At 45.2% G+C, this 57,671-nt stretch carries 45 protein-coding genes (2 of these 45 cut by a window edge); 29 read left to right on the plus strand and 16 right to left on the minus strand.

The window, feature by feature from the left end; all coding sequences use genetic code 11:
- The 3 genes from AB4Z08_RS10725 to AB4Z08_RS10735 form a co-directional block, all read right to left on the minus strand.
- A protein-coding gene (locus AB4Z08_RS10725) for a hypothetical protein (RefSeq protein WP_441573722.1) crosses the window boundary here: on the minus strand, positions 1-110 show its beginning. It extends 538 nt beyond the left edge of the window; the window shows 110 of its 648 coding nt (coding positions 1-110); the start codon lies at positions 108-110; the stop codon falls past the left edge of the window.
- Between the two features lie 237 nt (positions 111-347).
- Positions 348-956: a hypothetical protein gene (locus AB4Z08_RS10730; RefSeq protein WP_441573723.1), complete on the minus strand. Its 609-nt coding sequence runs from the start codon at positions 954-956 to the stop codon at positions 348-350.
- A gap of 30 nt (positions 957-986) precedes the next feature.
- Positions 987-1,481 (minus strand): Lrp/AsnC family transcriptional regulator, encoded by a 495-nt coding sequence (locus tag AB4Z08_RS10735; RefSeq protein WP_441573724.1) that lies wholly within the window; start codon positions 1,479-1,481, stop codon positions 987-989.
- A gap of 144 nt (positions 1,482-1,625) precedes the next feature.
- Between AB4Z08_RS10735 and AB4Z08_RS10740 the strand changes: the two genes are divergently transcribed.
- Positions 1,626-2,978 carry an MFS transporter gene (locus AB4Z08_RS10740; RefSeq protein ID WP_441573725.1) on the plus strand — a complete coding sequence of 451 codons (1,353 nt, stop codon included), beginning with the start codon at positions 1,626-1,628 and terminating at the stop codon, positions 2,976-2,978.
- On the opposite strand, the gene AB4Z08_RS10745 is transcribed toward AB4Z08_RS10740, so the two are convergent.
- From AB4Z08_RS10745 to guaA, 4 genes are all read right to left on the minus strand, one after another.
- Positions 2,946-4,550: an ATP-dependent DNA ligase gene (locus AB4Z08_RS10745; protein ID WP_441573726.1), complete on the minus strand. Its 1,605-nt coding sequence runs from the start codon at positions 4,548-4,550 to the stop codon at positions 2,946-2,948. The genes AB4Z08_RS10740 and AB4Z08_RS10745 overlap by 33 nt on opposite strands.
- Positions 4,551-4,553: 3 nt before the next feature.
- Positions 4,554-5,594 carry a ligase-associated DNA damage response exonuclease gene (locus tag AB4Z08_RS10750; protein WP_441573727.1) on the minus strand — a complete coding sequence of 347 codons (1,041 nt, stop codon included), beginning with the start codon at positions 5,592-5,594 and terminating at the stop codon, positions 4,554-4,556.
- Positions 5,595-5,635: 41 nt separating this feature from the next.
- On the minus strand, positions 5,636-6,946 hold the full coding sequence (locus AB4Z08_RS10755; protein WP_441573728.1) for an ABC transporter substrate-binding protein: 1,311 nt from the start codon (positions 6,944-6,946) through the stop codon (positions 5,636-5,638).
- Between the two features lie 129 nt (positions 6,947-7,075).
- On the minus strand, positions 7,076-8,614 hold the full coding sequence (guaA, locus tag AB4Z08_RS10760) for a glutamine-hydrolyzing GMP synthase (RefSeq protein WP_441573729.1): 1,539 nt from the start codon (positions 8,612-8,614) through the stop codon (positions 7,076-7,078).
- 92 nt (positions 8,615-8,706) lie between these two features.
- On the opposite strand from guaA, the gene AB4Z08_RS10765 reads away from it, so the two are divergent.
- The 10 genes from AB4Z08_RS10765 to AB4Z08_RS10810 all read left to right on the plus strand — a co-directional run bounded on the left by AB4Z08_RS10765 (position 8,707) and on the right by AB4Z08_RS10810 (position 18,302).
- Positions 8,707-9,444, plus strand: a complete 738-nt coding sequence (locus AB4Z08_RS10765; protein WP_441573730.1) for a head GIN domain-containing protein — start codon at positions 8,707-8,709, stop codon at positions 9,442-9,444.
- A 323-nt stretch (positions 9,445-9,767) separates the two neighbouring features.
- Positions 9,768-10,688: a hypothetical protein gene (locus AB4Z08_RS10770; RefSeq protein WP_441573731.1), complete on the plus strand. Its 921-nt coding sequence runs from the start codon at positions 9,768-9,770 to the stop codon at positions 10,686-10,688.
- Between the two features lie 182 nt (positions 10,689-10,870).
- Positions 10,871-12,007, plus strand: coding sequence for a beta-ketoacyl-ACP synthase III (locus tag AB4Z08_RS10775; protein WP_441573732.1), 1,137 nt, complete (start codon positions 10,871-10,873; stop codon positions 12,005-12,007).
- A gap of 23 nt (positions 12,008-12,030) precedes the next feature.
- Entirely contained in the window at positions 12,031-12,429 is a 399-nt protein-coding gene (locus AB4Z08_RS10780; RefSeq protein WP_441573733.1) for a hypothetical protein, read from the plus strand.
- A gap of 115 nt (positions 12,430-12,544) precedes the next feature.
- Positions 12,545-13,549: a BtrH N-terminal domain-containing protein gene (locus tag AB4Z08_RS10785; RefSeq protein WP_441573734.1), complete on the plus strand. Its 1,005-nt coding sequence runs from the start codon at positions 12,545-12,547 to the stop codon at positions 13,547-13,549.
- A gap of 17 nt (positions 13,550-13,566) precedes the next feature.
- Positions 13,567-14,316 carry an ABC transporter ATP-binding protein gene (locus AB4Z08_RS10790; protein WP_441573735.1) on the plus strand — a complete coding sequence of 250 codons (750 nt, stop codon included), beginning with the start codon at positions 13,567-13,569 and terminating at the stop codon, positions 14,314-14,316.
- Between the two features lie 82 nt (positions 14,317-14,398).
- The gene (locus AB4Z08_RS10795) at positions 14,399-15,691 is read left to right on the plus strand and encodes an ABC transporter permease (RefSeq protein ID WP_441573736.1); all 1,293 of its coding nucleotides are present in this window, start codon (positions 14,399-14,401) and stop codon (positions 15,689-15,691) included.
- Between the two features lie 92 nt (positions 15,692-15,783).
- On the plus strand, positions 15,784-16,041 hold the full coding sequence (locus AB4Z08_RS10800; RefSeq protein WP_441573737.1) for a phosphopantetheine-binding protein: 258 nt from the start codon (positions 15,784-15,786) through the stop codon (positions 16,039-16,041).
- Between the two features lie 13 nt (positions 16,042-16,054).
- Positions 16,055-17,269: a beta-ketoacyl-[acyl-carrier-protein] synthase family protein gene (locus tag AB4Z08_RS10805; protein ID WP_441573738.1), complete on the plus strand. Its 1,215-nt coding sequence runs from the start codon at positions 16,055-16,057 to the stop codon at positions 17,267-17,269.
- Entirely contained in the window at positions 17,259-18,302 is a 1,044-nt protein-coding gene (locus AB4Z08_RS10810) for a beta-ketoacyl synthase chain length factor (RefSeq protein ID WP_441573739.1), read from the plus strand. The genes AB4Z08_RS10805 and AB4Z08_RS10810 overlap by 11 nt, the downstream gene beginning before the upstream one ends.
- Here AB4Z08_RS10810 and AB4Z08_RS10815 read toward each other — a convergent pair.
- The 3 genes from AB4Z08_RS10815 to rpsT all read right to left on the minus strand — a co-directional run bounded on the left by AB4Z08_RS10815 (position 18,299) and on the right by rpsT (position 21,859).
- Positions 18,299-19,384 carry a PDDEXK nuclease domain-containing protein gene (locus AB4Z08_RS10815; protein ID WP_441573740.1) on the minus strand — a complete coding sequence of 362 codons (1,086 nt, stop codon included), beginning with the start codon at positions 19,382-19,384 and terminating at the stop codon, positions 18,299-18,301. The two genes, AB4Z08_RS10810 and AB4Z08_RS10815, sit on opposite strands and share 4 nt — an antisense overlap.
- 421 nt (positions 19,385-19,805) lie before the next feature.
- The gene (locus tag AB4Z08_RS10820) at positions 19,806-21,530 is read right to left on the minus strand and encodes a M14 family metallopeptidase (protein ID WP_441573741.1); all 1,725 of its coding nucleotides are present in this window, start codon (positions 21,528-21,530) and stop codon (positions 19,806-19,808) included.
- 74 nt (positions 21,531-21,604) lie between these two features.
- On the minus strand, positions 21,605-21,859 hold the full coding sequence (gene rpsT, locus AB4Z08_RS10825; RefSeq protein ID WP_331968888.1) for a 30S ribosomal protein S20: 255 nt from the start codon (positions 21,857-21,859) through the stop codon (positions 21,605-21,607).
- Between the two features lie 241 nt (positions 21,860-22,100).
- Here rpsT and AB4Z08_RS10830 point away from each other — a divergent pair, with 241 nt between their 5' ends.
- Positions 22,101-24,863, plus strand: a complete 2,763-nt coding sequence (locus AB4Z08_RS10830) for a 2-oxoglutarate dehydrogenase E1 component (protein ID WP_441573742.1) — start codon at positions 22,101-22,103, stop codon at positions 24,861-24,863.
- Positions 24,864-24,964: 101 nt separating this feature from the next.
- Positions 24,965-26,539, plus strand: coding sequence for a 2-oxoglutarate dehydrogenase complex dihydrolipoyllysine-residue succinyltransferase (odhB, locus tag AB4Z08_RS10835; RefSeq protein ID WP_441573743.1), 1,575 nt, complete (start codon positions 24,965-24,967; stop codon positions 26,537-26,539).
- 69 nt (positions 26,540-26,608) lie between these two features.
- On the opposite strand, the gene AB4Z08_RS10840 is transcribed toward odhB, so the two are convergent.
- Complete coding sequence (locus tag AB4Z08_RS10840) at positions 26,609-27,442, minus strand: hypothetical protein (RefSeq protein ID WP_441573744.1); 834 nt, start codon at positions 27,440-27,442, stop codon at positions 26,609-26,611.
- A 92-nt stretch (positions 27,443-27,534) separates the two neighbouring features.
- Here AB4Z08_RS10840 and AB4Z08_RS10845 point away from each other — a divergent pair, with 92 nt between their 5' ends.
- Positions 27,535-28,692, plus strand: coding sequence for an Fmu (Sun) domain-containing protein (locus AB4Z08_RS10845; RefSeq protein WP_441573745.1), 1,158 nt, complete (start codon positions 27,535-27,537; stop codon positions 28,690-28,692).
- A 93-nt stretch (positions 28,693-28,785) separates the two neighbouring features.
- Here the strand turns inward: AB4Z08_RS10845 and mnmA are convergent, their stop codons facing one another.
- The gene (gene mnmA, locus AB4Z08_RS10850) at positions 28,786-29,895 is read right to left on the minus strand and encodes a tRNA 2-thiouridine(34) synthase MnmA (protein ID WP_441573746.1); all 1,110 of its coding nucleotides are present in this window, start codon (positions 29,893-29,895) and stop codon (positions 28,786-28,788) included.
- A 211-nt stretch (positions 29,896-30,106) separates the two neighbouring features.
- Here mnmA and AB4Z08_RS10855 point away from each other — a divergent pair, with 211 nt between their 5' ends.
- The 5 genes from AB4Z08_RS10855 to AB4Z08_RS10875 are packed head-to-tail and all read left to right on the plus strand — an operon-like array spanning position 30,107 to position 35,986.
- A complete protein-coding gene (locus AB4Z08_RS10855; RefSeq protein ID WP_441573747.1) occupies positions 30,107-31,600 on the plus strand; it encodes a tagaturonate reductase in 1,494 nt (497 codons plus the stop codon).
- A 9-nt stretch (positions 31,601-31,609) separates the two neighbouring features.
- Positions 31,610-33,004, plus strand: a complete 1,395-nt coding sequence (gene uxaC / locus AB4Z08_RS10860; protein ID WP_441573748.1) for a glucuronate isomerase — start codon at positions 31,610-31,612, stop codon at positions 33,002-33,004.
- A complete protein-coding gene (locus AB4Z08_RS10865; protein WP_441573749.1) occupies positions 33,004-34,002 on the plus strand; it encodes a PfkB family carbohydrate kinase in 999 nt (332 codons plus the stop codon). Before uxaC ends, AB4Z08_RS10865 begins: the two co-directional genes overlap by 1 nt.
- Positions 34,003-34,005: 3 nt before the next feature.
- Entirely contained in the window at positions 34,006-34,668 is a 663-nt protein-coding gene (locus AB4Z08_RS10870; protein WP_441573750.1) for a bifunctional 4-hydroxy-2-oxoglutarate aldolase/2-dehydro-3-deoxy-phosphogluconate aldolase, read from the plus strand.
- Between the two features lie 28 nt (positions 34,669-34,696).
- Entirely contained in the window at positions 34,697-35,986 is a 1,290-nt protein-coding gene (locus tag AB4Z08_RS10875; RefSeq protein WP_441573751.1) for an MFS transporter, read from the plus strand.
- A gap of 96 nt (positions 35,987-36,082) precedes the next feature.
- Here the strand turns inward: AB4Z08_RS10875 and AB4Z08_RS10880 are convergent, their stop codons facing one another.
- Positions 36,083-37,729: a UxaA family hydrolase gene (locus AB4Z08_RS10880; RefSeq protein ID WP_441573752.1), complete on the minus strand. Its 1,647-nt coding sequence runs from the start codon at positions 37,727-37,729 to the stop codon at positions 36,083-36,085.
- A gap of 451 nt (positions 37,730-38,180) precedes the next feature.
- Here AB4Z08_RS10880 and AB4Z08_RS10885 point away from each other — a divergent pair, with 451 nt between their 5' ends.
- The 10 genes from AB4Z08_RS10885 to AB4Z08_RS10930 all read left to right on the plus strand — a co-directional run bounded on the left by AB4Z08_RS10885 (position 38,181) and on the right by AB4Z08_RS10930 (position 53,937).
- On the plus strand, positions 38,181-41,240 hold the full coding sequence (locus tag AB4Z08_RS10885) for a SusC/RagA family TonB-linked outer membrane protein (RefSeq protein WP_441573753.1): 3,060 nt from the start codon (positions 38,181-38,183) through the stop codon (positions 41,238-41,240).
- Between the two features lie 17 nt (positions 41,241-41,257).
- Positions 41,258-42,799 carry a RagB/SusD family nutrient uptake outer membrane protein gene (locus AB4Z08_RS10890; protein WP_441573754.1) on the plus strand — a complete coding sequence of 514 codons (1,542 nt, stop codon included), beginning with the start codon at positions 41,258-41,260 and terminating at the stop codon, positions 42,797-42,799.
- Between the two features lie 88 nt (positions 42,800-42,887).
- Positions 42,888-44,840, plus strand: coding sequence for a heparinase II/III domain-containing protein (locus AB4Z08_RS10895; protein WP_441573755.1), 1,953 nt, complete (start codon positions 42,888-42,890; stop codon positions 44,838-44,840).
- Positions 44,841-45,071: 231 nt separating this feature from the next.
- Positions 45,072-46,340: a DUF2264 domain-containing protein gene (locus tag AB4Z08_RS10900; RefSeq protein ID WP_441573756.1), complete on the plus strand. Its 1,269-nt coding sequence runs from the start codon at positions 45,072-45,074 to the stop codon at positions 46,338-46,340.
- 106 nt (positions 46,341-46,446) lie between these two features.
- Positions 46,447-47,289: a 5-dehydro-4-deoxy-D-glucuronate isomerase gene (kduI, locus tag AB4Z08_RS10905; protein ID WP_441573757.1), complete on the plus strand. Its 843-nt coding sequence runs from the start codon at positions 46,447-46,449 to the stop codon at positions 47,287-47,289.
- A gap of 22 nt (positions 47,290-47,311) precedes the next feature.
- Positions 47,312-49,537: a DUF4861 family protein gene (locus AB4Z08_RS10910; RefSeq protein WP_441573758.1), complete on the plus strand. Its 2,226-nt coding sequence runs from the start codon at positions 47,312-47,314 to the stop codon at positions 49,535-49,537.
- A 49-nt stretch (positions 49,538-49,586) separates the two neighbouring features.
- Positions 49,587-50,348 (plus strand): SDR family oxidoreductase, encoded by a 762-nt coding sequence (locus tag AB4Z08_RS10915; RefSeq protein WP_441573759.1) that lies wholly within the window; start codon positions 49,587-49,589, stop codon positions 50,346-50,348.
- A gap of 30 nt (positions 50,349-50,378) precedes the next feature.
- A complete protein-coding gene (locus AB4Z08_RS10920) occupies positions 50,379-51,434 on the plus strand; it encodes a LacI family DNA-binding transcriptional regulator (RefSeq protein ID WP_441573760.1) in 1,056 nt (351 codons plus the stop codon).
- Between the two features lie 22 nt (positions 51,435-51,456).
- Positions 51,457-52,653: a glucuronyl hydrolase gene (locus tag AB4Z08_RS10925; protein ID WP_441573761.1), complete on the plus strand. Its 1,197-nt coding sequence runs from the start codon at positions 51,457-51,459 to the stop codon at positions 52,651-52,653.
- 18 nt (positions 52,654-52,671) lie between these two features.
- The gene (locus AB4Z08_RS10930) at positions 52,672-53,937 is read left to right on the plus strand and encodes a DUF2264 domain-containing protein (RefSeq protein WP_441573762.1); all 1,266 of its coding nucleotides are present in this window, start codon (positions 52,672-52,674) and stop codon (positions 53,935-53,937) included.
- Here the strand turns inward: AB4Z08_RS10930 and AB4Z08_RS10935 are convergent.
- The 3 genes from AB4Z08_RS10935 to AB4Z08_RS10945 all read right to left on the minus strand — a co-directional run.
- Positions 53,934-55,421: a DUF255 domain-containing protein gene (locus tag AB4Z08_RS10935; protein WP_441573763.1), complete on the minus strand. Its 1,488-nt coding sequence runs from the start codon at positions 55,419-55,421 to the stop codon at positions 53,934-53,936. The two genes, AB4Z08_RS10930 and AB4Z08_RS10935, sit on opposite strands and share 4 nt — an antisense overlap.
- 43 nt (positions 55,422-55,464) lie before the next feature.
- Positions 55,465-56,001: a GNAT family N-acetyltransferase gene (locus AB4Z08_RS10940; protein ID WP_441573764.1), complete on the minus strand. Its 537-nt coding sequence runs from the start codon at positions 55,999-56,001 to the stop codon at positions 55,465-55,467.
- A 127-nt stretch (positions 56,002-56,128) separates the two neighbouring features.
- On the minus strand, positions 56,129-57,671 hold the 3' portion of the coding sequence (locus AB4Z08_RS10945) for a Pls/PosA family non-ribosomal peptide synthetase (RefSeq protein ID WP_441573765.1). It continues 2,414 nt past the right edge of the window; 1,543 of the gene's 3,957 nt are visible here — the last part of the coding sequence; its start codon lies beyond the right edge, outside the window — the gene reads right to left on this strand; the stop codon is at positions 56,129-56,131.

Consider the following 57,671-nt stretch of genomic DNA (forward strand, 5'->3'; position numbering starts at 1 on the left):
ACAGACAGACTTGATTTATCTGAAAATTCATATAGGTTGACCCGGGGCTCTAAGTTAAACATCACAGCGTTGTGGTGTTCTCCACGAATACTGCCACCGCCTAATGCCATTTGAAAAGAGTTTTTTTTCTGGGCAGATGTTGCAATAAATAAGGTATTTAAAAATACAAACAGGGGAAGGGATAAGTATTTCATGTATATAAGACGGAGAAAAGTATTGTTAAGTTACTCGAAACGGCCTGAAATAGGGTTTATTTTTACAATGCTTATCTTGATTGGCTCTATCCTGTTATGATTGGATGGATCGTTAGGCTACGGGGGGCAAAAAAGGAGTCGTATTTAACTTGATTATTTGGGTCTTTTAATCTTCCCCCCAATATTATAATCGATACCTATAGTGGTAATGCCTGGAATATCGGGATTGTATTTGTTGTTATTTAGCATATAGGCCACCCGTAATCCGAAGGAATTATTTTTTACCGGGAGTCGCAGCCCTGCGCTGAGTACAACGCCTGATATATGAATCTGGTTGGTACTCACTTCTTCATCATCAATAAATTCTACTCCGCGGGCAGCATTCTGAAAGCCATAACCAGCGCCGGCAAAAAAGCCCCATTTCGTATAGGCATAATTGGTAGCTGCATTTCCGAAGTTCCAGGTGAGCAGCACCGGTATGTTGGTCATAAATATGCTGGTAGAATTACCACCGGTATTACTGTTGTAGTTATCGTTGACGGTTGTACCCAAACCTATATGGGTACCCAGGGAGAGAACGGATTGGTCGGAGAAGCGCAGGAAATTCAACCGGGGGGAATAAACGATACCCGCGCCGAGATAACTATTGCCTGCAAATAATCCTCCGCCTATAGCATGCGAAAACAGCCGGGATTGGGCGTTAGCACTTATCTGGGAAAATAGAAAACATCCTGCACACAATAATGTGTATAGTCTGAACATAGGTATTGAGAATGTTTAAAGATCATAACGCTAAAAAACCACCTGGTGGGTTGCCTTAATAACGGAAATTACAAATATACTTTGTGTATGGCTTAGATTATCTAACTCTCCCAGTTTATTTACATAAAATTCACGGTATTCATCCATGTCCTTTACCTGTACTTTTATCATGAAGTCAAATTCCCCTGAAATGTTCAGACATTCGGTTACCTCTGTAAAGTTTAATATCTCCTGAATAAATTTCTTACCATACTTTTTATTATGTTCTTTGAGGGTGATATAGCATAATACGGTGAGGCTTTTATTTATTTTCCGCGGATCTACAATCGCCGCATATTGTTTAATAACCCCTGCCTGCTCCATTTTACGGATACGTTCATATACAGGTGTAGTACTAAGGTTCAGTTGACCAGCAATATCCCGGATCGTCATTTTAGCATCCACCTGTAATAATCTCAGGATGCCCATATCTTTTTCATCCAGGTGAAGTGGTGTATCCGTATGATGTTCTTTTTTGTTGATCATGATATCATGTGTTTGGAACAAATATCTATTTATTTGCCATAAAATAGTTATTTGTTCCAAAATTTTTAAGATTAAATTACTATTGAAATGTTTTTTTAGGTTTGCATGGTGAGAAAGCAACGAATCATTTTGACGGTAGCCTGCATGGCTATATTTTTTGAAGCATTGGATGTGTCTGTGCTGAACATGGCCATACCACAAATGGAATCATTTTTTCATTTTGGTGCAGACGCTATTCAATGGGTGCAGACAGTATATGTATTATTTTATGCCGGCCTGGTGCTGTTGGGTGGGCGTTTAGCAGATACCCAGGGTAGGAAGAAGATATTTATTACTGGCGCTGTTTCATTTGTGCTGGCTTCGCTGGCAGCCGGATTTTCGCTTTCTTTCGCCTGGTTGCTGGTATGCAGGGCATTACAGGGAGCCGGGGTTGCATTAGCTATTCCTGCTGCCATGGCTATCATCACCAATACATTTACGGAGTCTGCTGCGAGGAATCGTGCCCTGGGTATTTTTGGAGCGATGGCAGGAATAGGTTTTGCTACGGGTTTGGCCATTGGGGGTTTGATCAGTAATTATTTGGGCTGGCAATGGGTGTTTTTTATAAATGTACCGGTAATTGGTGTAGCGATCATACTGGCAGCAGTATACATTCCGGCAGATGAAAAGCATACAGTGAAGCCGGTGCATAATGCGTTAAGTGCTATCCTGATCACGTTATTAATGATGCTGGCCGCCTGGCTGATACATGATTTGGGTAATATCGGTGACCACTATACGAAGTATTTATCGCTGTTATTTTTGTTCATTATAGCGGGGCTGTTTTTTGTACGTCGTGAACGCGTTCATACGTCACCGTTAGTAGATTTCCGCTTGTTCCGTTTGCGGGGTGTGATTACCGGGAATGTAGGAGCAATACTGCTGGGAAGTGTTTTTCTGAGTTATATATTTATGTTGACGCTTTATCTGCAGAAAGATCTTCATTTTTCTTCTTCACAGGCCGGATTGTTGTTATTTCCCTTCAGTATTCTGTCTGGTATTATTTCGAAGTTTGTATTGCCTTATTTGTTTGAGCGGTTGGGCGTGGTGAAAACAGGAGTTATTGGTAATGTATGTATGCTGTGTGGTATCCTGTTTTTCATTGGCAGTTATTTTACGGACCATACGCTTTTATTTATTTTTTGTGCGGTAGGTTGTATTAATTCCTTTGGGATGGCGATTAGTTTTCCGTGTGTAACGATATTGGCGGTGCAGTCGGTGCCTGAAGGGCAGGAGGGATTGGCTTCAGGTATTAATGGTACTGCTAATGCGCTTGGCGGGGGGCTTGGTTTATCGTTGGTGGGGTTGGTGATGCAGGTGGCGGATACAAGGGGCTGGAGTGCGTATGGGGCAGGATTAGGTGTATTGGTGCTGTTGGGCCTGGCCGCGATTGGGCAGCTGTTGTTGTTTTATCAACGTTATAAATCAGGCGTCGGGGTGGTGTCCGTTCAGTCGTAGTAATTCCTTCAGGTCTTCCAATGTATTTATTTCTGTTACAGGTTTATCTTTTCTCCAACGGTTAATACGTGGAAAGCGCAGTGCCACACCGGATTTGTGACGGTTGGAAGTAGCAATGCCTTCAAAGGCAATTTCAAATACGAGTTCTGGTTGTACGGTTCTCACGGGACCGAATTTTTCCAGTGAGTGTCGTTTGATCCAGTTGTCTACTTCTGCAATTTCTTTATCTGTGAGGCCGGAATAGGCCTTGGTAAAGGGAACTAACTGATCTCCGTCTTTTACAGCAAAGGTATAATCGGTATATAAATTAGAGCGTCGGCCATGGCCTTTTTGGGCGTAAATCATTACGGCGTCAATGGTTAATGGATCGATTTTCCATTTCCACCAATCACCGCGTTTGCGGCCTACCTGGTAAGCTGCAATTCGTTTTTTGAGCATTAGTCCTTCACTGCCTTTATCGCGTGATTGTTCACGTAATGTGGTGAGTTGCTCCCAGGTATCAAAAATAATTTCCGGCGATAATTGTAATACCGATAAGCGGATTTGCTGTACCAGTTGCTCTAGTAAGGCGCGACGCTCTGCCAATGGTTTCTCCCGCATATCGCTCCCTTCCCATTCCAGTAAATCATAAGAGAGAAAAATAACGGGTGCTTCCTGCAATTGTTTGCGGGTAACATTTTTTCTGCCAATTCTTGTTTGTAATGTTTGGAAAGGCAACGGCATGCCGTTGGCGAAGGTGAGTATTTCTCCATCCAGTACAGTGCCATCGGGTAGGGCCGTTAGCAATTGGGCGAATTCCGGGAATTTTTCAGTGATCAGTTCTTCTCCCCGTGACCATACAAATAACTGATTTTCCCGTTTGATAATTTGTCCGCGGATACCGTCCCATTTCCATTCTGCTTGCCAGTCTTTTTCCGTACCCAGTGTGGCTGGGGCTCCTTCTAGTGCATAGGCCAGGTAAAACGGATAGGGGCGGGAAGCATCTGCGCCGGTAGTATGCTGGTGTAGTAATTCTTCGATAGTTACATTACGGGGATCCCAGTTGCCACTGATCATATGTGAGAGGGTAGCTGCTTCAATATGATAAGTTTTTGCCAGTGCATTTACCATCATTTTCTGAGACACGCCTATACGAAAGCCTCCGGTGATCAGTTTATTAAATACAAATCTTTCCCCACTATCCAGTGCATTCCAGGCTTCCAGGATGAAGGATTGCTTAATATTCTCTTCTGCTTTTTCCAGTTGTTGGAGCTGTTCCAGCCAATAGTGCAGGGGCGCAGCCATGGGAGTGGTGCCTGGTGGCAGTAATAATGCAATGGTTTCTGCCAGGTCGCCTACGGTGTGATAACATTCGTCAAATAGCCAGTCGGAGATGGAGGTAGCCTGCATGCACCATGTTTTTAGTTGTGTGCTGTTGACAGTTCGTTTGGGGCGACGCCCGGAGAACAGCGCCAGTACCCAGCTTTTATCTTTGTCGGGTGCGGTCGCAAAGTATTGGCTCAGCGCCTCCAGTTTTTCGTTGGTTTTGGTGCTGTTGCTTAATAATTGTACCAGTTGAGCAAATTGTTGCAAGGCTTAAGTTTCAGGGTTAGTAATCAGTTCTTCATCTCCGTAGGAAGTGGTTACTTCCTTTGCATTGATCCCTTTTTCATTCAGATAACGGGCAAAAACGCTGCTGAAGCCGTGGGTAACAAACACCTGTTCTGCTCCGGTGGCGGTAACAGCTTCCAGCAATCCCGGCCAGTCAGCATGATCAGACAGGGCGAAGCCCGCGTCTGCATTGCGCCGGCGCATATTACCGCGCACCTGCATCCAGCCACTGCAAACACCCAGCGCGTAGGGCTGAAACCTGCGCATCCAGGCATTATCTTCCGCCGAAGGCGGTGCTATAATCACCGCATTTTTAAAGGAAGATTTGGGAGTTTCCGGCGTAATCCTTTCTACGGGCGGCAGCTGCCATCCTTCTTTTAGCAGCACCTCGTGTGGAATAGCAATGGCCCCGTGTGCCAGAAAATGATCGACTTTATCTTTCAGATGATAAAGCAACCGCTGGGCTTTGCCCAGGCTGTAGGCCAATAACACACTGGCTTTGCCTGCCTGCTGATTGGCGTATATCCATTGCGTCATGTTGTCGAAAATCTGTTGCTGTGGTTCCCAGCGATAAATGGGCAGTCCAAAAGTAGATTCGGTAATGAAGGCATGACAACGCAAAGGTTCGAACGGGACCGACAAGCCATCGTTTTCCAGTTTGTAATCTCCGCTGGCCACCCATACTTCGCCGTCCTGCTCCACCCGCACCTGGGCAGCGCCTATCATATGACCAGCGGGATGCAGGGAAACTTTTACCCCATTAAAAAACAGCGACTCGCCGTAAGCAACACCTTGGACCTGGATGTCGTTGCCCAGCCTGAGCCGTAGCAGAGGAACGGAAGTATTTTCACATAAGTAGTATTGATTTCCCCAACGTGCGTGATCGGAGTGTGCATGTGTGATGACCGCGCGCTTAACGGGTTTCCAGGGATCTATGTAGAAATCACCTGCCGGACAGTAGATGCCGTTGTCGGTAAATTGCAGCACATTCATATAAGGGAATATACGCAAAAAAAATCGTGCCATGACCTGGATCATGGCACGACAGAAGATCAGTTGCAGGGCAACTATTTATTCATCTTAATATCTGCACTATCTCCTTTCTGGATGATGTAGATATTTTTATTTTCAAAGTAGGAAGGTGTTGCTTCTCCTTCTTTCAGATACACTGGCAGGAAATTGTAATTGGTAATTACTTTCGGTGATTCGCTGACCATGCCATTGAAATAAACGCCGTTGGTATGTAGCAGTTTTACAAAGTAGTAAGTCAGGTCAAATCCTTTGTAGGCCATGTCGGACGGGCGTGCCTTGTATGTTCTGCGGAAGTAGTCGCTTATATACCTGCTGTAGGCATCTGTTTTGTCGTTATAGTAGGGAGATGAATAATACACCTGTAAACCTTTAAACTCTGGTTCTTTCAGCTTAATCACATCCCAGGTAGGCATCCCAAAAATCTGCAGGGGATAAGTAGTGGCAGAAACGCTGAGTTTGCGCAGCAAGTTTTTGGCGCCGGTTTCATCCAGTGCAGTCACGATGATGATGTTGGTCCGATCTGTCAGCAGGTATTTGGAGATTTCCTCTGTGGAGGTAGCATCATTCCAGATGACTTCTTTGATCTTTATTTTTTTAGTATTGTCCATTTTGTCGTAGGATGCCTTGAAGTCTGCTGCCAGTCTTGTTTCGAAGGCGGTGTTCCTACGGAACAGCACAATATTTTTATTGGAGAAAGCGTCCTGTACATAATTCTGCAGGGCTTCGCAATGTGTTTTCAGGGTACTGTTGGAAATATATAGAAAGGGATTATCGCTGATGCCGGCATCATTAGGGAAGGTGCCGGAAACGAAGTTAATTTCTTTTTCTTTTGCGAAATCACTGAGTTCTTTCAGTTCCGGATTGCTTACGGAGCCTATGATAAGATCTGTATTATCGAGTGCTTTGCTGCGGATGATGGAAGCTACGCTTTGTTTGGATTTGCTGTCGTAAACCGTCACTTTCAGGTTATAGCCCTGTTGTTGGAGGGTATCCAGTGCCAGTTGTGCTCCTTCATAGAATTCCAGTCCGGGTAACACGTATTTAGGCATGGTGCGGCCGGGAATATCAGCGGAGGTAGCAAATACGGAATCCAGGTATAAGGGAGCAAAGAAGGCGATGTTATAGGTCTCTTTCTTTACTTCTTTACCAAATGCCGGCACATTAAAAGGTGCTTTTGCTGCAGTTGTTTTCTTTTCTTCCGGTTTTTTAGCCGGTGCAGGCTTACTCAAAGAAGGCGGAGGTCCGTCTACCCGTTTGGTGCTTTTCCTGGAAGAAGAGCAGGAGCTGATCAATACCAATAATACCAGTCCGGATATCAGGTGTTTTATAGAAACTAAATGGTTCATAATTGGCGCTAATTTACAAAAATCATTCCGGGGAATGTGAAATAAAGCATTACGGAGTTGTGGGTAGATAAAAAGTATCTATCTATCCCCAACTCCGTAACTATAGCTCAGTATTTTAGTGTTCCGGTATTATTCCCACTCAATAGTAGCAGGAGGCTTGGAACTGATATCGTATACTACGCGGTTAATGCCTTTTACCTTGTTAATGATGTCGTTAGACATTTTAGCCAGGAATTCATAAGGCAGATGCGCCCAGTCAGCAGTCATACCATCCACGGAGGTTACTGCACGTAACGCAACAGTGAATTCATACGTGCGTTCGTCGCCCATTACGCCAACGCTTTGTACCGGCAGCAGAATGGTACCCGCCTGCCATACTTTATCGTATAAACCAGCTTCTTTGAGTCCCTCTACATATACATTATCCGCTTCCTGCAGCATGTGTACCTTTTCAGGGGTGATAGCGCCGAGGATACGGATAGCCAGACCAGGACCAGGGAACGGGTGACGGCCCAGGAATATGTCGCTGATACCAATTTCGCGGCCTACGCGGCGTACTTCATCTTTAAAGAGGAAACGCAGTGGTTCTACCAGTTGCATATTCATCTTTTCAGGTAATCCGCCTACGTTATGATGGGATTTGATGGTAACGGAAGGACCGTTTACAGAAACGGATTCAATTACATCGGGGTAAATGGTGCCCTGTCCCAGGAAGGAGATGTCGGTGAGGAGGGTGGCTTCCTGCTGGAAAACATCGATGAACAGGCCGCCAATGATTTTGCGTTTTTGTTCCGGATCGGAAACGCCTGCCAGTTTTCCGTAGAAAAGATCTTTTGCATTGATTCCTTTTACATTCAATCCCATATGTTTATAGGATTCCAGTACGGTATCAAATTCATCTTTTCTCAGCAGACCGTTGTCTACAAATATGCAGAACAGGTTTTTGCCGATGGCTTTGTGGATCAGTTCAGCAGCTACGGTAGAATCTACGCCACCGCTCAATGCCATTACCACGCGTTTATCGCCTACCTGTGCTTTTATTTTCTCTACTGTTTCGTGTACAAAAGCAGCTGGGGTCCAGTCCTGGCTGCAGTTACAGATATGTAACAGGAAGTTGCGCAGGATCAGTTTACCTTCCAGGGAGTGTGTTACTTCCGGGTGAAACTGCAAACCGAACATAGGGTTGGCAGCCAGGGTAGTATTTTTGAAAGCCGCTACTGGTATGTTTTCGGTAGTGGCAATGATTTCAAATGCTTCAGGAATACGTTTAATGCTATCTGCATGGCTCATCCAAACCTGGCTTTTTGCGGAGATATCATATAATAACTTTTCCTCTTTGTCATTGTGCTCCATAAAGGCGCGGCCATATTCACGGAGGTTGCTTTTAGCTACTTCACCGCCAAACACTTTGGCCATCATCTGTGCGCCATAGCAAATGCCGAGTACAGGTACTTTTGCGGCAATGGCGGCAATGTCAATGATAGGCGCATTTTCGTCATTCACCGAAAATGGACTACCGGATAAAATAACACCTTTGATCGTTTCGTCCCAGGCGATGGGCTGAAGACAAGGCTTAATTTCGCAATAAACATTCAGTTCACGGATGCTGCGTGCAATCAGCTGTGTATACTGCGAACCGAAATCGAGGATAAGTATCTTTTCTGTCATGGTGGTGCAAAGATAAAGTGCTTCCGGCAATTTCGGATTTTGAAATTCGAATTTCAGAAATCTGGTGTACCTTTCTGCCATAATCCAAACCCATGATATCAACAAAATCACTCCTATGTCAGGCCATGGTGGCCTTTTCAGCAATTTTACTACTTAATTCCTGTGATGTGATCGGTCAGAATCGCGTAAAAGGAAACGGCCATGTTGCCAAGGAAGACAGGCAGGTATCTTCTTTCCACCGGGTAAAACTGGAAGGCAGCATGAATGTGTTTGTGGCGCAAGGCCCCGCCAAAGCCGCTGTTATTGAGGCGGAAGATAATATTATCCCATTGGTGGAACTGACAGAAGAAGATGGCCGGCTGATTGTCCGCCTGAAAAGAGGCTATTCCATCAGCACGCATAATGATGTGAATGTGTATTTAACTACACCGGACTTAAATGAGGTGAGCTTGTCAGGTTCCGGAGATGTGAAGCTGACGGATAAATTTACTTCGACCAGCGATATGAAAGTCTCGTTGTCCGGCTCTGGTAATGTCAGGGGAGAAGTAAATGCGCCAGCGGTGAAGGCATCTATTTCCGGTTCAGGAAATATGTTCCTGAAGGGAGAAACCAAAGAGGTGAACCTATCTATTGCTGGTAGTGGTAATTTCAAAGGCAGTGACCTGCTTTCGGAAAATGTGGATATCTCTATTGCTGGTAGCGGGGATGCAGATGTATATGCCAGTGTAAAGCTGAACGCAAAAATTGCAGGCTCCGGAGATGTAAAATATAAAGGTACTCCCCAGGTATCTTCTTCTGTAGCTGGTTCCGGATCTATACAGAAAAATTAGATATTAACATTGGCAAATCTTTAACATTTCTGAAATCATATTTCGTACAGTTTATCTGTTTATAGGAGTGTTTTAATAGAACATAACAAGTCCTTGAGTCCAGGTACAGCATTCGCTAATTTACACCGGTTGATGCTGTACCTGGCTGGGGCACAATATATTACCCCTTTTTTTTATACCCCATCCCATCAAGACTTCGCGTCAAATTATCATTAAATCACATGAATGATTGCTGTTTTTTTGTATGTTTACAGCTTGAATTGTGGATTTTGCCATTTGAATTGTTGATTTACGTCTTGAATTGTTGAACTCCTATTCCTTTTATGAACGAAAGACCGAAGATCCTGGTGGTATATTATACCCAGACAGGGCAATTGAAAAGGATTATTGATCATGTGCTGGCGCCGTTGGAGGGCAAAGCAGATATTACGTTCGAGCAACTGGTGCCTGTAACGCCGTTCCCATTCCCCTGGGGAAAACAGCAGTTTTATGATACCATGCCGGAAACCGTTCAGTCTACTCCGCGGGCAATACAGCCGTTGAAAGTGGATGTGAATGCGGCTTTTGATCTGGTAATACTGGCTTATCAGCCCTGGTTTTTATCTCCTTCACAGCCTACGGCTGCTTTTCTGCAAAGTGAGGCTGCTAAGCAACTGTTGAGGGGTAAAAAGGTGATTACCTTGCTGGGTAGCAGAAATATGTGGCTCAATGCGCAGGAAAAAGTGAAAAATTACCTGCAGCAGGCGGGCGCCAATCTGGTTGGCAATATAGTGCTGGTGGATAAATCCCCCAATCTTATATCTGTTATCACCATTCTGCGCTGGGCGTTTAAAGGTAAAAAGGAGGCCACACGCTTTTTACCACAGGCGGGTGTGCAGGAGAATGAGATTGTCACTTCCGGTCGTTTTGCCGGCCCCATAGAAAATGCATTACTACGTAATCAATGGGAGGAGTTGCATCCGCAACTGCTTTCCCTGGATGCAGTAGAGTTAGTCCCCAACCTGGTAGTCCTGGAAGGTAAAGGAATAAAGGCTTTCCGCTTCTGGGCCCGGTTCATTAGTGCCAAAGGCGGACCTGGTGCTGCTTCCCGGCAGGGACGTGTATCTATGTACAGAGGGTTGCTGCTGGCAGGGATTTTTGTTTTAACGCCTATCTCGTTGATCACTTCTCTTATACAATTAAATCTAAAGAAGAACCAACTGCGTCGTGAGGTGGATTACTATAAGGGTATTTCCTTGCGTTAACATGCATTATAGCTAGCTTTACGCCATGGCGTGATAGTTGTAATTCCAATTAGAATTCTATATTTACGTCTATATACAACGTATATTAAATTTAAATATGTTTATCACTGTGAGCTGGCTGGTAAGGCAAGACAGTTCTGATCAGGTTTTACATGTAGCCTTAAAAGACGAATAATATTCAAATGAAGGAAGTTTATATTACCAGGCTGTCTAAATTTTTACCTAACAAGCCTGTTGAAAATGATGAAATGGAGAGCATTCTCGGCATGGTAGATGGAAAGGCCTCCCGTGCACGTTTAAAGATTCTGGGTAACAACAAAATAAAAACGCGTTACTATTCTTTGGACAAGGAAGGGAATTCAACTCATTCCAATGCAGAGATGACGGCAACAGCGGTAGAACAATTGTTTGATGAGAAATTTCCGATCAGCAAATTAGAATTACTGGCCTGCGGCACCACTTCTCCTGATCAGTTGCTACCCAATCACGCAGCAATGGTACATGGCATCCTGAAATGTCAGCCTGTAGAGCTGATTGCGGCTACAGGTGCTTGTGCAGCTGGTATGCAGGCTTTCAAATATGCCTGGATGTCTATTCGTTGCGGCAATACATCCAATGCCGTAAGTACCGGTTCAGAAAAATTTTCTGCCTGGATGCTGGCCCAGAAATTTCAGCCGGAAGCCGAGAATCTAAAGAGCCTGGATGAAAATCCGATCATCGCATTTGAAAAGGATTTTCTCCGCTGGATGTTATCTGATGGCGCCAGTGCTGCTTTGTTCCAGGATAAACCAAATGAAGAAGGTTTATCGCTGCGGGTAGACTGGGTAGAAATATTATCATATGCCAATGAACTGGAAACCTGTATGTATGCAGGTGCTATCAAGCAGCCAGACGGCAGCACCACCGGCTGGATAGATATGACGCCGGAAGAATGGGCACAGCACAGTGTATTTTCTTTTAAACAAGATACCCGCTTACTGGGTAAAAATATAGTTCCTTCCGGAGCAAAAATGTGGAAAGAGCTGGTAGAACGTCATAACATCAACCTGGAAGAACTGGACTTCTTCCTGCCACATCTTTCTTCTGAATTTTTCAGGTTAAAAATAGATGAGGAAATTACCCGTTTAGGCGTGCCGGTGAAACTGGAAAAATGGTTCACCAATCTGGCCAATGTGGGTAACGTAGGTACCGCATCTCCTTACCTGATGCTGGAAGAACTGATGAATACCGGTCGTTTTAAGAAAGGACAGAAAGTGGTATTGATGGTTCCGGAAAGTGCACGTTTTTCTTATGCTTATGCACACATTACCGTAGTATAAGCGTCACATCTAAAACTGGCATCATGAAAAAAGAGGAAGTACCGCAGGATAGTGATAACCTGCATGAAGGTACATTCAAGCAGATTATGTATGCAGTGGATAATTCCGGCAATTATGTGCAGGTGCAGAGTGCAGGATGGGAACCGGAAAACATTGCACTGGACCAGGCCTGGGAAGAAGTAAATGAGCGGGTGAAAGCTGCCCGCGCCCGTGTGGAAGCAGGAGAAATCAGTCCCGTAGCCTATTATATGGAAAAGAACCTGATGGATCTGCCTTTGCTGGCAAGTTATGTCGGGAAGTTTCAATGGCAGGTAAAAAGGCATATGAAGCCGGGTGTTTTTAAACGGCTTTCTCCAAAAATGCTGCAGCGTTATGCGGATGCCTTCAAAGTGAGTTTAACAGATCTGCTGCAGGTCAAATAGATAATTGCGAATTACAAATTACGAATTACGGATTTGTGGGTAGATGATATCCGAAGATCTACCCACAAATCCGTAATTCGTAATTCTTAATTCGTAATTCTTTTCAAAAAATATTATGAGTAATTCTTTCTTCCAACACACGCAGACGGCACATTGCGAAAGTGGAGTAATATCAAATCTGCTGGGACATTACGGCTTACAGATCAGTGAGCCGATGGCATTTGGTATTGGCGCAGGTATATTTTTCGGACATCTTCCTTTTGTAAAGGTGAATGGTGTGCCTGGTACTACCTACCGGATATGGCCGGGGGCTATTTTTCAACGGGTATGTAAGCGCCTGGGTGTGAGAATGGAATCTGAAAAATTCTCTACGCCGGAAAAAGGGATGGCCGCACTGGACAAAGTTATTGAAGCAGGCATACCTGTTGGATTACAGTCCAGTGTTTACTATCTGCCTTACTTTCCTGCTTCCTATCGTTTCCATTTTAATGCACATAACCTTGTAGTATATGGCAAAGAGGACGGACAATACCTGGTAAGTGATCCTGTAATGGATACCGTTACCACCATTGATCCGGAAAGCCTGGTGCAGGCACGCTTTGCCAAAGGATTTCCGGCCCCTAAAGGGAAAATGTATTATCCGGTACATGTACCGGCAACCGCTTCTTTTGAAAAGCCGATCAGGGCGGGCATTGAACAGGCCTGTCATTTTATGCTAAAGGTGCCGATCCCGATGTTTGGGGTAAAGGGTATTCGTTTCCTCTCTAAAAGGGTACGTAATTATGCAGAAAATCCGGGTGACCGCAAAGCCACCCTGTATCTGGGAAATATTATCCGTATGCAGGAAGAGATAGGTACCGGCGGTGCAGGGTTCCGTTTCCTGTATGCTGCATTTTTACAGGAAGCAGCAGTGATGTTGAAAAAAGATGAACTAAGTAAACTGGCAGGTGAGCTTACCAAAACCGGTGACCTCTGGCGTAACTTTGCATTTGCGGCCGGCCGTGTATGCAAAAGCAGATCGGCGGATAATGTTTCTTATAAAGAACTCAGTGAAATGCTATTGGAATGTGCTGCTTCTGAAGATGTTTTCTTTAAGAAACTGTCACAGGTGAAGTGGTAATTAAAATATCGAATGAAATGATGTCCGGCATATCAGTTAATGAATTATTTAAAACCTACAAAGGAAGCGCAGAGCCCACATTGAAAGGACTTACGTTTCAGTTTGGAGAAGGAAAGATTGCCGGTTTGCTGGGACCTAACGGAGCAGGTAAAACAACAACTATTTCTATTTTGTGTGGTATTGTACGTGGAGACAACGGAGAAGTAGTGATTCATGGCTTAAAACAGGATGCTGCACACCGGGAAGCCATTAAACAGATGATTGGTATTGTTCCACAACAAATTGCATTATATCCGCAACTATCAGCAGTAGAAAACCTCACTTACTTTGGTAACCTGTATGGTTTCAAAGGAAAGGCATTGCAGCAAAAAATTATGCATTACCTGGAGTTGTTTGGGTTGGAGAAGAGTGCACATAAAGAGATTCATAAATATTCCGGTGGCATGAAGCGGCGCGCAAATATTATCGCCGCCATATTGCACGACCCCAAATTATTGATACTGGATGAACCTACCGCAGGTGTAGATGTGCAATCCCGCAGTATGATATTGCAGTTTCTGCGCGACTACAACCAGCAGGGCGCCAGTATCCTGTATACTTCCCACCTGCTGGAAGAAGCACAATCATTATGTGAAGAAGTAGTGATTATGGACGAAGGAAAGATGATTGTACAGGGAAATCCGCTTGCCCTGATTCACGCACATCCTGCATGCAATAACCTGGAAGATGTATTCCTGCATTTTACCGGTAATGCAGTCAGGGATTAGTTGTTAGCAGACAAACTGCAGAAGGGGATCCGGAAAAATAGATTAAATGAACACTAAAAGCTAAAGCAGAGAGCTAAAGGCTATGTTAAGATTACTGGCAACAATTAGGAAAGAATGGCAACTGCTGTTACGTGATAAAACAGGATTAATACTTCTGTTTGTGATGCCGCTGGTATTAATCACCGTGATGGCGCTGATCCAGGACGCTCCGTTTAAAGATTACCAGGACATCAAATTTGATATATTAACGGTCGACAATGACCACGGTCGTTTAGGCCGTTATGTAAGGGAAGGGCTTGAATCCGGTGGACAATTTAATATCATTGATTCGCTGGAAGGCGAGCCGATTACAGCAGAACGGGCCAAGCAGCTGGTGAATGAAGGAAAGTACAAGATCAGTATCATTGTGCCTGCGGGAGCTACAGCTGCTATTGTCAGTAATGCAAACCGTATTGTTAACGACATTTCCCAGCGCATGGGTATGTCGGTATCTTTACCGGTAAAGAAGACCGCTGATTCGCTGAATGTGATCATTTATTTTGATCCTGCTGCCAAGAAAGCATTCAAAGGGGCTATACATCAGGCGTTGGATAATTTTCTTACGCAGGTGGAAACAGATATGTTGCTGGATCGCATTAAACACCAGCTACGCAGTAAAGATTCAACAGCCGCCAGTACTGATACTTTACCGATCCGGCTGCAAGCCGTTGGATTAAAGGAGCATAGCACAGGTACAGGTAAACAGCCGGATGTAATATCCAATTCTGTGCAGCACAATGTGCCGGCATGGAGCATCTTTGCCATGTTTTTTATCGTAATTCCTATTGCAGGCAATATGATCCGGGAAAGAGAAGATGGTAGTTTGTTGCGGATGAAGCTGATACCGGGATCTTACCTGGCTATTCTGGCGGGCAAGATGTTGTTTTTTGTAGGCATTTGTGTATTGCAGTTTTATGCGATGATGTTGGTAGGTATCTATCTATTGCCACAGCTGGACTTACCCAGACTGGTCATGGGACACCATCACGGCGCTACCGTTCTGGTAGCTTCGGGAATAGGGCTGGCAGCCACGGCTTACGGTATACTGATTGGCACGATATTTAAAACGCCTAACCAGGCATTGAACTTCGGGGCGATCTCTATCGTAATATTGTCTGCCATCGGTGGTATATGGATTCCGCTTGAAGTGATGCCTGCCAAGATGCAGTTACTGGGGCATTTATCGCCGCTTAGCTGGGGACTGGATGCTATCAATGACGTATACCTCCGCAATGGGGATATTGATTATGTATGGAAGAATGTGTTGAGATTAATACTCACAGGATTGGCTATGCTGGCCATAGCCGGGTGGGTGGAAAAAAGAAGAATGAACTGATAAATGTTTTCAAAACAATAGTAAAACTGTATTTTTACTCCCCACAAGGGCATTCGCCTGTTGTGAACAACAGGCGATAAACCTACAACATTATGGAAGAATTAAAAAAGAAACTGAAAGAACAAATCATCGAGGCGTTGAATCTTCAGGATACCAAACCGGAAGATATTGATGACAACGCACCATTATTCGGAGACGGACTGGGACTTGACAGTATTGATTCACTGGAATTGATGGTGTTGCTGGAAAGACAGTATCATATCAAAGTAGAAGATCCACGTGAAGGTCGTAAGATCTTACAGTCTGTTCAGTCTATGGCAGAATTTATCGAATCAAAACAACCGGCATAAGTAAACTGGCTGCATGGCGGAAAGAGTGTTTATAACAGGGGTAGGAATGATCACCGCTATTGGTGATAATGTAGCCGGAAATTTATATAACCTGCGGGCACAGCATAGTGGCCTGGGTTATAGCAGTTACATAGATACTATTTACAAAAGCGTGCTTCCGGTAGCGGAAGTAAAGCATCCCAGCGAGGCATTGTTTGCTTTGGCCGGTATTCCGGTGAAGGACGGGTTTACCCGCACTACTTTACTGGGGTTGGCTGCTATGCGGGAAGCATTACAGGATGCTGGCATCACGGATGTGCAGTCGGCTCCTACCGGTTTTATCAACGCCAGTACAGTGGGCGGGATGTGTGATACGGAGAAGTTATATTTCGATATTATTGATCGCGATAAAACAGGCACGTTTTTACAATATATAGATACCCTGGATTGCGCGGATTGCACGCAACGTATAGCCGACATCGTAGGATTCACGGAACATATTGCCACTATTAGTACCGCGTGTTCTTCCTCTGCCAACGCACTGATGTTTGGTGCACGTATGATTAAGCAAGGTATGCTGCCACGGGTAGTATGCGGAGGTACAGAAGCGCTTACCCGCTTTACGCTGAACGGGTTTAACTCCCTGAAAAATGTGGATAAGCAGTTTTGCCGTCCCTTTGATCAGCAACGTACCGGTCTTAATCTGGGCGAGGGTGCTGCCTACCTGGTGCTGGAAGGTGAATCTTTTGTAAAGGCCAACAACAGCCGTATTCTGGCGGAGCTGAGCGGTTACTGTAATACCAATGAAGCTTTCCATCCCACGTCTCCTTCACCTGAAGGTGATGGCGCCTACGAAGCAATGAAGTTGGCACTCGCTATGAGTGGCAGATCATTGGAGGAGGTAAGCTATGTCAACGTACACGGTACTGCCACGCTGAATAATGATGTTTCTGAAGGCAAGGCCCTGGAGCGCCTGTTTGGGGACAAAGTGCCCTTGTTCAGCTCTACAAAGCCATTTACAGGGCATACATTGGCAGCAGCTGGTGCAATAGAAGCTATTTATGCTATCTTGGCTATACAACATGGGTTAATATTCCCTAATCTCAATTTCTCCGAAAGAATGGAGGAACTGCATATCAGCCCGGTAACGGAACTGATAGAGGGACACCCGGTAAATAATGTTATTTCAAACTCATTCGGCTTTGGGGGCAATAATGCTTCCCTGGTGATCAGCAAATATGAAGGGTAACTGTTACATACAAGGAATGGCGGCTATTTCCCCGCAGCTAACTTTCGAGGGGGATATTTTTTCGGCGCCACTGATACATACAGATAGTAACCTGCTTGCCTGTATTGAACCCGACTATAAACCATTTATTCCAGGCAACAGTCTGCGCCGCATGACACGTGTGCTCAAAATAGGGCTGACTGCTGCGCTCAGATGTATACAGGATAGTGGACTGGATACACCGGGTCCTATTGTTACCGGCACCGGTAAAGGCAGTTTACAGGATACCGAAAAGTTCATCAAGGAAATTGTGGAGTATAAAGAAACCGCCTTAAATCCTACTCCATTTATTCAATCTACCTACAACTCTGTAAATGGGCTTATCGCCCTACAGCAGAAGTGCACGGCCTATAACAATACATTTGTACACCGCGGTTTCTCATTTGAGAATGCATTACTAGACAGCATGATGCTGATACAGGAAGGGGCTTCTCATACATTGACCGGCGCTTTTGAAGAAATTACAGCGGAGCATTTTTATATTAAGAGTCGTATCGGTTTCTGGAAAGAAACACCCGTGAACAGCGCGGAGCTGTATCAACATTTATCTCCAGGTACTATTGCGGGAGAAGGGGCTACTTTTTTTGCCCTCACTGGTTCGCCATCGCCCCATACTTACGCGGCTATTTCCGGTTTTAAAATGTTGTATAAACCTGCGCCAGGCAAGCTGACTGCTACCCTGAAAGATTTTAGCGCAGGCGCCGATCTGATTATTACCGGCCGTAATGGCGACAGCCATCATGAGCATTTTTATGAAGAACTGGATAGCTGTTATCTGGGTGTTCCCCAAGTACCTTTTAAACATTTATGTGGTGAGTATGATACTGCAGGTGCTTTTGGTGTTTGGCTCGCAGCACAAATCATAAAAGCGCAGCAACTGCCACAACAGTGGTTTCCCCAGCTGCAGCCATTATCTGCGCCTGTTAATTCCATTTTATTTTATAATCATTTCTACGGAGAACAGCATGTAATGTTGCGGTTGGAAAGGGTTTAGTTTTCGCACCTTCTCAGTTCTGCTGCCAGGCACTGTTGCAATTCCTCAACAGTAGGCAGTTGTACAGCATAGGTAGAAATAAACATTTGCTGATCCATTCCTGCAGGAATAGCATATTTGGCTAGTGCTCCATCTTTGTCTCTTTCTGTCACCAACAGAATGCCAATAGGTGGATTATCGCCGGGTTCTGTCATTTCTGCTTTGAAGTAATTCAGATAAGTGGTCAATTGACCTGTATCTGCATAACTGAATTTACCTACTTTCAATTCTATCAGCACATGGCATTTCAGGATACGGTGATAAAATACCACATCTACGAAATAGTATTCCTGTCCTATCAGTATCCTTTTCTGTCGTCCTTCAAGACAAAAGCCATGGCCCATTTCGAGCAGGAATTCTTCCAGATGATTCAGTAATTTTTCTTCTACTTTGCTTTCTTTTTCTATTGCTTTTTGTGGGAGGTCGAGGAACTCAAAGGCGTACAGATTTTTAATCAGGTCTGCTGGTGTTATCGGAGTTTCTGCTGATTGTTGTACCAACCGGGAAAGCTTTTGCGGGTCGTTGGTAAAGCCCATGCGTTCGAAATAGCCGGTGTGAATTTGGCGTTTCAGTTCCCGCAGGCTCCAGTTACCTTTGATAGATTCTACTTCATAGAAAGTGCGTCGTAATATGTCATCTATGCGTAGAAGCAAGGAGATATGAGAGAAGGAAAGGTTATTGATTATTTTTTTTCCTGACACGCGATTGATTAACAATTGATCAGTTGGTAAGGCCCCGATCTTTTTCTTGGAAGGTTTTAGTTTATGAGTTATTGACTGATGAATTTTATCTGATTGACTATTAGTTGTTTGTAATTCGTCAGACAGTGTCTGACGAATTTGAATGTCATCTTTTTTTAATTCGTCAGAGACCTCTTTTCCGACTTGTGGATAATATAGATAAAACTGTCTGCACAATTTTAAATTAGTAGTAGCTAGTTTTAAATCAGGCAATCCTTTGGAAATATGCTCCAGTAATTGTGTCCCATATTTCGCTCTGTCTACACCATTCTGTTCGTATTCTACAATATAGCAACCGATCATCCAGTTTGCGGATAGTGAGTGAGCGGTTAATAGCTTTGGCAGCTACTTCCTGGAAATGTACATGTGTAGTTTCAATGCTGTTGAGCAGGTGATTGAACTTCATTGTTGATATGGTTTATGTGGTCAATATTTGTTGTAATTGCAGGATGTTAATAACTGTGATATTGATGTTGAATCAATTTTTCTGATTGCTCAGTGAGGAGAGAAAGTTGTTTATACCACGCAATTGAAGATAGCTAGCAAACGTGTAAACGGGCACGAATTTAAAGGTTACAAACGAACATGAATTGTTCATTTTGTTCATTGACAAAATGAGTTGTTCATTATCAATTTAATCAGGTCGTCAGTGACTACATAATTGAAAATAAAAAAGCGGAGATACAAGCTCCGCTTATATCTCCGCTTTCATCATCTTACAAAATTACTTTACTCTATATACCGGATAGCGCATGTATTCCGGTTCTGCATAAGGAGAATTTCTGTATATAAAATTCAGTTGAGCACTGGCACTATTTGCAAAAGAGGTATCACTTGCCCTCTTCTTATTTAATGAATCCTGTAATTCCGGATGTTGCTGCAGATAAGCGGCGCCGGTATCTTCAAAAACATAAGGAGAATAACCTTCTTTTTGTCCGAGGATGGCATCAAAAAAGTTCCAGGCAAAATACGAATCACTGGCAGTAGGTTCCAGTGTTTCTATCAGGAAGCGATTGGCCGTTTGATTCATCGGAATGTAAACATCCCCTTTGCGAAACCGGATAGAATCCATGCTGCTGCTTACTTTTATATTGGTGTGCAGGTAATGTTTTTCGTATGGTTTGGAATTGGTCTGGAAGTCAGTAATATGATATACTTCTACATACACCGTGGTATCATGTGCTAGCGGTTGCAGCTGTACATTATTGTTTTTCAGGAGATGGATAACGGCCCACCAGCCTTGTGGTATAATATACGCGCGTGGTTTCTCCACAAAATTTTCTTCCGTGGCGGTGTTATAAAATTTTATCTGTCTGGTGTAGGGCTTCGTCCGATCGTAGTATAGTCGTGGTAAACCAGAGATGGCGCTGGGCTTATGTCCGGACTCAAATCCACGGAAGGTAATCAGGCTGTATTTATTCATATCAAACTGCCATGACAGCGGAAATGATTTTTGTGTAATAGCGGTTTGCTTAGCCTGTTCGCGCAGTTGTTTAATGGTTTCGCTGTGTGTGGATGTAAACTGTATGAAGCATTCCATCAGGGCGTAGGTGGCTTTTACGCGCAGTGGATAGGGTTTCAGCATATGTGTTTCCGGCACAAATCCGAAGGTATGAAACAGGGTGGTATAGCCGGTAGAGTAGCGGGGTGCATCTGCAAATTCCACCCATCCGCTGTCCGGTGTTTCACCAAAATGATTTACATAAGGAACGAGGTCATAGCCTTTTGTTTTCATGAGGGCATATAATCCGGGTTCAAATGTTTTATTCATGAATTCACCCATGGCGCCACCGAGTTTATTATGCTGGGTGGTTAGTAGGGTCATGATATGCTGGTAGTCTGCCCCATTGCTCACGTGGTTATCTACAAAAACGTCCGGATCGGTGAGTTGATAGATTTGCTGGAAGGCGAGGGCATTTTTTGAATCTGTTTTGATGAAGTCGCGGTTAAGGTCCAGGTTCTGGGCATTTCCGCGGGAGCCAAAGGCATCGGGACCGTTCTGATCTACGCGGTACCAGGGGGAGCGGTTCAGCATGCCGCCGATGTTGTACACCGGAATAACGGCAAGAATGATGTTGTCCGGGAGTTTGATTTTGCCGAGGGCCAGGTCGCGGAGTAGCATCATGCTGGCGTCTATCCCATCAGGTTCTCCGGGGTGGATACCGTTGTTGATGAGGATAATGCGTTTATTCTTTTTATGGAGACTTTTAAAGTCGAAATCCTTTTGAGGCGAGTAGGTCACCAGGTGAAGCGGAAATCCGGCATCTGTGGAACCGATGGCCTGCATATGGATTTGTGGGAAGCGTTTGGCGAGTAGCTGGTAGTATTGAATGACTTCCGGGTAAGTAGCGGTTTCCTGACCGGCTGTCTTTTCGTAGCGGGTGGTAAGGCCCTGAGCGGAGGACAGCAGTGGTAGCAGACAGGCGAGGAGGATAGCTATTTTTTTCATTATACGAAAGTGAATAGAAAAACAAAAAGCCCTTCCTTTGGGAGGAAGAGCTGTAAATATTGTTACTGAAGCAATTAAGCCAACGCTAAAACGCGCTTAGCCAGCTTGCTTTTCAGATTTGCTGCTTTGTTCTTGTGAATAACGTTACGTTTAGCTAATTTATCCAGCATAGAAGCTACCTCTGCTAAATCTTTCTCCGCTGTTGCTTTCTCAGTCACCGCTTTCAGGTCACGGATGGCATTACGAGTAGTTTTACCGTAGTAACGGTTACGCTCATTACGCTTTCTGCTTTGACGTACGTCTTTTTTCGTTGCTTTATGGTTTGCCATTTTTCAAATTTCAAGTTTCGGACGGCAAAGGTAACTATTTCCCATTTAGAAAACAAACTAAATGTAGTTTTTCCGTCGAAGAGCAAATATAAGGGTCTTTCATCACAGATAAACAGTTGATTTTTTCTAATTTTTTCCATCCGGCGTATCAAAAAACGAGCGATATTTGCAATCCCATATATTAATATATTGGGACCAACAGAAAAGTATTTGAACTGAAGATCAGCAAAACTCGTTGTAAATGAAGGACTTCTCATTCGTCACCAACTCACATCCTGCTTACATAGAATCGTTATATCAGGATTTCCGCAAAGATCCCAACTCTGTAGACCCGGATTGGGTTAAATTTTTCGAAGGATTTGATTTTGCAGTATCCGGTGTAAACGGCAACAAGGCGGCAGCATCAGCGCCTGTAGCAGGGGGCAGCACTTCGTTGCCTGTGAGCGACGACCAGTTGGCAAAAGAACTGGGCGTATACCGCCTGATACAGGCGTATCGCAAAAAAGGCCACCTGATTGCTAAAACCAACCCCATCCGTGAAAGAAAAGACAGGAAGGCCAATCTCGATCTGGCCAGCTTTGGATTAGGGGACGCTGATCTCAAAACAGAATTCTTTGCAGGAACTACCATCGGTGTCGGCAAAGCTTCCCTCGAAAAGATTGTTGCCTATCTGACCCAGATTTATGCCAGCTCAGTAGGATTGCAATACACTTACATCAACGCCCGCGACAAGGCTAAATGGCTGGAAAAGGAATTTGAGGCAGTAATGACACAACCTTTGTCACTGGAACAGCGCCGCCGCATTTTGCAGAAGCTGAACCAGGGTGTTATTTTCGAAAAATTTCTCCACACAAAATATATCGGGCAAAAGCGTTTTGGTCTGGAAGGTGGTGAATCCACTATTCCGGCACTGGATGCTATCCTTAATGTAGCCGCAGAATATGGTGTACAGGAATCTGTGATTGGTATGGCTCACCGTGGCCGTTTAAACGTACTCGCAAATATCCTGGGTAAAACCTACGAGCAGATCTTCAATGAATTTGAAGGACTGGCCGTGCCGGATATGACCATGGGTAGTGGTGATGTGAAATATCACCTTGGTTTCCGTTCCCAGGTAACCACCCCCTCCGGCAAGCCGGTAAACCTGCAACTGATGCCTAACCCTTCCCACCTGGAAGTGGTAGACCCGATTGTAATCGGTTTTGCACGCAGTAAAGCAGATGTAATTTATGACAGCGATTACGACAAAATATTGCCTATCCTCATTCATGGTGATGCTGCCGTAGCCGGCCAGGGCATTGTGTATGAAGTAGAGCAGATGAGCAAACTGAAAGGTTACTACGTAGGTGGTACCATTCACTTTGTGATCAATAACCAGATCGGTTTTACTACTGACTTTGATGACGCACGTTCTTCAGACTACTGTACCAGCGTAGCTTCTATCGTACAGGCGCCGGTATTCCATGTGAATGGAGATGATGCAGAAGCGGTGGTGAAAGTGTCACAGCTGGCTGCCCGTTACCGTCAGGAATTCAATGAAGACGTGTTCATTGATATGGTTTGTTATCGCAAACATGGCCATAACGAAGGTGATGAACCTAAGTTCACCCAGCCAAGTTTGTATGCCTTGATTGAAAAACACGCTAATCCGCGTGAAGTATATACCCAGTTCCTGCTGAATAACGGCGAGTCTGATGCAGCGGCATTGGCGAAGGAAATGGAAAAAGGATTCTGGGATGAATTACAGGCCCGCCTGGATGAAGTAAAACAACATCCGCTGCCGTATGCCAACCAGAAACCGGAACAGTGGTGGCAGGCCCTGCGCAAATCTACGCCGCAGGACTTCGAATCTTCCCCGGTAACTGCTATCAAGGAAGAAGATTTCAAACGCCTGTTTGACGGGCTGATGAAATGGCCTGAGAATTTTGTCCCCCTGCGCAAAGTGAGCAAATTACTGCAGGATAAGATCAAGTTGTACCAGGAAGAAGGCAAGGTAGACTGGGCAACTGGTGAACTGTTAGCTTACGCCAGTCTCCTGATCGAAGGCAAAGATGTTAGAATGAGCGGAGAAGATGTAAAACGTGGTACTTTCTCTCATCGCCATGCGGTGTTGTTTGACGAAAATACCAACGAAACCTACAACCGTCTCAGTCATTTCCAGGACAAACAGGGGAAATTCAGAATTTATAATTCTTTACTGAGTGAATATGGTGTATTGGGTTTTGAATATGGTTATGCCATGGCCAACCCCAACAGCCTGGTATTGTGGGAAGCGCAGTATGGCGACTTTGTAAATGGTGCACAAACAGTGATTGATCAGTATATTACCAGCGCAGAACAGAAATGGACTACGCAGAATGGTCTGGTGATGTTATTGCCTCATGGTTATGAAGGTGGTGGACCAGATCACTCCAATGCCCGTCCGGAACGTTTCTTACAGCAGTGTGCGGAAGAGAATGTGGTGATTACCAATATTACCACTGCCGCTAACTTCTTCCATGCATTACGCCGTCAGCTGACCTGGCAGTTCCGCAAACCATTGATTAACTTCTCTCCAAAAGCGAATCTGCGCCATGTGGGTGCTTACTCTACTACGGAAGAATTTACCCAGGGTGGATTTAAAGAAGTGCTGGATGATCCATTCATTGATGATGCTTCGGTAGTAAAGAAGGTGTTATTGTGTTCAGGTAAAATGTATTTTGACCTGAGTGATAAGCAAGGAAAAGATGACCGCAAAGATGTAGCCATCGTTCGCCTGGAGCAATTGTATCCACTGCCCATCAAACAACTGGAAGCTGTTTCTCAGAAGTATAAAGGTGCTACCTTCTTCTGGGTACAGGAAGAACCACTGAATATGGGTGCCGCCGCGTTCCTGCAAATGAACCTGAAGCAGATCAATTATGGTGTTATCAGCCGCAATCCAAGTGCGTCTACTGCTACCGGTTATGCGAAAGTACATGCACGTGAGCAGCAGCAGATTATTGATACGGCTTTTAACATCTAAAAAAATAAAAGTATAAACAGAATAACCTGGTTTGATGTTAAGCTGAAAGCTAAAAGCTGAAAGCGCAAAGCTAACCTGGTATCACCATCAACTGATTAAATATGGTTATCGAAATCAAAGTCCCTACGGTAGGAGAATCTATTAGCGAGGTAACAATTGCAAAGTGGTTGAAGAAAGACGGAGATTATGTGCAACAGGACGAGGTATTATGTGAAATGGAATCAGAGAAGGCAACCTTCGAACTGAATGCAGAAAAAGCAGGTGTCCTGAAAATTGCTCCGGCAGCTCAGGAAGGCGCTACTTTGAAGATCGGTGATGTAGCCTGCAGCATTGATACAGATGCAGTCGCACCAACCGGTGATGCCGCTCCTGCAGCAGCAGCTCCCGCTGCCCCTGTTGCAGCAACCGCACCGGCAGCTGAAGCAGCACCGGCTGCACCTGCAGTGAACAAAGGGACGATTGAAATGAAAGTGCCTACAGTAGGAGAATCTATAAGTGAAGTAACGCTGGTAAAGTGGATCAGAAATAACGGTGATTATGTAGAGCGTGATGAAGTGATATGTGAACTGGAATCAGAGAAAGCTACCTTCGAATTGAATGCAGAAGAAGCGGGTGCGCTGATTACTGTAGCAAAAGAAGGTGATACTTTAAAAATAGGCGATGTTGCCTGTAAAATAGATACCAGTGTTGCAAGACCTGCGGGTAAAGCAGCACCGGCAGTCGCTCCGGCAGCTCAGGCATCAAAAGCTACTCCTCAGCCACAACAGGCGCCTGTTACCAGCATCCCGAACGATCTGAAAGCATCTCCGGTAGCAGCAGCAGTGATTGCAGACAAACATGTGGATGCCTCCAGCATCAAAGGCTCCGGTGCACATGGCAAAATCATGAAAGATGATGTACTGGCTGCCCTGCAAAATCCAGGTGTAGCTATTGGTCAGGAAATGTTTACCCGTCAGGAACGCCGCGAAAAGATGAGCAACCTGCGTAAAACCGTTTCCCGCCGCCTCGTGGAAGCCAAAAATACAACGGCTATGCTCACTACCTTCAACGAGGTAGACATGACCGAGATTATGGCGCTGCGTGCCAAATACAAGGAAGTCTTCAAGAAACAGCATGAAGTAAACCTGGGCTTTATGAGCTTCTTTACGAAAGCATGCTGCTTTGCATTACAGGAATTCCCGTCTGTAAATGCTTACATCGATGGAGAAGAACTGGTATACCACGACTACTGCGATATCTCTATTGCAGTATCTGCTCCTAAAGGCCTGGTGGTTCCGGTGATCCGCAATGCAGAAAGTCTGGATATGGCAGGTATTGAAAAAGCCGTGGTGGAACTGGCTACCAAAGCCCGTGACAACAAATTGACGATGCCTGAAATGACTGGTGGTACTTTCACCATCACCAATGGTGGCGTATTTGGTTCACTGATGAGCACACCTATCATCAACATCCCGCAATCTGCGATCCTGGGTATGCACAAAATACAGGATCGTCCGATGGCGGTAAATGGTCAGGTTGTGATTCGTCCGATGATGTACCTGGCGCTGAGTTACGATCACCGCATCATTGATGGTCGTGAGTCAGTAAGCTTCCTGGTAAGAGTGAAAGAAATGCTGGAAAATCCTGAACAACTGTTGTTCGGTAAAGATCCCTTGAAAGCATTACTGAAATTATAATAGTAATTTACAACAATATGATTGTGAAAGGTGGAGATGATTTATCATCTCCGCCTTTCTTTTTTCAGATCAGTAGTACGTATATATTTTCCATATTTTTTGTACACCCTGCCGCGTAGCATACACTTTGGTTACACGACCACAGTTGTCTTTAGTGAAGGTATAACTGGTAACAGCAGTTGGTGATTGATGTAGTAGCAAATTATGACTGGATGATGGCAGATGCAGACTGGAAGCAGCCGGATCATATTGCAAGGCATAATGTTGATTGATGCTATAAGCATAGAACCATCCGTTGTTATAGGCGGTGTATTCCGGGTTTAGCTCATTGCTGTAAGTGTAATAGTATTTACTTTCTTCCGGGGTATTCGAAGAACGTGCAGAGGTAATAATAGAGTCTGCGTCAGTGGGATGGAGGGTATTGGTGAAAAAGGCAATTTCCTTCAATTTCGAACTTCCGTTGGAAATAAGCAACCCCGCTGTTGCTCCGGTATACCATTGCACATTACGATTGAAAGTATAGGCATAGTTTGTTGCAACAAAAAGAGGAGAAGAGATCCCGGATATAAGACCATTGACAGAACGATATTGGATATCATAAGCACCCACCAGGCCGATCAGACGTACATTGGTAAGATGATTTTGTACATCGTAGGTCATGATATAGGTGAGGGTGCTGGTACCGTGGCCATTGTTTTCTATATCAATAATGCTGTCTACCCTGCCTGCCTGATCATACGTATAACGTCGTTCAAAGCTGAGGGTGTTACTGGTCGTATCATATACGTTGACTGTTTTGACCGGTGTTTTGCATACATACTGTGATGGAATCTTCTTACATGAATAGGAGCAAATAAAGGCATATGCCATTAATAGCATATAGGGATAGCGTAATGCTTTCATAACAGGAACAGTTTAGGAGGTTAAATGAATTAGTGAAAATAGCGATGTTAGCTGCTATGTGGTAGCGTCAATATTAGCCCTTATCTTCGCGTATGACCCGTTGGGAAAATTATTTAGCATCAGCAGAGAAAATTATAGGCGCCTACCAGGGCAGCCTGCCATTACATCATTTTCTGAAATCCTTTTTTAAGGAGCATCCCTATATGGGCGGGCGCGACCGGCGCTGGATTTCGCAACTGGTATATCATTATTTCCGTTTGGGACATTGGGGAAAATCACTTCCCGTAAGTGAGCGGATAATAACAGGTGCCTTGCTTTGTGAAACAGCGCCGAACGATTTTCTCGCAGCAGTGAGGCCGGCCTGGAATCATTCTACTACCTTGCCATTAACAGAGAAAGCCGCCTTGTTATCTGAGGCATTAACGCCCTCATCTATTTTCCCTTTACTGGAAGATTTATCAGCAGGTATTGATGCTAACGTTTACGCCTACACTATTCTTAAGCAGCCACGTTTGTTTATTCGTGTGCGTAATAACAGGCTGGAGAAAGTATTGCAGTTGCTGGATAAAGCGGCTGTGATATATGAAGTATTTGCCAATAACACTACTGTGGCTTTGCCTAACGGCACCAAGATAGAAGTGATTGTACCGGAGAAAAGCTGGTATGAAGTACAGGATGCATCGAGTCAGCAAACCGGCGAATTGTTTTTGCCCACAAAGCAGCAGCGTTGGTGGGACTGTTGTGCTGCCAGTGGTGGTAAATCTATTCTCCTGAAAGATCAGCAACCGGGTGTGCAGCTGCTGGTGTCGGATGTAAGACGGTCCATCCTCGAAAATCTGCAGCAACGTTTTGTGGCAGCAGGAATTAAGAACTATGAAGCGCGTGTGGCTGACCTGACAGCTGAAAATTTTCCTGCCAGCATGGGGAGCCAGCAATTTGACGGCATTATCCTGGATGCTCCCTGCAGTGGTTCCGGTACCTGGGGGCGTACCCCTGAAAGTATTTCCTTCTTCAAAAAAGAAGAAATAGCGAAGTATCAGCAGTTGCAGAAACGTATAGCCCATAACGTGATACCTTTCTTACGGAGGGGCGGCGCATTGATTTATATTACCTGTTCTGTATTTAGGCAGGAGAATGAAGAAGTGGTGAAGTACATAGAAGAAATCAGTGATTTGCGACAGGAGAAAGGAGGCGTGATTGCGGGGTATGATAAGGGAGCGGATACCATGTATGCGGTGAGGATGTCGTAATCAGTTTTGACAATAAAAATTTATCAACATAAAAAAGGGTGCGAAGACTTCCATCTTCTCACCCTTTGCTTTATCTATCTTATGAAATTGTTCTTATAACACTATCGGTACTGCGCGTTGAATAATGCCGCCACCAATTACGTCATCGCCTTCGTAAAAAACGGCTGACTGACCAGGAGCAATGCCCTTCACACTTTCATAAAAGCTCACTTTCACCTGGCCGTTTTCATTGTACAGGTTACTCAGTGCGCCTTTATCTTTATACCGGATTTTTGTAGTGGCTTCCATTCCTTCGGCAATCGTTTCATACTTACCCATGTTGATTCCACTGACAAACATTTCGCTTTTCTGTAGTTCGTCTTCATTACCAAGCACTACCGTATTTGTTTCAGGGATGATCTCCGTTACAAACACCGGGCGTCCAAGGGCAATTTCAAGCCCTTTACGCTGCCCAACTGTATAGAAGGGGTAACCCTTGTGGTGACCAACAATAGTGCCATCTGCGAGCACAAAATTGCCTCCGTTGACCCTTTCTTCCAGACCATCGACCTTTCTCTTCAAAAATCCGCGATAATCATTATCCGGCACAAAGCAGATTTCATAGCTTTCTGCCTTTTTAGCCAGTTCCGGATATCCAAAATCAAAGGCCATCTGACGGATAGCTGTTTTACGGTAGTTACCCAGAGGAAGCATGGTACGGGCCAGTACATCCTGTTGAATACCCCACAGCACATAGCTCTGGTCTTTGGTTTCGTCTACGCCTTTACTGATCACGTAACGGCCATTGTCGTGCTGACGGATTTGTCCGTAGTGACCGGTAGCGATAAACTCGCAGTCCATAGCATCCGCCCGTTTCATCAGTGCGCGCCATTTTATATGGGTATTGCACAATACACAAGGATTGGGTGTACGTCCTGCAATATATTCCTCGACAAAATTATTTATAACAAAATCACCGAATTCATCGCGGATATCCAGCACAAAGTGCGGGAATCCATGATGCACCGCCGCCGCGCGGGCATCGTTAAAAGAATCTAGGTTACAGCAGCCGGTTTCCTTTTTACTGGAACCAGCAGATGCATAATCCCAGGTTTTCATGGTGATACCCACCACTTCATATCCCTGCTCATGCAACATCAGCGCTGTAACAGTACTGTCTATACCACCGCTCATGGCTACCAGCACTTTACCATGCTTGCTCATTTGGAAAAGTTTAAGGATGCAAAATTACTTAAATTCCAGCCAACGGCCATCTATCCTTTATTGATCCTAACAATGAGCGGATTGATTCTGATTATATGATTGATAGCATTTTCTCCTCTTTTTAGCGTTTATTTCCCAAAACACTATAAATTGTTAATTGTGAATTATATATTTATTAGTTTTAGCAACCTTTTAGTATAAAATACACGTGATGCTACCCATATTAAACAAAGAGTTTATATTAAAAAAGCGTGATTCCGGCGTTCATGAAAAAACTTTCTCCTTTCCGGAAAAGATCCTTCAATTTGGTACCGGCGTGCTTTTGCGCGGATTGGTAGACTACCTGGTAGATAACGCCAACAGGCAGGGCATCTACGAAGGACGTATTGTTGTGGTAAAATCTACCGAAGGCGATACCTCCGAATTTTCCAGCCAGGACAGCTTGTATACCACCCATATCAAAGGTATTTCCCAGGGAGAACTGGTAGATAAGGTGATTATTAACGCGGCTATTAGTCGTGTTTTGCAATCGAATGCAAATTGGCAGGAGGTTTTACAAGCTGTGCATCAACCCGCTTTGCATACGATCATCTCCAACACCACGGAAGTAGGGATTCAGTATGTACCGGAAAAAGTAACTACTGGCGTTCCATCTTCCTACCCGGGTAAATTACTGGCGGTATTATGGGAACGATTTTCCTACTTTAAAGGCAGTGCCAATACGGGTTTTGTGATTGTACCAACAGAGCTGGTAGTGGATAATGGCCGTTTATTGAAAGACATTGTAGTGCAATTAGCTGTTTATAATGAAATGCCTGCCACATTTGTAGACTGGATTCATACGGATAATTATTTTTGTAATTCACTGGTAGACCGCATCGTGCCAGGAAAGCCCCGCAATCTGTCGGAAATAGCCATCAGGGCAGGTTATACAGATCAGTTATGGATAGAAGCAGAACCCTATCTTTTATGGGCAATCGAAGGAGGGGAACATATCCGCGAGGTATTATCTTTTTATAAGGGAGATGACAGAATGCTCATTGCGGACAGTATTACACCCTTCCGCGAACAGAAGCTCCGGTTACTTAATGGTAGTCATACAGCAGCTGTACCACTGGCTTTCCTGTCCGGTTTGAATACGGTATATGAGTGCATGCAGGACGAATATATGAGTCATTTTTTCCGGTCGGTCGTGCTGGAGGAAATACTGCCTACCATTGCAGATAGTTGTCCCACTGCTACCGCATTCGCCACAGATGTACTGGATCGTTTCGCCAATCCGTTTATTGCGCATAAACTCATCAGTATTACTTTCCAGGAAAGTTCCAAGATGAATGCCCGCAATGTGCGCACGCTGATTCGCTACCAGGAAAAGTATCATGCGCTGCCGTCGCACCTGTGCCTGGGATTTGCTGCTATGCTGCTGTTTCTGCGGCCAGCAAGAGAAGAGAACGGCAAGTACTTTGGTAACAGAGGCCAGGAAGAATATGTTATTACAGATGATAATGCGCCCATCTTTGCTGCATGGTGGCGCGATCATACAGATATTCCTGCGATGGTAGCTGGTATTTGCAGCGATCAACGTTTATGGGAAACCGATCTTAGTGCTATTCCAGGATTTTCAGCTGAAGTGGCAGCTATTTTAGCCTCGCTGAAAAATGAAGGAGTGAAAGCATTTATTCAATCGCAGCTTCAAAAAAAATAGTCATTCGTTATGAAGGAGTTTTTATCCGAAGATTTTTTATTGCAAACGGAAACGGCTAAACGATTATATTTTGATTACGCCGCTTCCATGCCGGTAATTGACTATCATAATCACCTGCCACCAGACGAAATTGCCAGTAACAAAACTTTTGAGAACCTGTACGCCATCTGGCTGAAAGGAGATCATTATAAATGGCGTGCCATGCGCGCCAATGGAGTAGCGGAAGAATTCATCACCGGAACGGCGGATGACTATACCAAATTCCGCCACTGGGCAGCTACCGCACCCTATACCATGCGTAATCCGCTATATCACTGGTCGCACATGGAACTGAAAAATCCATTTGGCATCACAGAATTGCTCAGTGAAAAAACGGCAGAAAAAATATACCATGATTGCAATGCACAGTTGCCGGAACTGTCTACCCAAACACTGCTGCAACATTATAAAGTAGATGTACTCTGTACCACGGATGATCCGGCTGATTCGCTGGAGCATCACCGGACGATTGCGAACAAACCATTTGGTACACGTGTACTGCCTACCTTCCGCCCGGACAGAGCGATGGCAGTAGACAACCCCGAAACGTTCAACAGTTTTGTGGATAAGTTGTCGGAGGTACTGCATAAAGATATCAACCGTTTTGATGATTTGCTGGCTGCACTGCAAAGTCGCCATACTTATTTCCATGAAGCAGGTTGCCGCCTGAGTGATCATGGGTTGAGCACTTTTTATTTTGCGCCTGCGAGTGACAAGGAGCTGGACACTATTTTTAATAGTGCCCGTCATCATACCGCTGTCACGCCGCATGAAAATGCCCAGTTTAAAACGGCTGTATTACTGGCTGTTTGCAGCTGGAACCAGGAGAGAGCCTGGACACAACAATTTCATGTGGGCGCTATCCGTAACAATAATTCCCGTTTGCTGCAACGCATAGGCGCCGATGCCGGTGTGGATTCTATTGGTGACTGGAACGTGGCAGAAGCCATGAGTGCTTTTTTTGACGCGCTGGATAAGAAAGATAAGCTGGCAAAGACGGTAGTATATAACCTGAACCCTTCCTATAATGAAGTATTTGCTACCATGGCAGGTAATTTCCAGGATGGTACTATACCCGGTAAAATACAATATGGGTCTGGCTGGTGGTTCCTGGATCAGAAAGATGGAATGGAAAAGCAGATGAATGTTTTGAGTAACATGGGATTACTCAGTCGTTTTGTGGGTATGTTAACAGATTCCAGAAGTTTTCTATCTTATTCCCGACATGAATATTTTCGCCGTATTTTGTGCAACCTGATCGGGAAAGATGTGGAGCAGGGTGAATTGCCAAATGATCTGATCTGGTTGGGAAAAATGGTACAGGACATTTGTTACTATAACGCAAAAGCATATTTTGGATTCTAATGAAGCCAGTAAAAGTTATCACATTCGGAGAGATATTATTGCGTCTGTCGCCAGAGCTGGCGCAAAACACCGCTGCTATTTATGTGGGTGGTGCAGAAGCTAACGTGGCAGCGGCGCTGGCCAACTGGGGCACAGAAGTAGCCTACATCAGCAGGGTGCCTGAAAATGGTTTGTCTAAAGACGTGCTGCAGCAGCTGAGCAACCGCGGTATTCATACCGACAGGGTATTATGGGGCGGTGAGCGCATTGGTATCTACTACCTGGCGCAGGGCAGTGATCTGAAGCATGCAGAAGTTGTATACGACCGGGCATGGTCGGCCTTTAGCCGGATTGTTCCAGGGACTGTGGATTGGGATGCCCTGCTTGGCGATGCTGAGTGGTTTCACTGGAGCGCTATTACGCCCGCGTTGAATCCCGATGCAGCAGCGATTTGCAAGGAAGTGCTGCAGGCAGCCACCCGTAAAGGAATGACGATATCTACAGATTTGAATTACCGCAGTAAGTTATGGCAGTATGGAAAGAAGCCGGTAGACATTATGCCGGAGCTGGTACAGTACTGTGATGTGGTCATGGGGAATATCTGGGCAGCCAACAACATGCTGGATACCACATTGGATACTGCTGCGCTGGAAGCTGATACCAAGGCGGTGTACGTGCAACAGGCAGAGCTGGTGGCCGCTGAAATAACGGAGAGGTTTACACGTTGCAAGCGGGTAGCATTTACCTTCCGTTTCAGTGATGCACCCACGCATAACCGCTATTACGCTTTTTATTACAATAACGGACAGATGAGCATTTCACGCGAATATGATACCCACGATGTGGTAGACAGAGTTGGTAGCGGGGATTGTTTTATGGCCGGATTGATACATGCACAGCTACAGGGACTGGATGATCAGCAGATCATTTCTTATGCTGCCGCTGCCGCTTATTCCAAATTTTTTGTGAAGGGAGATTTTAATACCACTTCCGCTGAAGACATTATAAAACTGATATAGTATATGGCACCAAGTCCTGATGTAATTATTGCTGCGTTTGAGCAAACCGGGATTATTCCTGTTTTTTATCACGAGGATGCAGACGTCTGCCTGGCGGTGCTGCAAGCGTGTTATGACGGTGGTTTGCGGGTATTTGAGTTTACCAGCAGGGGAGAAAATGCCCGTAAAAATTTCGCTATCCTCCGGGACAAAAAGCTGGCCACTATGCCTGATCTGTACCTGGGTATCGGTACAATTAAAAATGCAGCAGATGCAGCGGTGTATGCTGGTATGGGTGCGGACTTTATTGTTTGCCCGGTGACTGATCCGGAAACGGCTGTTTATTGTCAATCTGAAAATATTTGCTGGATTCCCGGCGCAATGACACCTACAGAAATTTCCGTGGCGGAGAAAAACGGGGCAAAGCTGGTGAAGCTGTTCCCTGGCAATGTGCTGGGACCGGGTTATGTAAGGGCGATCAAACCTTTATTCCCGCAGGTGAAATTTATGCCAACCGGCGGGGTAGAACCAACCCAGGTAAGCATGGACAGCTGGTTTGATGCAGGAGTGGTTTGTGTGGGAATGGGTTCCAACTTATTATCCAAATCCCTGATTGAAAGTAAGGACTGGCGCGGGCTGAAAGATAAAATTGTGCAAACGTTTGCATTTCTCAAAGCTATGAAGTAACTTTTGCACTCTATAAATTCCAATTAGAATGAATTCCACAACTTTAGGTAAGTATCGCTGGCGGGTATGTGCGCTTTTATTTGTAGCGACGACCATTAACTATATAGACAGACAGATATTAGGGTTATTAAAAACCGATTTATCCACCGAATTTGGCTGGTCAGAGAAAGATTACAGTAACCTGGTGATGGCATTTTCCGCCTCTTATGCCGTGGGCTTGCTTTTCTTTGGTGCACTGGTAGACAAGATTGGTTCCAAACTGGGGTATACTGTTTCTGTGGTAGTATGGAGTTTGTCGGCGATGGCGCATGGCCTGGTGCGTACTACATTAGGTTTTGGGGTGGTAAGATCTGTATTGGGGATCAGTGAGGCGGGTAACTTTCCAGCGGCTATTAAAGCCACGGCGGAATGGTTTCCCAAGAAAGAGCGGGCATTCGCGACAGGGATCTTTAATTCAGGATCCAATATTGCCGCAGTGGTTGGCCCCCTGATGGTATACTGGCTGGCGAATAATCATGGCTGGAGAAACGCGTTTGTGTGGACTGGCGCCATTGGTTTTATCTGGTTGATATTCTGGTGGTTGCTGTATGAAATTCCAAGCCGTCACAAAAAATTATCTAAAGTAGAATATGATCATATTCATTCTGACCAGGAAGTAGAAGAAGAAAAGCCTAAGCCGGTAAAATGGATCAAGTTGCTGGGAATCAGACAAACCTGGGCATTTGTGTTTGGCAAATTACTGACCGATCCGGTGTGGTGGTTTTTCCTGTTCTGGTTGCCCGGGTACCTGGAATCTATTTTTCATGTGAACATGAAATCCAGTCTGGGTCTACCTATCATTATCATTTATTCTATTACCAGTTTCGGTAGCATTGGTGGCGGATGGTTATCTTCTCATCTTATCAAAAGCGGATGGCCGGTTTTCAAAGCGCGTAAAGTGTCTATGCTGATTTTTGCGCTTTGTGTGGTACCAATTGTGCTCATACAGTATTCCAACAATGTATGGCTGGCGATTGCGTTGATCAGTTTAGCAACGGCGGCGCATCAGGCCTGGTCAGCCACTATTTTCACCACAGCGTCCGATATGTTCCCTAAACGTGCTGTCAGTTCTGTTGTGGGTATTGGCGGTATGGCCGGATCTATTGGTGGTACTTTATTTCCAATGTTAATAGGTACCATGCTGAATCATTATAAATTGATTGGTAATATCGGTATTGGCTATAACATTCTTTTTTCCATATGCGCAGTGGCTTACCTGATCGCCTGGGGCGTGATGCATTTGTTTGCGCCTAAAATGGAGAGAGTACAATTAGACTGATTAACTGTAGCATCTTAATAATAGAAAACGTCCGGGCAGATGTCCGGACGTTTGTTTTTATTCTTATGAGTATCAAAAATTATTTTTGTTAATATCCTACAAGGAAACGCCTCTTTTCCATGGAATGAAGTCGTCCTGATTCAGTTGTTCTGCTTTTGTATGCACCTCACCGCTGGCGGTTTTGATAACATATTCCAGAATTTCTTCTCCCATATCAGCAATACTGTGCTCTCCGCTGATAATAGTACCGGTGTTGATGTCGATAATATCTTTCATGCGGGTAGCCAGTTTGGTATTGGTAGCCAGTTTTAAAACAGGCGCAATAGGGTTACCGGTAGGGGTACCCAGGCCAGTGGTAAACAGTACCACGTTAGCGCCGGAACCTACTTCCGCAGAGGTAGATTCTACGTCATTACCTGGTGTGCATAACAGGTTCAGTCCTGGTTTGGTCACATATTCTGTGTAATCCAGTACATCTGTTACGGGAGAGGTACCTCCTTTTTTAGCTGCTCCGGCAGACTTGATTGCATCGGTAATAAGACCGTCTTTAATATTTCCCGGGGAAGGATTCATGTAGAAACCTGAACCAACTGACTGGGCCTGACTTTCGTACGCACGCATGATGCGGATAAATTTATCAGAAGTTTCTTCTGTCTGGCAACGGTTAATGAGTTCCTGCTCTACACCGCAGAGTTCCGGAAATTCAGAGAGGATGGAAGTACCGCCCAATGCTACCAATAGGTCGGAGGTATGTCCTACCGCCGGGTTAGCAGAAATGCCGGAGAAACCATCGGAACCGCCACATTCCAGTCCTATCACCAGTTTGGAGAGTGGGCTGGGTTGACGGGTTTGTTTGTTGACTTCCACCAGTGCGAGGAAAGTATCCTTGATGGCGGCAGATAACATGGCAAATTCAGAAGCGCTCTTCTGTTGTTCGTATACCAGTACCGGTTTGTTGAAGTCCGGGTTGAGTTTCTTTAATGATTCCTGCAGAATGGATACCTGTGCATGCTGACAGCCGAGGCTCAGGATAGTAGCACCTGCCACATTGGAGTGATGTATGTAGCCGGCCAGTAATGCACAGAGTGCGTCTGAATCCTGGCGTGTGCCACCGCAACCACCTTCGTGGGTGAGGAATTTAATACCATCTATATTAGGGAATACTACATTTCGTTTGCTCGTTTCCGTTAGGGCGCCTGCTTCGTAGTTTTTAATAGCTTCCAGGTTACCGCTTTTGTAAAGAGATACGAGGTCAGTTACCTGCTCATTATATACTTCGGCAGGAGAAAAACCCAATCCTTTTTCAAAGGCAGTTTTAATCACACTCACATTCCTGTTTTCACAGAATACCAGTGGAATTACCAGCCAGTAGTTACGGGTTCCCACCTGTCCATCTGTACGCTGGTAGCCCATAAAGGTGCGATTTTTCCATTTGCTTACATCAGGCGCCTGCCATTCCTGGGAACTGTCTTTTTCATGAAATGCGTTGGCATCATGTACTACATTTTCTGTTGTAATACTTTGTCCCTGCAAAATGGTTTTGTTGGCTTTGCCCACCAGTACGCCGTACATGGTAATAGGCGCGCCTTCCTGTATATCTGAAATCAGGAATTTATGTTTCGCAGAAATATTTTGCTGAAGTTGAATGTTATGTCCGTTAAATGATATATCGGTTCCCGCTGGTATATCCTGTAGGGCTACCAGCACATTATCGTCAGGATGAATTTGTAAGTAAGCGTTCATGACTGCTAAAGTAGTAAATATGCGCTCGGGCGGATGATACTAAAATGTTAATCCATGATAACATTTTGACTATTTGACAAAACAGCTGAAATCTCGGGTGGTAGCATGTTAGGAATGAATTATAAATTGTTAAATCGCTATTAGCCGGAATAGGCAAACCTATTTTATCGGGATATATCAATTCTAAAAATATTTATGCAAACGTTTGTATTATTCGATTTATTCGATAAATTTGATTTCAACAGGCGCATATGAAGCCTTAAGGTGAACAGTTTTCCAACAATGAAAAATAGATAACTAGCTAACTATTAATTAGTTTAATAGATTTTAAGACCAAAATAGAGGCAAATTCCAATTTAGAGAGACAAGAGTGAACAAATGAGCAATTCAGTGAACAAGATTCCATTATTTCATTCAATTTAATGCAAACGTTTACATTAAACACACGTTTATGAAAAGACTGCTAGGGGCTTCACTATGCATATGGGGAATATGTGTAGTACAGACAGCTATTGCCCAGGAAAAAAAATCCATCAGGGGGACTGTGAAAGATGCACAGGGGGCTACTATTCCCGGCGTAACCGTGGGCGTAAAACATACCGCTACCGGTAGTGTAACAGGGCCCGATGGTGTATTCCATTTGAATGCATCAGAACAGGACACACTGGTGCTTAGCTTCATCGGATATGATAAAAAAGAAGTACCTGTTAATAAACAAACTGATTTAAAAATAAAACTCGATGTCAGCGCTACCAGTTTAAATGAAACCGTGGTAGTAGGCTATGGGGTGCAAAAGAAAGTCAACCTCTCCGGCGCTGTGACCAGCGTGAACTTCGACAAAACCATGCAAAGCCGTCCGGTAACGGATCTTAGCACCGCTCTTAGCGGGATGGCGCCAGGCGTAAGCATTTCGCAGGCATCCGGACAACCCGGCCGTGAAAATGCGACTATTCGTGTGAGGGGCGTAGGAACGCTCAACGATGCCAATCCATTCATCCTGGTAGATGGTATTGAAAGCAGCATGAGTGATGTAAATATGGCGGATGTGGAAAGCATTTCTGTATTGAAGGATGCCTCCGCTGCCGCTATCTATGGCTCCCGCGCCTCCAACGGTGTGGTACTCATTACTACCAAAAAAGGAAAGAAAGGCAGAACGTCTGTTTCATACAACGGCTACTATGGCGTACAAAAAGCTACCAAACTGTTTGATATGGTAAGTGATTACCCTACCTATATGCAGCTGATGAATCGTGTAGCCGTATCCGATAATCCCGGTAGCGCATTGCCATTTAAACAGGCGACGATCGACTCCTGGAAGAATGCCACCGATAAAACGCTCTATCCCAATACAGACTGGATGGGCGTATTGTTCGGGCAGGGACAACTGACCGGGCACACCGTGTCCGTATCCGGTGGGTCAGAAAAGACCACCTATTATATGTCGCTCGACTACCTGCATAATGAAGGTATCATGAAAAATACCAGCCAGGACAGGTACATGGTGCGTATGAACGCAGATCATGAGATCAGTAAAAAAATAAAAGTAGGCGCCAACATTGCGCTTACCTGGAAAGACCGTAAGGAGCCGCAGGATGTAGGTACTATCCTGGCATATGCCGCCAGCACTACACCTGGCATGACGCCGAAGGTGACAGATGCCAGCGGAACCCGCTATGGTGGTCGTAATACAGATGATGAAAATGGACAGCTGGACAACCCGCTGCAATACATCGAAACCTGGTTCCGTCCTAACCGTCAGCAAAGAACTTTCGCCAAAGTATATGGCGAATGGAGTATCATAGATGGCCTGAAATTCCAGCTGAATGGTGCTGCGGATTATTTTAACACGGGACAGAAAAGTTATGCCTATGCCGGCGCAATTCAAAACAGGTGGAACTTCCAGAAAAATGTGATTGCGCAGCAACTGGATCAGCAACCAGCTACCTTGTCTCAACTGGATAGTACCAACCTGCACCTGACCTATTTTGCCACACTCAACTATACCAAAAATATTGGCGCTGATCATCATTTCAACGTACTGGCGGGTACCAGCCGGGAGTCTGTCAAAGGCACCCTGTTTACCGGCAGCATACAAAACTTTCCTACCAACAATACCTGGGAACTGGGTGCAGGACTGGAACAACCTAAAGTAGGCGGTACTTCTGATCTCTATACCATTATTTCCTATTTCGGCCGCGTTAACTATGACTATAAGAATAAATACCTGTTGGAAGCAAATCTCCGCAGAGATGGTTCCTCTAAATTCCGTTCCGGATTACAGTATGGTACTTATCCTTCGTTCTCCGCAGCATGGCGCTTGTTAGAAGAACCTTTTCTTAAAGATGTTGTGCCAACCTGGGTGAATAATATGAAGGTACGCGCCTCCTGGGGTAAACTGGGTAATGATCGTATTAAGTCATTTTCTTTCATGAACCTGTATTCCTCCGGACAAAACTATTCCTATGGCGGTACTATTGCCGCAGGTTTAGTACCACTTACCATGGCTAATCCGAATATTACCTGGGAAAAAACAACGACTACCAATCTGGGTATAGATGCGAATCTTTTCCAGGATCATTTCAACCTGACATTTGATGTGTTCAATCGCCGGACTTCTGATGTACTCGTACCACTGCCACTGTCTTCTCTCTATGGCGGTCTTACTGCTCCTTTCCAGAATGTGAGTATTGTGAATAATAAAGGCTGGGAGTTGACGATGGGGTATAATAATAAAGCAGGTGATTTTAGTTACGGTATATCCGGCAACGTTAGTAATATCAATAACAAAGTGGTAAAATTCCGGGGCAGTGCCTTTAGTCCAATTGCCGGTGCGGCAGTGATTAAAGAAGGCTGGTCTATTGGTTCTCTCTATGGTTTGCAATCGGCAGGTATTTTCCAGAATGATGCTGAAGTGAAAGCCTGGGCAGCGCAGCGTACCGCAGGTTTAAACAAACCCGGTGATCTTAAGTTTGTAGACATGGATGGAGATAAGGTAGTAAATGGCAACGACCGTGTGAATATGGGTAACACCATTCCAAAATGGTATTTCGGCCTGAATCTGAATGCAGGCTACAAAGGTTTTGACCTGGCGCTTTTATTCCAGGGCGTAGGCGGTGTAAACCGTTACTACCAGGATAACTGGTATACCACGGGTATCCGTTCCGGCCGGGAAATTAATGCTGAGTTCCTGAATGCATGGACACCGGAAAATCCAAATACCAATATCCCACGTTTAACAGCTGCTGCCAACACAGATAATACGCAGGCCAATACTTTCTGGGTGCAGGATGCTTCTTTTGTTCGCCTGAAAAATATACAGTTATCCTATACTTTTCCAAAGAAGATGTTTAACAGTACCCTGCAGAGCATCCGTGTATACGTGAATGCGCAGAATGCCTTTACCTGGACTAAATTCAAAGGACTTGATCCGGAAGTAAGTGACTACACCCAGTCAGGTATTCAATACCCTAATGTGCGGGTGATCACCGGTGGCGTGAACGTAATCTTTTAATCGTTAAACTGTAAGAAATGAATAAGATAATAACCGCTATATGTGCATGCAGTTTATTAACGCTGGGTGCCTGTAAGAAAGATTTTCTGAATGTTACTCCTTCCGATAAAGTGTCTGACGCCAATTTCTGGCAAACAGAAAAGGATGCGAATGCCGGTGTTACCGCGATATACAATGATCTGCAGAATAATGATATTTTTGGCCTGTATGTGTATAACGATGGCTTAACACCTTCTGCCTTTATCTGGGATGATGGGGGCACAGGTTTCGGTCCTGTTGCGAAAGGAAATATGAATCCTTTTACTACTTCGGTAGCCAATAAGTTCAAGGCATTGTACAATGGTATTTACCGTGCTAACCTGGCATTGGAAAAGTTACCGGGTGTGACAATGAATGCGGCTACCAATCATCGTTTGATCGCAGAAGCTACATTTTTACGTGCCCTGTATTACTATCAGCTGACAGATTTTTACGGAGATGTACCACTGGTTACCAAAACGCTGAAGCTGGGAGATCCTTTACCTGGTAAGGAAACAAGGGCCAACCTGCTTAGCTTCATCATAAAGGAAGCGGGTGCTGCTGCCGATTCACTGCCTAAGAGTTACGCTGCAGCACTGGTAGGTCATGCTACGCAGGGTGCTGCCTTAACGCTGAAAGCAAAGGCGCAGCTGCTGGCGAAACAATATGATGCTGCCGCAGCTACCTGCCAAACGATCACCGGACTGGGGTACGATCTGTACACTGATTATAAAAACATGTTTGTATCTACCAGTGCAGAAAATAATGTGGAAGTGATTTTTGATGTGCAGTACCTGGCGCCGGGATTAGGTCAGGGTAGTTTGCTGGATAAACGTCTTTCTACCCGTAGTTCTTTTTCCAGTGGCTGGAGTAATGTATATGCGTCTGTGAACCTGGTGAATAACTATGAGATGAAAAATGGGAAAGCCATTACTGATGCGGGTTCTGGCTACGATCCCGCCAACCCGTATAGCAACAGGGATCCACGACTGGATTATACAGTGGTAAGGCCTGGTGCCAGCTGGAAAGGTATTCCTTACGCCAATCTGCGCTTAGATAATGCCGCTACCTTTACCGGCTATCTGACCAGAAAGTATGTATTGGAAGTAGATGGTTTTGGTGCAGGGGATTCTCCACTTAATTTTATAATTTTCCGTTATGCTGATGTATTGCTGATGCTGGCAGAAGCTCAGAATGAAGCAGCAGGGCCGGATGCTACGGTATATGCCGCTATCAATAAAGTAAGAGCGCGTAAAGGAGTAGAGATGCCGGAGATTCCTGCGGGAAAGTCGAAGGAAGAAATGCGTAATATTATCCGTCACGAGCGTATGATAGAGTTTGCAATGGAAGGTACCTATTATTCAGATATCCGTCGCTGGGGCATTGCTACCCAGTTAATGAATGGACTGGTGGTGACCAATATTGCAGGACAACAGATTGATAAGATTAATTTCGTAAATGCGTTTAATCTATGGCCTATTCCACAGGCAGAAATAGACCTCAACAGTAACCTGGTACAAAATCCTGATTATGCAAAGTAAAATGACAGCCTAAACCAATGAAAAATGATCATGCCACGGCTAGTAGTCGTGGCATGTGTTTTTTATCTTACTGAAAATTAATTGTCATATGTACATCAAAAAAATAGTTGGTGCAATATTGCTTTTTTCGGGGATCGGCTTTGTAAAGGACTCCCTGGCACAGGAGCAGAAAAAAGACAGGAACTACCTGTACAATGAGTACCAGCGCGGTGGTGGGGAGGCTGTCTTCAAAGACCTGGCACAATGGAAACAGGACCGGTTAAAATCCATTGCAGATAAAATGGCGGCCTTGCCGGCGGTGACTAAAGCCACCCTGATAAAAGAAGCGGATAAAGCCATGGCATTTAGCTGGCCATCTTTACCTGCGACTTTGTACCTGGAATACCGGGATAATGGTAACCGGATCAATTTTGAAAGTGTACAATCTGAACGCCGCAGGGTATTAACGACCCTGGTAGCGGGGGAACTGGCCGGCGGCAACGGAAAGTATGTACCACAGATCGTAAACGGCTTGTGGCTGATACTGGAAGAAAGTACCTGGGTATTGCCCGCACATGTGGGCGTACAAAAGGCGGGAAGTGGTCTGGCAGATCCTGCAGAACCGATAGTAGACCTGGTGGCTGGAGAAACCGCGGCTACGCTTAGCTGGACGCAATTCCTGTTACATGATCAGCTGGATAAAATTTCACCGATGGTGAACAAGCGGATTACCTATGAACTGCAGCATCGTGTGGTGGAACCCTTTCTGAAGCGCAGCGATTTCTGGTGGATGGGCTGGGCGGGCCGCACTGTGAATAACTGGAACATCTGGATTAATACCAATGTGTTACAAACTGCTTTGTTAAGTATAAATGAGACGGATACACGTAATAAGCTGATTGAAAAAGCGATCCGCAGCGCGGATAATTTCGTAAATGGGTATCCCGATGATGGTGGTTGTGACGAAGGCCCCACTTACTGGGGGCATGCAGGCGGCAAGCTGATAGAGTTTATCACCCTACTGAACAATGCTTCCGCGCATAAACTCAACTGGAGCAACAATGAACTGATTCATCAGATTGGCGCTTATATTTATAAAATGCATGTTGACAGCAGCCGGTTTGTCAACTTTGCGGATGCATCGGCGAGTACGATTCCGCCGCCTCATACGGTATATTTATATGGCACCGCTTTCCAGGATCCTTTGCTGATCAACTTTGCGGCTTACTTATCCCGCCTGGATAATCCGGATAGCATGAACATAAAAGCACCTTCGCTGGCTTTCTTTATTTATAACCTGGAATGCCGGGATGCTTTACTGGCTACCAAACCGGCAGCGCCTTATACGGCTGTAAACTGGTTGCCTGATTTGCAGGTAGTGTCCATACGCTCACAGGCAGGTACTTCCAAGGGGTTATTTTTTGCTGCTTTGGGCGGACATAATGCAGAGAGCCATAATCACAATGATGTAGGGAACTTTGTATTGTATATGGATGGAAAGCCAGCATTGATCGATGTGGGTGTAGGCACTTATACCAAACAAACTTTCAGTGCGGATCGGTATAAACTGTGGTTTATGCAATCGCAGTGGCATAATTGTCCTACGATCAATGGTGTGCAACAACAGGATGGTCGCCGTTTTCAGGCAAATGATGTTCATTTTTCCAATAACAAGCTAAGCATGGATATAGCGGCTGCTTATCCGGCAGCCGCTATGGTACAGTCCTGGAAACGTACTTTTACTTTTGCACCTGCCAAAACTTCACTGCAGCTCGAGGAAGCATATCAGCTGAAAGAATGGAAGGAAGCCTTTCTATTACATTTCATGACCTGTTTACCGGCAGATACCAATGCGGCGGGTAAGGTGATCTTGAAGGGAGCCACTGCTAACTTAACCATCTCTTATGATCCTGCTTTGTTTGAAGTGATCACAGAAAGACAGGAAGTAGCAGATGGCCGCTTATTACCGGTATGGGGAGATCATGTTACCCGTATCAGTCTGAAAGCGCGTAGGCAGGTGTTGAAGGGGCAACATAAAATACAATTTGTAATGAGCCGGTAGTCTTTTGGTAAATCCCCGAAGGCGAGTCCGCATAATAGTATGGTGGTAAGTCGGGGGAGGTCCGTTTGTATAACGGGACTCGGGTAAGGGATAAAATATAAGAACAGCTGGCTGAGTTACCTTTTTTTTAAATAAATGCTTGATTTTTGCAAACGTTTGCATTACATTAGAGCTTTAGCCATAGCTGGGTCATAGCAACAGTTATTTTAACTACATCAAAGTTATTCTACAGTGGAACGCAGAAACTTTATCAAAATAGCGCCGTTGGCGGGTCTTGCAGGAGCCATGGCTCCTGGCAAAGCACTGGCAGCCGCTGCGAACGGAGGAACAGTGAACAATGCTGCCACGGCAGCCGTACCGGATCGTTCCTATCACGTAAATCTATTGCAACGTATTTCCCGGCCGGTAGTGGAAAATATGAGCAACGGTACGCTGAAGCAAAACATGCCTTTGGAAAAAGGGCCAGGGTATGGTTTGGCAGTAGAAAAGGTGACTTACCTGGAAGCTTTCGGCCGTTGTATTTCAGGGCTAGCGCCCTGGCTGGCATTACCAGACGATGCAACCGCAGAAGGAAAGCTGCGTAAGCAAATGAGAGAGCAGGTATTGCAGGGAATTGTGAACGGTGTAAATCCGGCTTCACCGGATTACCTGAACTTCCGGACAGAAGCACAACCCCTGGTAGATGCTGCCTATTTGTGTCAGACCTTTATGCGTGCTCCCGAAGCGTTATGGGCACCGCTGGACAACGCTACCAAAGCCAATGTGGTAAAAGAATTGAAGGAGTTAAGACGCATCCGCCCTGCTTACAACAACTGGTTATTATTTGCAGGGATGGTAGAAGCGTTCCTGTTATCTATCGGGGAAGAATGGGAGCCGTTGCGCACCATGGTGGCCACCAAAAAAATACAGGAATGGTATGCCGGTGATGGCTTTTACAGCGATGGTCCGCAGTTTTCACTGGACTATTACAATGGGTATGTGATACACCCGATGTTTACTGACATGCTGAAAGTATTGGCAGATAAGAAACAAGGGCCTAAAGCAGATTACGATCAGGCAGTGAAACGGATGCAACGTTTTTCCGAACTGCAGGAGCGAATGATTGCACCTGATGGTACTTATCCTGCATTGGGAAGGTCTATGACCTATCGCACAGCTGCTTTTCAGCCATTGGTTCAACTGGCACTGATGCATCAGTTGCCTGAAGGTATTGCGCCGGCGCAGGTTCGTTGCGCGATGACCGCCATTATGAAAAACATTTTTGAAATGGAAGGTACCTTCGATAAACAGGGATGGCTGCAACTCGGTATTTGCGGGCATCAGCCGGAAGTAGCAGACGTTTATACCTCTACCGGCAGTCTGTATATTTGCACCAACGGATTCCTGGCCCTTGGATTACCTGCTACAGATCCTTTCTGGGCAGATCCGGCAGCGGAATGGACGGCGCAGAAAGTATGGTCCGGTAAAGCAATAAAGAAAGATTATCACGTTAGCTATTAGCCATTAGCTTTTAGCTGTTAGCAGATGTTGTGTTGATCTTCGCTGCATTCACTAAAAGCTAATCGCTAATACCTTATTCACTATATTAAAAACACGATAGAATTATATGAGCACCACGTTAGATTCAAGGTACGCCAGCAGTCCTGCAGAGGTGAAGCAAATGGATACCGCACAGTTGAGACAGGCTTTTTTAATAGAAAACATTTTTGAAGCAGATCAGATTACCTGGACACATTCACATTACGACCGCTATCTTACGGGAGGCGCCATGCCGGTGAAAGGCCCGGTAACACTGGTTACCATCGATCTTCTGAAAGCAGATTGTTTTCTGGAAAGAAGAGAACTGGGAATGATTAATGTGGGTGGTGAAGGCATGGTGGAAGTAGATGGAGAAAAATTTGAACTCGCCTACAAAGAAGCGTTATATATCGGTAAAGGCAAACAGCAGGTAGTTTTTTATAGCAAAAATGCGCAAACACCCGCTAAATTTTACCTGAATTCCACGCCGGCACATCATACCTACCCTACACGTAAAGTGTCTAAAAAGGATGGAGATGTGGTGACGCTGGGAACATTGGAGACTTCCAATCACCGCACCATCAATAAACTGCTGGTGAACAGTGTGCTGGAAACCTGCCAGCTACAGATGGGCATGACAGAACTGCAACCTGGCAGCGTATGGAATACGATGCCGGCGCATACGCACGACAGAAGAATGGAAGTATATTTTTATTTTGAAGTACCGGAAGGACAGTCGGTATGCCACTTTATGGGCCAACCACAGGAAACCCGCCACGTGTGGATGCAGAATGAACAGGCTATCATATCGCCGCCATGGTCGGTGCACAGTGGTGCTGGTACCAGCAACTATACTTTTATTTGGGGTATGGCTGGTGAAAACCTGGACTATAGTGATATGGATCACTGCAAGATCACTGATTTACGTTAATGAACTGATAATAGCTGCTATCATGATGATGAAAACAATTATCGCAGGGAGCTTGCTGGGCTTGTCTTTCCTGCATGCCGGCTTACCGGCGCATGCTACCGGACCTGTTACGGAAAAGTATGCTGCTGCTTTCACCGATACCTATACTGCACAAATAGTTAGGGCTCAAATGGAGAAAGTGGCTTCCTGGCAATGGCGGTATATTACCGCAAAAGGCTGGAACCATGCGCCTACGGACTGGACCAACGGCGCTATGTATGCCGGTATGTTCTCGCTCACGCAGGTAACCGCCAATCCGTTTTTTACTGACCGCCTGATACAGGTAGGAAAGGACAATAACTGGAACACCGGACCGGATCGTTTTTTTGCGGATGAATATTGTGTTGGCCAACTGTATTCACAATTATACAGTGTATACGGAGATACGTTGATGGTAGATAAATTCCGCAAACTGGCAGATAGCATCGTTGCTGCACCACATAACGAATCCCTTGAATGGAAGAATGGTATTCACCACCGCGAATGGGCCTGGTGTGATGCGTTGTTTATGGGACCTCCGGCATTGGCATACCTCTCTACCGCTACCCGTTATCCACGGTACCTGGAAACCGCCGATAAACTATGGTGGAAAACAACCGATTACCTGTACAATAAGCAGGATAGCCTGTATTACCGCGATGGTAGTTATATCGGCAAAAAAGAAAAGAATGGTACCAATGTGTATTGGAGTCGTGGTAATGGCTGGGTAATGGGTGGCCTGGTACGCATGCTGGATAATATGCCGGCAAGTTATGCAGGTAAACAACGTTTCCTGGAGTTATATAAACAAATGGCTTACCGTATTGCCGCTTTGCAAACTGCCGATGGTACCTGGCATGCCAGCTTACTGGATCCTGATAACTATCCGGCAAAGGAAACGAGTGGTACCGGTTTTTACGTATATGCGCTAATGTGGGGTATCAATAACGGGTTGTTGCCGGAGAAAGAATTTTTACCCATCGTGCAAAAAGGATGGGATGCGCTAACCGGTTGCGTGCAGCCTAACGGCAAACTGGGTTTTGTGCAGGAAATAGGTGCAGCTCCCGGAAAAGCTACAGCAGATGATACAGAAGTGTATGGCGTAGGTGCGTTCCTGTTAGCTGGGTCAGAACTGATAAAATACGACCTGCGCAAAAATGCAACTGCTGCGGTAGTCATCTCCAATAACACAGGTATAAACAGGGAACGTGATATTGTAGAAATCCCTTATGGAGATTTTATACGCAAAGCAAGTAAAGGTGCGCAGAAAAATTTTAAGGTAGTAGATGTAATTGGTGGACAGGAAATCCCTTACCAGCTGCTGTATGAAGGCGGCAAAGCTGCAAAGAAAATATTACTGCAGGTAACATTACCTGCGGGTGCTAAATTGTATGCAGCCATTGTAGAAGGCACACCTGCTCCGGTAAAGACAGGGGCTTATGGTCGTTATGTACCGGAACGTAAAGATGATTACGCCTGGGAAAATGACCGGATGGCTTACCGCATGTACGGCAAAGCGCTGGAACAGGTGCCAAAGGAAATGGCTTTTGGTATTGATGTATGGGCCAAGCGCACCACCGATATGGTGATTGATACCTGGTATAAACTGGATAACTACCACCATGATAATGGGCAGGGACTGGATTATTACAGTGTTGGTTTAACCCTGGGCGCCGGTGATACCGCACCTTATGGTAAGGACACGATCTATTACCCAAAAAACTATCGTCAGTGGAAAACGCTGGATAATGGCCCCTTACGGACTACTTTTGCTTTAACCTATGATAGCTGGCAAGCTGGTAATACAGCCGTTACCGTTACCAAAACAATTTCACTGGACGCAGGTTCACAGCTGAATAAGATGCAGTTGCAGTATACCTTTAAAGGCAAGGATAGTATGCCGGTAGTGACAGGTATTGTAAAGCGTAAGGAACCGGGTACCGTCTTGCTGGATGAAAAGACCGGTGTAATGGGGTACTGGGAGCCTACACATGGCGAAGATGGTACCATTGGAGTGGGTTGTGTATTTGCACGGGAAGTACCTGGCATGAAAACGGATAACGTACATTTGCTGAGCCCTGGTACAACAGGCAATCAACAGCCGTACGTATATTATTTCGGAGCTGCCTGGAACAAGGGAGGCCGGATTACTTCCGCCACAGAATGGTTTAGCTACCTGGAAACATTTGCGCAAAAGATTAAACAGCCTTTAGACGTAACGATTCAATAATTCTGGAATTCCGGATGCTGCCATCCGGAATTCTTCCAATATTTATACAATGGATTTATTTCAATTAAAGGGCAAAACAGCCCTGGTGACAGGTTGCAAACGTGGTATAGGAAAGGGGATGGCCGTAGCGCTGGCCGCAGCAGGTGCAGATATCATTGGTGTTTCTGCTTCCCTGGAGCTTAGTGGAAGTGAGGTAGAGCAGGAGGTAAAAGCATTGGGCCGTAATTTTAAGGCGTACCAGTGTGATTTCTCCAACCGGACCGCCTTATACGCATTTATCAAACAACTGGAACAGGATGTACCGGTAGTAGATATACTGATCAACAACGCAGGTACCATCCTCCGCAAACCCGCTGCAGAACACCCGGATGAGTATTGGGACGAAGTGATCAACATCAACCTGAATGCGCAATTTATCCTGACCCGGGAAATTGGAAAGGGAATGATTGCCCGTGGAAGTGGAAAGGTTATCTTTACAGCATCTCTCCTCACTTTCCAGGGAGGTATCAATGTTCCGGGATATGCTGCCAGCAAAGGAGCTGTGGGTTCACTGGTAAAAGCATTTGCCAATGAATGGGCTTCCAAAGGTGTAAATGTGAACGCCATAGCGCCGGGATATATAGCAACTGACAATACAGCTGCTCTCCGGGCGGATCAACAGCGTAGCAGCAGCATACTGGATCGTATTCCGGCTGGTCGCTGGGGACAACCGGAAGACTTTGCAGGACCTGCAATATTCCTGGCCTCCAGGGCAGCAGATTACGTACATGGAACGATCCTTACCGTGGATGGTGGCTGGATGGGAAGATAACAGAACATTTACAGCTAATAGCCTCTATACATGAGCAAACAACGTACAGAAAAAACAATTGTGGACATTGCGGAAGAGCTGAAACTCTCCGTATCTACTGTTTCACGCGCCCTGAATGACAATCCTAACATCAGCGCACGTACGAAAGATAAAGTGAAGAAGATGGCGCGCAAACTGGGGTATCGTCCCAATGCGCTGGCTGCCGGTTTGAGGAATAATAAAAGCAAAACGATCGGACTCATAGTACCGCGTATTTCTATGTTTTTTCCTGCGACTATCAGTACCATCATCCAGAACAAACTGCAGGAACATGGTTATAACCTGATCATTTGTCAATCTAATGATTCATATGACCAGGAAGTAGCCCTGGTGAATACGCTGTATTCTGCCAGGGTAGATGGTCTGGTGGTATCCACTACACTATATACCACCGACTTTTCTCACTTTGATGTATTTAAGGACAACAATATTCCATTAATATTTTTTGATCGGGTGCCCAAAGATTATAATGTAAAAGTGATCAAGGGAGATGATTACCTGGGTGGACATACGGCTACCACGCACCTGATAGAAAAGGGTTGTAAAGATATTGTACATATATCCGGTCCGCTGACGAGCAATCTGTATGTGGAAAGAGTAGCGGGGTATAAAAATGCTTTGCAGGAGCATAAATTACCATTTAAGAAAACACGCATTTTTTATCATGAACTCACCCGTGAAAATGCATGGCAAACCTGCGAAAAGATTTTCGCGCAACCACCTTATCCGGATGGTGTTTTTGCTTCCAACGATACCACCGCGATTACCATTATGGAGTACTGTCGTAAAATAAATGTGCGGGTGCCGGAAGACCTGAAAGTAGTAGGCTATTCCAATGATCCACGCACGGAAATAGTTACACCACCTGTTACCAGCATAGACCAGTACCCGGCTATGATGGGAGAAAGAGTGGTGGCTGCTTTAATGGAACTCATCAACACGGCAGCTTCTACTGTACCACGTTATTCACAGGAGATAATACCTATTCAACTGATAGCACGCGAGTCTTCTGCCGGTACGGCAAAGAGCAGCGTAAAAAAGAAATGATCATTTTATAATCACGTTATTTATGAAGAAGAACCTGTTCTTTACGGTAATATTATTGCCGGTGATGGTTATGCAATCGTATGCACAATCCGGTAAAGCAGACAAAGCATTACTGGCGAAAGCAGATGCTACCCTGCAGTTTGCCGCACGTCAGTATAAGTTGATGATGACCCATGTACCGGACAGCCTGTTGCCTCGCACCACCAATACCAAAGATGGTAGCCTGATGACTTCCAACTCCACCTGGTGGACTTCCGGTTTTTATCCTGCCACTAACTGGTACCTGTTTGAATACACGAAAGATCCTGTCTTTAAAGCGGAGGCGCTGAAACGTATGGCACTGGTACAAAAAGAACAGTTTAATACCCGCACACATGATCTCGGCTTTATGATGTATTGCCCATTCGGCAACGCATTGCGTATTACTAAAGATCCCGCCTATAAAGCCATTCTGCTTACCAGCGCTAAGTCTTTATCTACCCGCTTTAATCCCACTATAGGTTGCATTAAGTCCTGGGACCATGGCACCTGGAAATTTCCGGTGATCATTGATAACATGATGAACCTGGAGTTACTGAACTGGGCTACCCGTGAAAGTGGTGATAAACAGTTTGAACAGATTGCACGTACACATGCCAATACCACCATGAAGCATCATTTCCGTCCGGATTACAGTTCCTATCATGTAATAGATTATGACCCGGCTAATGGAGCTGTGTTAGGGCGCAAAACGCATCAGGGTGCAGCAGACAGCTCTGCCTGGTCACGTGGCCAGGCATGGGGACTGTATGGTTATACTGTGATGTATCGTGATACGAAAGTCAAAGCTTACCTGGAACAAGCCCGTCATATTGCGGAGTATATCCTTAACAATCCAAAACTGCCGGCAGATTTGGTACCTTACTGGGACTACGATGCACCGGGCATTCCTGATGCATTGCGTGATGTTTCTGCTGCTGCCGTGGCTGCATCTGCATTGCTGGAGCTGAGTCGCTATACCGGAAAAACAGAGGGCAAGCGTTACTGGAATGCAGCAGAAACCATGTTGAACAGCTTATGCAGTCCAGCTTACCTGGCTAAAGAAGGTGAGAATAATGATTTTATATTGATGCATAGTGTAGGTTCATTACCACATAAATCAGAAGTAGATGTACCGTTAACATATGCTGATTATTATTTTGTAGAAGCATTGCTGCGGTACAAACAGTGGGCTAAATAAGGTGTTAACAATTATTCCATGGACAGACGATTTTTTATTAAAGCCATCCCCATGGCAGGGGTGGCTGGTACCATCGGTTCGGATAAAGGACTGCTGAAGGCAATGGCGGCTGAAAATCTGCCAATGGATGGAGTGGATGACAGGACTTACAATGTAGACCTGCTGATTCGTATATCCCGTCCCGTTATCAGTAAGTTAAGCCAGGGGAAACTGAAGGCTTCTATGCCTACAGAAGTAGCCCCTGATTATGCCAAGCCGGTGGATAAAGTCACTTACCTGGAAGCATTTGGCCGAACACTGGCAGGATTAGCGCCCTGGCTGGAACTGGGCCCGGACCAAACCGTGGAAGGCAGTAAGCGTATCGACATGCTGGAAATGACGCGCAAAGCTATTGCCATGGCTGTAGATCCTGCCTCTCCCGATTACATGGACTTCACTGGTAAATTTGATGCGCAACCATTGGTCGATGGCGCTTTCCTGGCCCATGGCCTGATGCGTGCGCCTAAAGAATTGTGGGGAAGGCTGACGCCTAAAACACAACAACAGGTAATAGATGCTTTGATCAGCTTGCGCAGTATCAAAGCGTTTAACAATAACTGGGTGTTGTTTTCTGCCATCATAGAAGCCATGCTGCTGAAATTTGGTGCTGCCTGGGATCGTCAGCCGATAGACCTGGCTGTGCAGAAGATCATGGAATGGTATAAAGGAGATAGTATGTACGGTGATGGTGCACATTTTCATTACGATTACTACAATTCCTTTGTGATACAACCTATGCTGGTGGACGTGTTGAAAGTAATGGCAGAAATGAAAGATGAACAAAAAGAAAACTATGAACTGGCGTTGAAGCGTATGCAACGCTATAGCGCCATACTGGAAAGACAAATATCTCCCGAAGGCACTTTCCCGGTAGTAGGTCGTTCTATGCCCTACCGTAACGCGGCTTTCCAGGCCCTGGCACAAACTGCACTGGAGAGAAAACTGCCGGAAGATATTTCACCTGCACAGGTACGGTGTGCACTAACGGCAGTGAATAAACGAATTTTTGAAACACCTGGTACATTCGATAAAAAGGGTTGGTTACAGATCGGTTTCTGTGGCCATCAGCCGGAAATTGCAGATGTATATACTTCTACCGGAAGTTTGTATTTATGCACAACCGGTTTCCTGGCGCTGGGCTTACCAATGGGGGATCCTTTCTGGATGGGCCCCGCACAGTCATGGACGGCTAAGAAAGCCTGGGCTGGCGCTACCGTGAAGAAAGATCATTCCATCGATTACTAATGCAGCATTTCCTTTGCCGTTAATATACCTGGTTCGGCAATGATCGTTTTTAATACAGCGGGAGAAGATATATAACTAAATATATTTTCTGCCGCTGTTTTGTATATGGGATTTCCGTACTGAGAAAGCTCCTGGAATACCCGGCAGGCATCTATGTTTTCACTGAGTACCTCATCTGGTGGCAGGTATTTATTATTGTTACTGAAACTGTAAAGCGCTTTGTTTTTTCCGGTAAAATGTGCGAGCATGTAATTGGCAGCTTCTTTGGCTGCGGTGAGGGAAGTTGTATCGCCACTGAGTTGTGCGTAGTGTAGCAACGCCTGGCAGAGATACAGCTGATCCGCGAGTGCAATACTGCCGGTGAAGGCGCGGTCATGTACATAACTGCCATCGGGTTGCCTGAATTTCTCCCGGATAGCCAGCAACATATTTCCGGCATTATCCAGATAGCTCTTTTCTTTTGTAGCGGTATACATATGTAAGAAAGCATCTGCGAGTTGTGCATTTTCTTTTGCATAACAGGTGCTGTCTATACGTGGAATACCTTGTTGGTAGCGCTCCGCGGCGGACAATGCAAAGTACCCGCCTGCATGTTCTCCTGCCTTCAGGTCTGCATCCTGTGAATTGTAATACAGTTGTTCATTGCTGTGCAGAAAAGTGTCCAGATAGCTGATGATTTTTTGGGCATACTGTAATGCACTGCTATCTTTTGTTACAGCATAGTATTGGGCATATATTTTTATGTACCTCGCCTGTATGCTGAGTATTTTTTCAAAGTGCGGATGTTCCCAGTTGCCATCGGTAGAGTATTGATACACACCACCCCAGGCAGGATCATTGATACGATAAGAGCCATGGATAGTGAGGGGTAGCCATTTCTTTAACTGCGAATTTGTATTAAAATGACGCAGGGCATATTCAATCCCATCGTATTCCAGGAAGTGTTGCTGCATATCGTAACCACCATCTGACATGTCCAGGTATTCGAAGAAATTTTTCCGTACAAATGTAGCGGTGGCGGCTGACCATTTACCAGGTACAGCTGTATTGATAACTGCTTTTTTTTGTGGTTCAACATAACGGTAACCATTGTACGTTTTTTGTAGCAGCGGGAGGAAGTCGGCGGGGCTAAAGTAGCCGGCTTGCTTTAACAGCTCTCTGCCATCTTCATGAAATATAATGGTGGCGGGCCAACCATAGTCCTTGTATTTTGCATAAAGGTCCGGTCTTTTATCCTGGTTGGCTTTTATACAAATGTAGTTTTGGGAGAGATAACTGATCACTGCGGGATTCTCATAAGTAGAATCATCCATCACATGGCACCAATGACACCAGCTGGCGCCCAGATCCAGCAATACCGGCTTATGTTGCTGGCTGGCCAGGTCAAAAGCATGCTGATTAAATTCCTGCCACTGAATAGTTTGGCTGTTGGCAGTAAATATGCCATGGGAGAGAAGTATGACTATGATAAACCTGTTTAACACGGGATCGTTTAACAAGCATATACGGGGTTAGGTGTTTTTTGGTTTACTCCTGGTGCCCGGTTTTTCCGGGAAATAATGCTACTGGCTTTTTCCCATCTTCGGTCAGCCATTTTTCATATACCAGTCGCACCGGTTCATAGTCTTTCGATGCTAAAAACTGTTGCATACGCACATTGTTGGTAAGGGTATATCTCACAATTCTACGTATGCCCTTCTCTATATAAATACTTTCCAGTTTTTCATTCATCAGTTTGTAAATGCCCTGCCGGCGGAATTCCGCGGCTACATAGCCGTCAGATACATAGAGGGTATCGTTGGTGTAATCTTCTATACGACTTTCATCTGCTTCTTCCAGGTAGGCAAAGATGAAGCCGGCAGGTGTATCATCCACATACGCGAGTAGGCAGGTGCCATCGCAGGTTTCCTGGGTTTCTATAACATGCTGCATATAGTTATCCGCAATACTTTCCCAGGAGGCCGTTTTTAGGAAAAATTCTTTTTCGGAGATGTGTAACTGCTGCATCATGCCGCTGATAAGGGCATAATGGTCACGGATTCGTATAGGCTTAATTGTTACCATGAACTAATTGTGTTAAGAAGATAGTACTACCGGATGCTCATTTATCTGCGTCCATCAACGTGTATCACATCTCCCAAAATATATGCGTAACGGGCAGTGGTATTAGTTATCACTGCCCGTTATATAATTAATCAGGTTTCACCGGGCTGCCGGTCCAGTTGGTGCCGGATTGCAGTTTCTCTCCTTTCATCACCAGCGATAATGGTGCAATGTTTACATCATCACCAATTTCACTATCGTATAAAATGATAGACCTGGCGCCAATACTACTTCTTTCACCGATTTTGATAGCACCTACTTTCATTACACGGTCTTCAAACAGATGTGTTTGTGGTCCGCTGTCTTCGTTGAGTACGCTGTCGTTACCTATTTCCACCATATCAAATTCGGTGATGTCTGCGGTGTTCAGTACTACGCGGCGACCTGTTTTTACACCAAGTAACCGAAGGAATACAGGCAGCCAGGGCGTACCTTTCAGGTATTCCAGCAGGAATGGAATAGAGAGAGCCTCGTAGGTAGAGGTGATCATTTCACTGCGCCATACTTTGGATGTCCACATAGGGCTTTGCAACGGCTTGTAAATGCCGGTGATAGTCCATTTGAGGATGACGGTGAACAGGAATGCCGGTAAGCCCAGGAAGAACAGGTAATAGAAGGGGAACTGCAGCAGTATCATCCACCAGGGTTTGTCGGTGACCAGGTCATGTGCGTAGGCAATGAAAAGGATACTGCAACAAATCACTACGGTTTCAGGAATGAGTATGCGTATGAACTCCACGGTAGCCCTGGCCAGTTTACGTTGTGGCGAAGGATGAGTAGTGAGTTCAGGTGGAAAGAAATGACTTTCCTGGCGGCGTGGAAGCGCAATGGCAGGAGACCCAAACCAATCGCGTGCGTTGCTGCCTGCCAGTTGTTCTTTTGACGGCGGTGTGGATAACACACCGATGAGCATATTTTCCGGCAGTTCGTAGCCCTGCGGTATCAGGGCACTGTTGCCTACAAAACTGGTATTGTGAATGATTGTTTTTTCGAGGATCAGTTGTTGTCCGCGTACATCTGATTCGCCCAATGTTACCGCATCGGCAATAAAGGCGCCATCGCCTATTTCCAGCAGGGGATGGGTAACGCTGCTGGCAGTAGATACTTCTGTATTCTTACCAATTTTAGCGCCCAGCGCACGGAACAGGGAAGAAATATATACGGTAGCAAAAATAGGATGTATTACAATCAGGGATAAAGACATCAGCTGGTCGGCAAACCATTTGCGGGCATAAAAAGCGCTGTAAATGGGATAGGTACCGGGTTTGATGCCCCATTGCAATAGGCGGGTCAGCACCACTGTTTGTGTGGTGAATAAAATAATATAGCTCAGTGCCAGTGCAGGCGTAATCACCATGTAGTTAAAGTTATAATCCGGCGCCGCATTATCCATTTGGTTAAGGGTAATGATGGTGGGCAATAACGGTAATAATACGGTGAACGGAAATACCAGCAGGAACAGGGAAAAGATGATACTGTATTTAGTACGGGTAGCTTTAGACACATGTAGTGGCTGTGGCAGTTCGCTGATACTTTTGGTGACTTTTAATTCTGCGGGGCTGCCTTGCCATACTTCACCGGTTTTAGCGGTGGTGTTGGCAGACAGGAAGCTGAGGTCCTGTAATTCACTC

Source organism: Chitinophaga sp. RAB17 (assembly GCF_052114225.1).
In the GTDB taxonomy this organism is placed as follows: Bacteria; Bacteroidota; Bacteroidia; order Chitinophagales; family Chitinophagaceae; genus Chitinophaga.

What these genes read in the sequence shown, in the direction of transcription:
- AB4Z08_RS10940 (WP_441573764.1), bottom strand. Translation starts at nt 56,001, where the DNA reads ATGGTAACAATTAAGCCTATACGAATCCGTGACCATTATGCCCTTATC.
- AB4Z08_RS10765 (WP_441573730.1), top strand. Translation starts at nt 8,707, where the DNA reads ATGATATCAACAAAATCACTCCTATGTCAGGCCATGGTGGCCTTTTCA.
- AB4Z08_RS10795 (WP_441573736.1), top strand. Translation starts at nt 14,399, where the DNA reads ATGTTAAGATTACTGGCAACAATTAGGAAAGAATGGCAACTGCTGTTA.
- AB4Z08_RS10730 (WP_441573723.1), bottom strand. Translation starts at nt 956, where the DNA reads ATGTTCAGACTATACACATTATTGTGTGCAGGATGTTTTCTATTTTCC.
- AB4Z08_RS10845 (WP_441573745.1), top strand. Translation starts at nt 27,535, where the DNA reads ATGACCCGTTGGGAAAATTATTTAGCATCAGCAGAGAAAATTATAGGC.
- AB4Z08_RS10925 (WP_441573761.1), top strand. Translation starts at nt 51,457, where the DNA reads ATGAAGAAGAACCTGTTCTTTACGGTAATATTATTGCCGGTGATGGTT.
- AB4Z08_RS10780 (WP_441573733.1), top strand. Translation starts at nt 12,031, where the DNA reads ATGAAAAAAGAGGAAGTACCGCAGGATAGTGATAACCTGCATGAAGGT.
- AB4Z08_RS10815 (WP_441573740.1), bottom strand. Translation starts at nt 19,384, where the DNA reads ATGATCGGTTGCTATATTGTAGAATACGAACAGAATGGTGTAGACAGA.
- mnmA (WP_441573746.1), bottom strand. Translation starts at nt 29,895, where the DNA reads ATGAGCAAGCATGGTAAAGTGCTGGTAGCCATGAGCGGTGGTATAGAC.
- kduI (WP_441573757.1), top strand. Translation starts at nt 46,447, where the DNA reads ATGAGCACCACGTTAGATTCAAGGTACGCCAGCAGTCCTGCAGAGGTG.
- AB4Z08_RS10885 (WP_441573753.1), top strand. Translation starts at nt 38,181, where the DNA reads ATGAAAAGACTGCTAGGGGCTTCACTATGCATATGGGGAATATGTGTA.
- AB4Z08_RS10880 (WP_441573752.1), bottom strand. Translation starts at nt 37,729, where the DNA reads ATGAACGCTTACTTACAAATTCATCCTGACGATAATGTGCTGGTAGCC.
- AB4Z08_RS10805 (WP_441573738.1), top strand. Translation starts at nt 16,055, where the DNA reads ATGGCGGAAAGAGTGTTTATAACAGGGGTAGGAATGATCACCGCTATT.
- guaA (WP_441573729.1), bottom strand. Translation starts at nt 8,614, where the DNA reads ATGACAGAAAAGATACTTATCCTCGATTTCGGTTCGCAGTATACACAG.
- AB4Z08_RS10875 (WP_441573751.1), top strand. Translation starts at nt 34,697, where the DNA reads ATGAATTCCACAACTTTAGGTAAGTATCGCTGGCGGGTATGTGCGCTT.
- rpsT (WP_331968888.1), bottom strand. Translation starts at nt 21,859, where the DNA reads ATGGCAAACCATAAAGCAACGAAAAAAGACGTACGTCAAAGCAGAAAG.
- AB4Z08_RS10870 (WP_441573750.1), top strand. Translation starts at nt 34,006, where the DNA reads ATGGCACCAAGTCCTGATGTAATTATTGCTGCGTTTGAGCAAACCGGG.
- AB4Z08_RS10755 (WP_441573728.1), bottom strand. Translation starts at nt 6,946, where the DNA reads ATGAACCATTTAGTTTCTATAAAACACCTGATATCCGGACTGGTATTA.
- AB4Z08_RS10735 (WP_441573724.1), bottom strand. Translation starts at nt 1,481, where the DNA reads ATGATCAACAAAAAAGAACATCATACGGATACACCACTTCACCTGGAT.
- AB4Z08_RS10920 (WP_441573760.1), top strand. Translation starts at nt 50,379, where the DNA reads ATGAGCAAACAACGTACAGAAAAAACAATTGTGGACATTGCGGAAGAG.
- AB4Z08_RS10790 (WP_441573735.1), top strand. Translation starts at nt 13,567, where the DNA reads ATGATGTCCGGCATATCAGTTAATGAATTATTTAAAACCTACAAAGGA.
- odhB (WP_441573743.1), top strand. Translation starts at nt 24,965, where the DNA reads ATGGTTATCGAAATCAAAGTCCCTACGGTAGGAGAATCTATTAGCGAG.
- AB4Z08_RS10890 (WP_441573754.1), top strand. Translation starts at nt 41,258, where the DNA reads ATGAATAAGATAATAACCGCTATATGTGCATGCAGTTTATTAACGCTG.
- AB4Z08_RS10840 (WP_441573744.1), bottom strand. Translation starts at nt 27,442, where the DNA reads ATGAAAGCATTACGCTATCCCTATATGCTATTAATGGCATATGCCTTT.
- AB4Z08_RS10775 (WP_441573732.1), top strand. Translation starts at nt 10,871, where the DNA reads ATGAAGGAAGTTTATATTACCAGGCTGTCTAAATTTTTACCTAACAAG.
- AB4Z08_RS10750 (WP_441573727.1), bottom strand. Translation starts at nt 5,594, where the DNA reads ATGGCACGATTTTTTTTGCGTATATTCCCTTATATGAATGTGCTGCAA.
- AB4Z08_RS10785 (WP_441573734.1), top strand. Translation starts at nt 12,545, where the DNA reads ATGAGTAATTCTTTCTTCCAACACACGCAGACGGCACATTGCGAAAGT.
- AB4Z08_RS10800 (WP_441573737.1), top strand. Translation starts at nt 15,784, where the DNA reads ATGGAAGAATTAAAAAAGAAACTGAAAGAACAAATCATCGAGGCGTTG.
- uxaC (WP_441573748.1), top strand. Translation starts at nt 31,610, where the DNA reads ATGAAGGAGTTTTTATCCGAAGATTTTTTATTGCAAACGGAAACGGCT.
- AB4Z08_RS10740 (WP_441573725.1), top strand. Translation starts at nt 1,626, where the DNA reads ATGGCTATATTTTTTGAAGCATTGGATGTGTCTGTGCTGAACATGGCC.
- AB4Z08_RS10830 (WP_441573742.1), top strand. Translation starts at nt 22,101, where the DNA reads ATGAAGGACTTCTCATTCGTCACCAACTCACATCCTGCTTACATAGAA.
- AB4Z08_RS10820 (WP_441573741.1), bottom strand. Translation starts at nt 21,530, where the DNA reads ATGAAAAAAATAGCTATCCTCCTCGCCTGTCTGCTACCACTGCTGTCC.
- AB4Z08_RS10895 (WP_441573755.1), top strand. Translation starts at nt 42,888, where the DNA reads ATGTACATCAAAAAAATAGTTGGTGCAATATTGCTTTTTTCGGGGATC.
- AB4Z08_RS10810 (WP_441573739.1), top strand. Translation starts at nt 17,259, where the DNA reads ATGAAGGGTAACTGTTACATACAAGGAATGGCGGCTATTTCCCCGCAG.
- AB4Z08_RS10770 (WP_441573731.1), top strand. Translation starts at nt 9,768, where the DNA reads ATGAACGAAAGACCGAAGATCCTGGTGGTATATTATACCCAGACAGGG.
- AB4Z08_RS10855 (WP_441573747.1), top strand. Translation starts at nt 30,107, where the DNA reads ATGCTACCCATATTAAACAAAGAGTTTATATTAAAAAAGCGTGATTCC.
- AB4Z08_RS10910 (WP_441573758.1), top strand. Translation starts at nt 47,312, where the DNA reads ATGATGATGAAAACAATTATCGCAGGGAGCTTGCTGGGCTTGTCTTTC.
- AB4Z08_RS10930 (WP_441573762.1), top strand. Translation starts at nt 52,672, where the DNA reads ATGGACAGACGATTTTTTATTAAAGCCATCCCCATGGCAGGGGTGGCT.
- AB4Z08_RS10865 (WP_441573749.1), top strand. Translation starts at nt 33,004, where the DNA reads ATGAAGCCAGTAAAAGTTATCACATTCGGAGAGATATTATTGCGTCTG.
- AB4Z08_RS10915 (WP_441573759.1), top strand. Translation starts at nt 49,587, where the DNA reads ATGGATTTATTTCAATTAAAGGGCAAAACAGCCCTGGTGACAGGTTGC.